This is a genomic window from Acidovorax sp., from assembly GCF_047607405.1.
In the GTDB taxonomy this organism is placed as follows: domain Bacteria; phylum Pseudomonadota; class Gammaproteobacteria; order Burkholderiales; family Burkholderiaceae_C; genus Acidovorax.
The window spans coordinates 1-44,212 of the sequence record NZ_JASGDA010000027.1 but is presented as its reverse complement, the minus strand read 5'-3'; the positions used below and the strand labels follow the sequence as shown (position 1 = coordinate 44,212).

43 protein-coding genes are annotated in these 44,212 nt (G+C 69.9%); 19 read left to right on the top strand and 24 right to left on the bottom strand.

The features are described 5' to 3' along the window. Nucleotides 1–11: 11 nt before the first annotated feature. Together QM569_RS03610 and recG are read right to left on the bottom strand one after the other, a co-directional pair. Nucleotides 12–1,085 (bottom strand): efflux RND transporter periplasmic adaptor subunit, encoded by a 1,074-nt coding sequence (locus QM569_RS03610; RefSeq protein WP_414985855.1) that lies wholly within the window; start codon nt 1,083–1,085, stop codon nt 12–14. A gap of 175 nt (nt 1,086–1,260) precedes the next feature. Further along, nucleotides 1,261–3,357: an ATP-dependent DNA helicase RecG gene (gene recG / locus QM569_RS03605; RefSeq protein WP_414985854.1), complete on the bottom strand. Its 2,097-nt coding sequence runs from the start codon at nt 3,355–3,357 to the stop codon at nt 1,261–1,263. Nucleotides 3,358–3,416: 59 nt separating this feature from the next. On the opposite strand from recG, the gene QM569_RS03600 reads away from it, so the two are divergent. The 3 genes from QM569_RS03600 to queA all read left to right on the top strand — a co-directional run bounded on the left by QM569_RS03600 (nt 3,417) and on the right by queA (nt 7,532). Beyond that, nucleotides 3,417–4,691 carry an HD-GYP domain-containing protein gene (locus tag QM569_RS03600; protein WP_414985860.1) on the top strand — a complete coding sequence of 425 codons (1,275 nt, stop codon included), beginning with the start codon at nt 3,417–3,419 and terminating at the stop codon, nt 4,689–4,691. Between the two features lie 14 nt (nt 4,692–4,705). Continuing rightward, nucleotides 4,706–6,328 carry an enterochelin esterase domain-containing protein gene (locus tag QM569_RS03595; RefSeq protein WP_414985853.1) on the top strand — a complete coding sequence of 541 codons (1,623 nt, stop codon included), beginning with the start codon at nt 4,706–4,708 and terminating at the stop codon, nt 6,326–6,328. A gap of 124 nt (nt 6,329–6,452) precedes the next feature. Continuing rightward, nucleotides 6,453–7,532 (top strand): tRNA preQ1(34) S-adenosylmethionine ribosyltransferase-isomerase QueA, encoded by a 1,080-nt coding sequence (gene queA / locus QM569_RS03590; protein ID WP_414985852.1) that lies wholly within the window; start codon nt 6,453–6,455, stop codon nt 7,530–7,532. 45 nt (nt 7,533–7,577) lie between these two features. Here the strand turns inward: queA and QM569_RS03585 are convergent, their stop codons facing one another. Genes QM569_RS03585 through trpE form a run of 10 tightly spaced genes read right to left on the bottom strand, consistent with a single transcriptional unit; the run spans nt 7,578 to nt 16,215 of the window. Beyond that, nucleotides 7,578–7,997 (bottom strand): PIN domain-containing protein, encoded by a 420-nt coding sequence (locus QM569_RS03585; RefSeq protein WP_414985851.1) that lies wholly within the window; start codon nt 7,995–7,997, stop codon nt 7,578–7,580. Further along, a complete protein-coding gene (locus QM569_RS03580) occupies nt 7,994–8,242 on the bottom strand; it encodes a DUF6364 family protein (protein ID WP_414985850.1) in 249 nt (82 codons plus the stop codon). Before QM569_RS03580 ends, QM569_RS03585 begins: the two co-directional genes overlap by 4 nt. 53 nt (nt 8,243–8,295) lie before the next feature. Beyond that, a complete protein-coding gene (locus QM569_RS03575; RefSeq protein ID WP_414985849.1) occupies nt 8,296–9,903 on the bottom strand; it encodes a gamma-glutamyltransferase family protein in 1,608 nt (535 codons plus the stop codon). A 5-nt stretch (nt 9,904–9,908) separates the two neighbouring features. After that, complete coding sequence (locus tag QM569_RS03570; RefSeq protein WP_414985848.1) at nt 9,909–10,871, bottom strand: Bug family tripartite tricarboxylate transporter substrate binding protein; 963 nt, start codon at nt 10,869–10,871, stop codon at nt 9,909–9,911. 28 nt (nt 10,872–10,899) lie between these two features. Then, a complete protein-coding gene (locus QM569_RS03565; RefSeq protein WP_414985847.1) occupies nt 10,900–11,610 on the bottom strand; it encodes a uracil-DNA glycosylase in 711 nt (236 codons plus the stop codon). Between the two features lie 39 nt (nt 11,611–11,649). Beyond that, complete coding sequence (gene trpC, locus QM569_RS03560; protein ID WP_414985846.1) at nt 11,650–12,453, bottom strand: indole-3-glycerol phosphate synthase TrpC; 804 nt, start codon at nt 12,451–12,453, stop codon at nt 11,650–11,652. Beyond that, nucleotides 12,450–13,490, bottom strand: a complete 1,041-nt coding sequence (trpD, locus tag QM569_RS03555; protein ID WP_414985845.1) for an anthranilate phosphoribosyltransferase — start codon at nt 13,488–13,490, stop codon at nt 12,450–12,452. The genes trpC and trpD overlap by 4 nt, the downstream gene beginning before the upstream one ends. A gap of 12 nt (nt 13,491–13,502) precedes the next feature. Further along, on the bottom strand, nt 13,503–14,108 hold the full coding sequence (locus tag QM569_RS03550) for a LysE family translocator (RefSeq protein WP_414985859.1): 606 nt from the start codon (nt 14,106–14,108) through the stop codon (nt 13,503–13,505). 29 nt (nt 14,109–14,137) lie between these two features. Then, on the bottom strand, nt 14,138–14,710 hold the full coding sequence (locus QM569_RS03545; RefSeq protein WP_414985858.1) for an aminodeoxychorismate/anthranilate synthase component II: 573 nt from the start codon (nt 14,708–14,710) through the stop codon (nt 14,138–14,140). A gap of 5 nt (nt 14,711–14,715) precedes the next feature. After that, entirely contained in the window at nt 14,716–16,215 is a 1,500-nt protein-coding gene (gene trpE, locus QM569_RS03540; RefSeq protein WP_414985844.1) for an anthranilate synthase component I, read from the bottom strand. Nucleotides 16,216–16,579: 364 nt separating this feature from the next. Between trpE and QM569_RS03535 the strand changes: the two genes are divergently transcribed. Together QM569_RS03535 and QM569_RS03530 are read left to right on the top strand one after the other, a co-directional pair. After that, nucleotides 16,580–17,173: a chalcone isomerase family protein gene (locus QM569_RS03535; RefSeq protein ID WP_414985843.1), complete on the top strand. Its 594-nt coding sequence runs from the start codon at nt 16,580–16,582 to the stop codon at nt 17,171–17,173. Between the two features lie 10 nt (nt 17,174–17,183). Continuing rightward, entirely contained in the window at nt 17,184–18,785 is a 1,602-nt protein-coding gene (locus QM569_RS03530) for a methyl-accepting chemotaxis protein (RefSeq protein ID WP_414985842.1), read from the top strand. Here the strand turns inward: QM569_RS03530 and gph are convergent. Continuing rightward, on the bottom strand, nt 18,774–19,481 hold the full coding sequence (gene gph / locus QM569_RS03525) for a phosphoglycolate phosphatase (protein ID WP_414985841.1): 708 nt from the start codon (nt 19,479–19,481) through the stop codon (nt 18,774–18,776). The two genes, QM569_RS03530 and gph, sit on opposite strands and share 12 nt — an antisense overlap. Nucleotides 19,482–19,618: 137 nt before the next feature. Here gph and QM569_RS03520 point away from each other — a divergent pair, with 137 nt between their 5' ends. Beyond that, the gene (locus QM569_RS03520) at nt 19,619–20,008 is read left to right on the top strand and encodes a hypothetical protein (RefSeq protein WP_414985840.1); all 390 of its coding nucleotides are present in this window, start codon (nt 19,619–19,621) and stop codon (nt 20,006–20,008) included. 68 nt (nt 20,009–20,076) lie between these two features. Here QM569_RS03520 and rpe read toward each other — a convergent pair whose 3' ends face one another. After that, on the bottom strand, nt 20,077–20,745 hold the full coding sequence (rpe, locus tag QM569_RS03515; protein ID WP_414985839.1) for a ribulose-phosphate 3-epimerase: 669 nt from the start codon (nt 20,743–20,745) through the stop codon (nt 20,077–20,079). Nucleotides 20,746–20,775: 30 nt separating this feature from the next. On the opposite strand from rpe, the gene apaG reads away from it, so the two are divergent. The 7 genes from apaG (at nt 20,776) to QM569_RS03480 (ending at nt 27,708) form a co-directional block, all read left to right on the top strand. Continuing rightward, entirely contained in the window at nt 20,776–21,174 is a 399-nt protein-coding gene (gene apaG / locus QM569_RS03510; protein WP_414985838.1) for a Co2+/Mg2+ efflux protein ApaG, read from the top strand. Continuing rightward, nucleotides 21,171–23,141, top strand: coding sequence for a site-specific recombinase (locus QM569_RS03505; RefSeq protein ID WP_414985837.1), 1,971 nt, complete (start codon nt 21,171–21,173; stop codon nt 23,139–23,141). Before apaG ends, QM569_RS03505 begins: the two co-directional genes overlap by 4 nt. Nucleotides 23,142–23,244: 103 nt before the next feature. Next, nucleotides 23,245–24,501 (top strand): cation:proton antiporter, encoded by a 1,257-nt coding sequence (locus QM569_RS03500; RefSeq protein ID WP_414985836.1) that lies wholly within the window; start codon nt 23,245–23,247, stop codon nt 24,499–24,501. Beyond that, the gene (locus QM569_RS03495) at nt 24,498–25,622 is read left to right on the top strand and encodes a YbdK family carboxylate-amine ligase (RefSeq protein ID WP_414985835.1); all 1,125 of its coding nucleotides are present in this window, start codon (nt 24,498–24,500) and stop codon (nt 25,620–25,622) included. The genes QM569_RS03500 and QM569_RS03495 overlap by 4 nt, the downstream gene beginning before the upstream one ends. A 5-nt stretch (nt 25,623–25,627) precedes the next feature. Continuing rightward, complete coding sequence (gene thiL, locus QM569_RS03490) at nt 25,628–26,602, top strand: thiamine-phosphate kinase (RefSeq protein ID WP_414985834.1); 975 nt, start codon at nt 25,628–25,630, stop codon at nt 26,600–26,602. A gap of 54 nt (nt 26,603–26,656) precedes the next feature. Next, nucleotides 26,657–27,181, top strand: coding sequence for a phosphatidylglycerophosphatase A (locus QM569_RS03485; protein ID WP_414985857.1), 525 nt, complete (start codon nt 26,657–26,659; stop codon nt 27,179–27,181). Next, nucleotides 27,181–27,708, top strand: a complete 528-nt coding sequence (locus tag QM569_RS03480; protein WP_414985833.1) for a CinA family protein — start codon at nt 27,181–27,183, stop codon at nt 27,706–27,708. The genes QM569_RS03485 and QM569_RS03480 overlap by 1 nt, the downstream gene beginning before the upstream one ends. Nucleotides 27,709–27,724: 16 nt before the next feature. Here the strand turns inward: QM569_RS03480 and QM569_RS03475 are convergent, their stop codons facing one another. Beyond that, complete coding sequence (locus QM569_RS03475) at nt 27,725–28,519, bottom strand: UPF0149 family protein (protein ID WP_414985832.1); 795 nt, start codon at nt 28,517–28,519, stop codon at nt 27,725–27,727. Between the two features lie 68 nt (nt 28,520–28,587). Between QM569_RS03475 and QM569_RS03470 the strand changes: the two genes are divergently transcribed. The 6 genes from QM569_RS03470 to QM569_RS03445 all read left to right on the top strand — a co-directional run bounded on the left by QM569_RS03470 (nt 28,588) and on the right by QM569_RS03445 (nt 37,198). Next, entirely contained in the window at nt 28,588–30,279 is a 1,692-nt protein-coding gene (locus QM569_RS03470) for an FMN-binding glutamate synthase family protein (RefSeq protein WP_414985831.1), read from the top strand. Continuing rightward, nucleotides 30,276–31,067, top strand: a complete 792-nt coding sequence (locus tag QM569_RS03465) for a hypothetical protein (protein WP_414985830.1) — start codon at nt 30,276–30,278, stop codon at nt 31,065–31,067. Before QM569_RS03470 ends, QM569_RS03465 begins: the two co-directional genes overlap by 4 nt. Nucleotides 31,068–31,297: 230 nt before the next feature. Continuing rightward, entirely contained in the window at nt 31,298–33,010 is a 1,713-nt protein-coding gene (locus QM569_RS03460; RefSeq protein WP_414985856.1) for an ABC transporter ATP-binding protein/permease, read from the top strand. Nucleotides 33,011–33,122: 112 nt separating this feature from the next. Then, nucleotides 33,123–33,632, top strand: a complete 510-nt coding sequence (locus tag QM569_RS03455; RefSeq protein ID WP_414985829.1) for a sigma-70 family RNA polymerase sigma factor — start codon at nt 33,123–33,125, stop codon at nt 33,630–33,632. Next, a complete protein-coding gene (locus QM569_RS03450; protein WP_414985828.1) occupies nt 33,616–34,587 on the top strand; it encodes a FecR family protein in 972 nt (323 codons plus the stop codon). The genes QM569_RS03455 and QM569_RS03450 overlap by 17 nt, the downstream gene beginning before the upstream one ends. 196 nt (nt 34,588–34,783) lie before the next feature. Continuing rightward, on the top strand, nt 34,784–37,198 hold the full coding sequence (locus QM569_RS03445) for a TonB-dependent siderophore receptor (protein WP_414985827.1): 2,415 nt from the start codon (nt 34,784–34,786) through the stop codon (nt 37,196–37,198). A 10-nt stretch (nt 37,199–37,208) separates the two neighbouring features. Here QM569_RS03445 and QM569_RS03440 read toward each other — a convergent pair whose 3' ends face one another. The 9 genes from QM569_RS03440 to QM569_RS03400 all read right to left on the bottom strand — a co-directional run. Next, complete coding sequence (locus tag QM569_RS03440; protein ID WP_414985826.1) at nt 37,209–37,850, bottom strand: HipA N-terminal domain-containing protein; 642 nt, start codon at nt 37,848–37,850, stop codon at nt 37,209–37,211. A 76-nt stretch (nt 37,851–37,926) separates the two neighbouring features. Next, nucleotides 37,927–38,190, bottom strand: coding sequence for a transcriptional regulator (locus tag QM569_RS03435; RefSeq protein WP_414985825.1), 264 nt, complete (start codon nt 38,188–38,190; stop codon nt 37,927–37,929). 129 nt (nt 38,191–38,319) lie between these two features. Continuing rightward, nucleotides 38,320–38,796: a putative toxin-antitoxin system toxin component, PIN family gene (locus tag QM569_RS03430; protein WP_414985824.1), complete on the bottom strand. Its 477-nt coding sequence runs from the start codon at nt 38,794–38,796 to the stop codon at nt 38,320–38,322. Then, nucleotides 38,786–39,994 (bottom strand): THUMP domain-containing class I SAM-dependent RNA methyltransferase, encoded by a 1,209-nt coding sequence (locus QM569_RS03425; protein WP_414985823.1) that lies wholly within the window; start codon nt 39,992–39,994, stop codon nt 38,786–38,788. The genes QM569_RS03430 and QM569_RS03425 overlap by 11 nt, the downstream gene beginning before the upstream one ends. Beyond that, entirely contained in the window at nt 39,991–41,571 is a 1,581-nt protein-coding gene (locus QM569_RS03420) for an RNA polymerase factor sigma-54 (protein ID WP_414985822.1), read from the bottom strand. Before QM569_RS03420 ends, QM569_RS03425 begins: the two co-directional genes overlap by 4 nt. Further along, nucleotides 41,571–42,338: an LPS export ABC transporter ATP-binding protein gene (gene lptB, locus QM569_RS03415; protein WP_414985821.1), complete on the bottom strand. Its 768-nt coding sequence runs from the start codon at nt 42,336–42,338 to the stop codon at nt 41,571–41,573. Before lptB ends, QM569_RS03420 begins: the two co-directional genes overlap by 1 nt. Continuing rightward, on the bottom strand, nt 42,335–42,967 hold the full coding sequence (gene lptA / locus QM569_RS03410) for a lipopolysaccharide transport periplasmic protein LptA (protein ID WP_414985820.1): 633 nt from the start codon (nt 42,965–42,967) through the stop codon (nt 42,335–42,337). The genes lptB and lptA overlap by 4 nt, the downstream gene beginning before the upstream one ends. A gap of 98 nt (nt 42,968–43,065) precedes the next feature. Continuing rightward, on the bottom strand, nt 43,066–43,722 hold the full coding sequence (locus tag QM569_RS03405) for a thiol:disulfide interchange protein DsbA/DsbL (protein ID WP_414985819.1): 657 nt from the start codon (nt 43,720–43,722) through the stop codon (nt 43,066–43,068). 58 nt (nt 43,723–43,780) lie between these two features. Then, on the bottom strand, nt 43,781–44,212 hold a 432-nt coding region (locus tag QM569_RS03400; RefSeq protein WP_414985818.1), incomplete at its 5' end, for an SPOR domain-containing protein.

The window sequence follows — 44,212 nt, the reverse complement described above, 5'->3', positions numbered from 1 at the left end:
GCCCGCCTACTTCACCACCCTGGGCAGCCCGGGGCGCCGCTGGCAGCCAGCGCGGGCGCCGACGCCGCCGCCGATGCCGTGGATGCAGGCCCCGCCGCACCGTCGCGGCGCCGGAAGGTGACCGCCGACATGGGCACCACCAGCGCGTCGCGCGCCTCGGCCACGACGAAGAACACCTGGGCCGTCATCTGCGCCATCAGGCTGCGGTTATGGTTCTCCACGTCGAACAGCGCGTTGTAGAGCACCACGTTGTTGGTGACCGTGGGCGTGGGCTCGATCTTGCGCAGCTTGCCGTGCCAGCGCCGCCCCGGGCTGCCCAGGGTGGTGAAGTAGGCGGGCATGCCCACGCGCAGCCGGCCCACGTCGGCCTCGGACACCTGCGTCTGCACCGTCATGCTGGACTGGTCGGCCACGCGCAGGATGGTGGGCGCGGCCTGGTTGGTGTTGAGCGTCTGCCCCTGCTTGGCGGTGATGCTGACCACCGTGCCCGCCATGGGCGCGTAGATCTTGGTGTACTTCAGGTTCGACTCCTCCACGCGCATGCTGGCCTGCGTCTGCTCGATCTGCGCCTTCTGCGTGGTGATCTGCGCACGCGCTGCGTCTGCCGTGGTCTCGGCGTTCTGCACCAGCTCCAGCGTGGTGGCGTCTTCCTTGAGCAGGTTGCGCTGGCGCTGCAGGTCGCGCTCGGCCTTTTGCAGGTTGACCTGGCTTTGCGCCAGCTGCGCCTGCAGTGCGCGCAGGCTGGCGCGGCTGGCATCCACGCGGGCGGCAGACTGCTCGGCGTCGATCTCGGCGAGCAACTGGCCCTCGGTCACGTCGTTGCCCACCTCCACGTGCAGCTTCTTGAGCTGGCCCGAGACCTGCGCGCCCACGTCCACGTAGTCGCGCGGCTGCAGCGCGCCGGTGGCGCTGACCAGGTCCTCGAAGTGGGTGCGCTGCACGGTGGCGAAGACGTACTCCACCGTCTGGGCGCGGGACGCGCTCCACTTCGCCCAGGCAAACCAGCCGCCTGCGGCAACGGCGGCCAATGCAAGGGCGGCAAGGATCACGCGGCGGCGCGAGGGTGGCGAGGCAACAGCAGTCATGGGTTCGAGCAGAAGAAAGGCCCTGCGGCGGGCCGCGAAACGGCGGATGAAAAGCGGGGGCGATCATGGCAAAGCCAGGTAAAGCCGCCGCATGGGCCAGGTAAAGGTTTCGTCAATACTATTAAAATAATAGCTGCTTGCGCTTGCTGCATAAGCGCCAGAGGCCAAAAACACCTCAAGCTTTCAGATAGTCCGACCTGCCCCCCAGCCAGCGCGCCACGTGCTTCGCGGCCAGCTCAGGGTGGGCATCCAGCATCACGGGCGCCAGTTCGCGCGCCCAGTCCAGCAGCGCCGCGTCGGTGGCCAGGTCGGCAAAGCGCAGCAGCGCGTCGCCCGACTGGCGCGCGCCCAGAAACTCCCCGGGGCCGCGTATCTCCAGGTCGCGCCGGGCGATCTCGAAGCCGTCGTTCGTCTCGGCCATGGCGCGCAGGCGCTCGCGGGCCGTCTCGCCCAGGCGGCCACTGTCGCCGGTGGCGTACAGCAGCACGCAGGCCGACGCCGCCGCGCCGCGCCCCACGCGGCCACGCAGCTGGTGCAGCTGCGACAGGCCGAAGCGCTCGGCGTGCTCGATGACCATGAGCGAAGCGTTGGGCACGTCCACCCCCACCTCGATGACGGTGGTGCTGACCAGCACGCCCATCTGGCCGCTGGTGAAAAGCGCCATCACCGCCTTCTTATCAAAGGCGGGCATGCGCGAGTGCAGCAGGCCCACCATCACGCCGGGCAAGGCTTCGCTCAGCTCGGCGTGCGTGGCGGTGGCGTTGCTCAGGTCCAGCGCCTCGCTTTCCGCGATCAGCGGGCACACCCAATAGACCTGCCGCCCGGCCGCCACCTGCGCACCGATGCGCTCGACCACCTCGTCCTTGCGGCTGTCGGCGATGAGCTTGGTGACGATGGGCGTGCGGCCCGGGGGCAGTTCGTCGATGACGGAGACATCCAGGTCGGCGTAGTAGGTCATGGCCAGCGTGCGCGGGATGGGCGTGGCGCTCATCATCAGCATGTGCGGCTCTTGCCCCCTGTGGGCCAGTTTTTGCCGCAGCGCCAGGCGCTGGGCGACACCAAAACGGTGCTGCTCGTCGATCACGGCCAGCGCCAGGTTCTGGAAGCGCACCTGCTCCTGGATGACGGCGTGCGTGCCCACCACCAGCGCGGCCTCGCCGCTTTCCACCAGGGCCAGCATGGCGGCGCGCTCCTTCTTCTTCTGCCCGCCCACCAGCCACGCCACCTTGCGGCCCCGCGCGGCCAGCAGCGGCTCCAGCCAGCCGACCATCTTGGCGAAGTGCTGCCCGGCCAGGATTTCCGTCGGGGCCATCAGCGCGCACTGCCAGCCCGCGTCCATGGCGATGCAGGCGGCCAGGGCCGACACCACCGTCTTGCCCGACCCCACATCGCCCTGCAGCAGCCGGTGCATGGGCACGGGGCGGGCCAGGTCGGCGGCGATCTCCTCGCCCACGCGGCGCTGCGCTGCCGTGAGGCCGAAGGGCAGCGCGGCCAGCAGCTGCTCGTGCAGGGGCTGGGCCTTTTGCGCGCGCAGCACGGGGGCGCGCAGCCGATCACGTTCGCGGCGGGACTGCTGCTGCGACAGCTGCTGGGCCAGCAGTTCCTCGGCCTTCAGCCGCTGCCAGGCAGGGTGGCTGCGGTCTTCGAGCGTGGACAGGGCCACATCGGGCGCTGGGTGGTGCAAAAAAGTGAGCGCCTCGTGCAAGCTGCATAAGCGCTGGAGGCCATTTTGACCCATATTTTGAGCGATGGGCGGCTCCACGCCCGGCGGCAGCGTTTCCGACAGGTCCACCCGCGCCAGCGCGCTGGCGATGGCGCGGCGCAGATAGGGCTGGGGCAGGCCCGCCGTGGTGGGATAGACGGGCGTGAGCGCGGCGGGCAGCTCGCCGCCCGCCGCGCGAAAGGCCGGGTGCAACATTTGCCGCCCCCAGAAGGCCCCCTTGACCTCGCCCCGTATGCGCAGGCGCGCGCCCACGGCCAGCGTCTTCAGGTGCGAGGGGTAGAAGCTGAAGAAACGCAGCTCGCATTCGCCCGTGCCGTCCTGCACGCGCACCACGAGCTGGCGGCGCGGGCGCAACTGCACCTCGCTGGCGGTGACGGTGGCCTCGATCTGCACCGTCTGCCCGTCGCGGGCGTTCGCCAGGGGGGTGATGCGGGTTTCGTCCTCGTAGCGCAGCGGCAGGTGCAGGGCCAGGTCGATGTCGCGCGCCAGGCCCAGCTTGTGCAGCGCCTTCTGCGCAGGGCTGGCGGGCTGGGGGCGTGGGGCGGGCATGGGAGGGCAGGCAGGCGGCTGTAAGGCCCGAAAAGGCTACCATGGTTACCATCGATCGCATGCTCAAGCGCATCCCGATCCAGCACCTCACCCTGGGCATGTACCTGCACGAATTCTGCGGATCGTGGATGGACCACCCGTTCTGGCGCGCCAGGTTCCTGCTCAAGGACCCAAACGACCTGGCCCGCATCCGCGCCACGTCGATGCACGAATGCTGGATCGACACCGACAAGGGCCTGGACGTGCCCGTGGGCACCGCGTCCGTCTCGCGCGAGGAGGCCGACGCCCGCATCGAGACCGACTTCAGCCGCCTGGAAGACCTGCCGCCCATCACCGTGACGCTGCCGCCAGCCGCCCCCGCGCGCGACCGCCAGCCCGCCGACATGGCGAGCGAGCTGCAAAAGGCCGCCGCCATCTGCGTCAAGTCCAAGCAGGCCATGATCTCCATGTTCAGCGAGGCGCGCATGGGCCAGGCCGTGCGCATGGACAGCGCGCACAGCCTGGTCCAGGAGATCTCCGACTCCGTCACCCGCAACCCCGGCGCGCTCATCAGCCTGGCGCGGCTCAAGACGGCGGACGACTACACCTACATGCACTCGGTGGCCGTGTGCGCGCTGATGGTGGCGCTGGCCCGGCAGCTCGGGCTCAAGGAAGACCAGCAGCGCCTGGCGGGCATGGCGGGCCTGCTGCACGACCTGGGCAAGGCGGCGGTGCCGCTGGAGGTGCTCAACAAGCCCGGCAAGCTCACCGAACAGGAGTTCGCCGTGGTGCGCGGCCACCCGCTGGAGGGTTTTCGCATGCTCAAGGGCGGCGCCGCCGTACACGACGCGGTGATGGACGCCTGCCTGCACCACCACGAGAAGGTGGACGGCACGGGCTACCCCGACCGGCTGCAGGGCGACGGCATCAGCGTGATCGCGCGCATGGCGGCCGTCTGCGACGTGTACGACGCCATCACGTCCGACCGCCCCTACAAGCGCGGCTGGGACCCGGCCGAGTCGCTGCGCCGCATGGCGGAGTGGACGAACGACCACCTGGACGCGCGCATCTTCCAGGCGTTCGTGAAAAGCATCGGCATCTACCCCGTGGGCTCGCTGGTGCGGCTGACCTCGGGCCGCATCGGCGTGGTGACCGAGCAGTCGCCCGCCGCGCTGACCACGCCCGTCGTCCGGGTGTTCTTCTCCACCAAGTCCGACCTGCGCATCCCGCCCGAGCTGGTGAACCTGGCCGCGCCCGGCTGCAATGAAAAGATTGCCGCGCGCGAGGACCCGGACAAATGGAACTTTCCCGACCTGGCGCAGCTGTGGTCGGACCTGCCGGGACAGCCCTGGTAGTTGGGCTCTTCAGCATGAAAAACTCTCTCCTGCCGCTCCTCCTGTCCCCCTGCCTCGCCTGGGCCTCGCCCCCCGAACTGGCCGTGGGCACGCCCGCGCGGGGCGAACTCGCCCCTGCCCAAGCACTGCGCTGGCAGGTGCAGGCGCCCGCCGGGCACGTGGCGCAGGGCGATTTCGACGGCCCCGGCGCCGTGCTCGACCTGATCGACGCCGATGGCCGCCACCTGCGCCGCCTGGTGGCCGAGGGCGCCAGCCCCCAGGGCTTTACCTGGCAGCTGCGGCCCGGCCAGCAGTTGCAGGTGCGCGAAGGCGCCCAGCCCGGCCCCTACACCCTGCGCATCGCCCGCACCCTGGCGCCCGCCGCCGACACGCCTGCCGACGCCGCGCCCCTGCAAAGCCCCCGCCTGCGCGCCCTGGTGCGCACGCTGGCCGAAGGCGGCACTACGGATGCCTTCTGGCAGGAGCGCGCCCAGCACGGCACGCCGCTGGTGGAGCCGCTGTCCGAGCGCGAGTCGCTGGTCACCTTTCTGTGGCGCGGCACGGGCACAGGCGCGGACATGACGCAGAGCGTGCGCCTGTTCGGCAGCCCCTCGGGCAACCACGACCCGCTGGCGCGATTGGGGCAAAGCGACGTGTGGTGGGCCACCTTCCGCATGCCCGCCAGCGCCCGCCTGTCGTACCGCCTGGCGCCCGACGTGCCGCGCGTGCAGGGCAGCGCCACCGACAACCGCCGCATGATCCTGGCGACCGCGCAGCGCGACCCGCTGAACCCGCGCGTGTTCCCGGCACGGGCCGACGCGGCGCTGGACGTGTACCAAGGCGCCTCGGTGCTGGAGCTGCCCCAGGCCCCGCCCCAGCCCTGGGTGGCGCCGCGCCCCGGCGTGGCGCAGGGCACCCTCACGCGCCACGAGGTCGCCAGCCGCGTGCTGGGCAACCAGCGCCCCGTGTGGCTGTACCGCCCCGCAGGCGCCGCGCCCCAGGCGCTGCTCGTGCTGTTCGACGCCCACGCCTACCAGCAGGACGTGCCCACGCCGCGCATCGTGGACAACCTCATCGCCGACGGCCTGATCCCGCCCACGGCGGTGGTGCTGGTCTCCAACCCCAGCCCCGAGGCCCGCGCCACCGAGCTGCCGCCCAACCCGCTGTTCGCGCGCTTTCTGGACGAGGAGCTGATGCCCTGGGTGCGCGCCCAGGGCCTGGCACGGCCCGCCGCCGCGACGGTGATCGGCGGCTCCAGCTACGGCGGCCTGGCGTCGGCCTCCGCGGCGCTGCAACTGCCGCACTGGTTCGGCAACGTGCTCAGCCTGTCGGGCTCGTACTGGTGGGCGCCGCCGGGCGAGATCCCCGGCCACATGATGCGGGCGTATGCCCAGGCGCCGCAGCGCCCTGTGCGCTTCTACCTGGACGCGGGCCGCTACGAGGGCGCGCGCGGCGGGCAGGACGGCATCCTGGAAACCAACCGCCACCTGGGCGACGTGCTGCGCGCCAAGGGCTACGCCGTCACCCAGCGCGAACACGCCACCGGCCACGACTACCTGCACTGGCAGGGCGCCCTGGGCTGCGGGCTGGTGGCGCTGCTCAACCCCGAGCGCTTCGCGCAGGGGCTGGGCCGGGCGTGCGAGTCGTCTGCTATGTAAACAATAGCTGCTGGTGCTTGTCCAATAAGCGCTGGAGGCACTTTTGATGCTCAATGGCGGGGTTTGCGACAATCCTCTCCTTTCTCTTTCTTTCTCTTGGAACGGGCCTGTCCGGCCCTCAAGCATGACGACTGCACCGCGCCCCTTCACCCTCAGCGACTTCGATTTCTCGCTGCCCCCCGACCTCATCGCCCAGCACCCCGCGCCCGAGCGCAGCGCCTCGCGCCTGCTCGACGGCCGCGCCGCAGCGCCTGCCGACCGCATCTTCCGCGACCTGCCCCAGTTGCTGCAGCCGGGCGACCTGCTCGTCTTCAACGACACCCGCGTGGTCAAGGCCCGCCTGTTCGGCGAAAAGGCCAGCGGCGGCAAGCTGGAGCTGCTGATCGAGCGCGTTCTCACCGGCAACGAGGTCGTGGCCCACATGAAGGTCAGCAAGAAGCCCCTGCCCGGCAGCACCGTCCGTCTGGCAGGCAGCTTTGACGCCACCTTGCTGGGCCGCTGGCCCGACGCCGACGGCCCGCTGTTCCGCTTTGCGCTGCACGGCCCGGCGGGCGAAACGCCCTGGGAGCTGATGGAGCGCCACGGCCACCTGCCGCTGCCGCCCTACATCGAGCGCCAGCAGAACGCCGCGCACGACCCGGACGAAGCCGAGGACAGCCAGCGCTACCAGACGGTGTTCGCCCGCGCCCCCGGCGCCGTCGCCGCGCCCACGGCGGCGCTGCACTTCGACGAAGGCGTGCTCGCCGCCCTGGCCGCGCGCGGCATGGACGCTGCCTGCGTCACCCTGCACGTGGGCGCGGGCACCTTCCAGCCCGTCAAGACCGAGAACCTGGCCGAGCACCGCATGCACAGCGAGTGGTACGAGGTGCCCCACGCCACGCTGGCCGCGCTGGAGCGCTGCCGCCAGCGGGGGGGCCGCGTGGTGGCCGTGGGCACGACGACGGTGCGCACGCTCGAATCCTGGGCGCGCTCGGGCCAGGCCACGGGCGAGACGGACATCTTCATCACGCCGGGCTTCCCGTTCCAGGTGGTGGATGTCCTCGTCACCAACTTCCACCTGCCCAAGAGCACGCTGATGATGCTGGTGAGCGCCTTCGCGGGCTACGGGCACGTGATGCAGCTCTACCGCCACGCCATCGCCCAGCGGTACCGCTTCTTCAGCTATGGGGATGCGATGCTGCTGGAGCGCAGTGCTACCAAATAAATAGCTGCCAGCGCTTGCTGGACAAGCGCTAGAGGCCGATTTGGCTCAATTTTTGGCCTGCCCCAGCAGCCACTCATCCGGCGTGAAGACCGGCAGCACCGCGCCGGAAAAATCGCGCACGTTGCGCGTGACGATGCCTTGCACGCCCGCATGCCGCGCTGCCTCGTGCAGCACGGCGTCTTCGTAGTCGGAAAACCCGGTGCCGAGCGCATCGGCCAGCACCATGCGGGTCACGGGCGCCACGTCGAACAGTCGCAACAGCGTCTCGATCTGGCCGCGCGCGCTGCGCGCATCCAGGGCGCGGGCCGCCAGGTAGAACAGCGTGGTGACCGTGGTGGCGCACAGGAAGCCGCGCACTTCGCCGCGCTCCACCTGCGCCAGCACCTGGGCGGACGCGTGTACGTGGGGCTCGCGGTCCAGCAGCACGTCGAGCACCACGTTGGTGTCGAGCAGCAGCGATGTCATCCGTGCTTGGCCCGCAAATGGGCGCGCCAGTCTTCTTCGTCCAGCACGGCTGCGCCCTTGAGCGCGCCGCGCAGCGAGGCCACCGTCGGCGGCAGGGGCTCGCGCGCCGCCGCAGCCCTCGGCTCGTCCAGCTGGACGAAGTAGTCCGCCACCAGTTGCGACAGCGACTTGCCACGGCGCTGGGCACGCGCCTTGGCCTGCGCGATCAGGCGGTCTTCCAGCCTCAAGGTCAGTTTGGTCTGCATGGCGCTCTCCGGTTGACGTACAAAGCTCTTGTGCATTGTACGTCTCGGTAGCATCAGAACGCCACGGCGCACCCGTCCTTGCGCGGGTCCGACCCGGCGATGTACACGTCGCCCTGGCGCAGCACCAGCTGCGCGCCGCCGAAAGCGAACACGCCGTTGCCCGCCTCCACCGTGACCTCGTGGCCGCGCGCGCGCAGTTGCTCGACCACCGCCGCGTCGAAGTGCGGCTCCACGGCCACGCCCTTGCCGCCCGTCACGCGCCAGCGCGGGGCGTCTGCCGCCGCCTGCGGGTTCTGGCCGTAGCGCAGCACGCGCAGGGCCATCTGCGTGTGGCCCTGGCTCTGCATGGGGCCGCCCATCACGCCGAAGGCCATGCGCGGCGTGCCGTCGGCGTGCATGGCGAAGGCCGGGATGATGGTGTGCGAGGGGCGCTTGCGCGGGCCGACCTCGTTGGCGTGGCCGGGCTCCAGCGTGAAGCCGCAGCCCCGGTTCTGCAGGCTGATGCCCGTGCCGGGCACGACCACGCCCGAGCCGAAGCCCATGTAGTTGGACTGGATGAACGACACCATCATGCCGCTGGCATCCGCCGCCGCCAGATAGACCGTGCCGCCGGGGCGCGGCGCGCCGTAGCTGGGGCTGCCCGCGCGCGCGGGGTCGATGAGCGCCGCGCGCTCGCGCAGGTATTCGGGGCGCAGCAGGTCGGCGGGGGCGACGCGCATGTGGGCGATGTCGGCGTTGTACTGGTGCAGGTCGGCGAAGGCGAGCTTCATGGCCTCGACCTGCAAATGCACGCTGTCGATGCCGTCGAGCGGCTGGTCACCGACGCCCAGCGCATCGAGCATGCCCAGCGCCATCAGCGCCGCGATGCCCTGGCCGTTGGGCGGGATCTCGTGGATCACCGAATCGCCGAAGCGCTGGCTGACCGTGCCCACCCAGTCGGCCTGGTGCGCGGCGAGGTCCTGCACGGTCATGGCGCCGCCGTGGGCCTGCGCATGCGCGGCCATCTTGGCGGCCAGCTCGCCGCGGTAGAAGGCTTCACCCTCGGTGGCGGCGATCAGCTCCAGCGTGCGGGCGTGTGCCTCGCTGCGGAAGATTTCACCGGCGCGCGGGGCGCGACCGCCGGGCGCGAAACATTCGGCGAACCCCGGCTGATCACCCAGCCTGGCCAAGCCCAGCTCCCACAGCCGCGCGATGACGGGCGACACGGGAAAGCCGCCCCGCGCGTAGCCGATGGCGGGCTGCGCGAGCTGCGCGAACGGCAGCTTGCCCAGGCGCTTGGACAGCGCCACCCAGGCCGAGACGGCGCCGGGCACGGTGACGGCGTTCCAGCCCTTCTCGGGGATGCCGCCGAGCCGGGCGAAGTAGTCAGGCGTCCACGCGGCGGGCGAGCGGCCCGAGGCGTTGAGGCCGTGCAGTTCCTGGCCGTCCCAGACGATGGCGAAGCCGTCGCTGCCGATGCCGCAACCCGTGGGCTCGACCACGGTGAGCGCCATGGCGGCGGCGATGGCCGCGTCCACCGCGTTGCCGCCGGCCAGCAGCATGCGCAGGCCCGCCTGCGCGGCCAGCGGCTGCGAGGTGGAGACGACGTTGCGCCCCATCACCGCGCTGCGGTGCGAGGCGTAGGGCAGGCTCCAGTCGAGGGTCTTGGCATCGTGGTTCATGGCGTTCACTCCAGAGTGATCTTGTGCTGGCGGATCACGGCCGCCCAGCGCGCGCTGTCGGCCTGCACCATGGCAGCGAACTGCGCAGGCGAGCTGGGCGCGGCGGGCTCCACGCCCAGCTTGGCCAGGCCCGCAGCCACCTCGGGCGCCTGCATGGCCTTGGTGAAAGCCTTGTGGACGCGCTCCACGAGCGCGGGCGGCGCGCCAGCGGGCAGGTACACGCCGAACCACGTCACCGACGAATAGCCGGGCAGGCCCGATTCGGCCATGGTGGGCACTTCGGGCGCGAGCGTGCTGCGCTTTTCGCTGGTGACGGCCAGGGCGCGCAGCTTGCCGCCCCTGACGTGCGGCATGCCGGTGGGCAACGCGTCGAACAGCACGTGGACCTGCCCGGTCACGAGGTCGGGTATGGCCAGCGCCGTGCCCTTGTACGGCACGTGCGTCATCTCGATGCCCGCCTGCGCGCTGAAGGCGGCCGCGTTCAGGTGGACGATGGTGCCGTTGCCGCTGGTGGCGTAGTTCAGCTTGCCGGGGTGGGCCTTGCCGTAGGCGATCAGCTCGCTGACGGTCTTGACGGGCAGCGAGTTGGTGACCAGCAGCACGCTGGGCGCGTCGGCCACATGGGCCACGGGCGTGAAGTCGCGGCGCACGTCGTAGGCCAGGCGCGGCATGAGGTGCGGCGAGATGGCGTGCGTGCTGCTGGTGGTGAGCAGCAGCGTGTAGCCGTCGGGCGGCGCCTTGGCGGCCTCGGCGGAGCCGATGGTGCCGCCCGCGCCGGGCTTGTTGTCCACCACGAACTGCTGGCCCAGGTCCTGCGCCACGCGCTGCGTGACCACGCGGGCCACGAGGTCGGTCGCGCCGCTCGCCGGGAACGGCACCACCACGCGCACGGGCCGCTCGGGCCAGGTCTGCGCCTGCGCCCCTACCGCCCATGCCAACAACACCGCGCCCAGAGTCCATATACGCATTGCCATGCTCCTTGAAAAAATCAGACGATCAGTATCCGTGCTGCTCGCGGAAGGCGCGCGCCTTGCCGAAGTGCCCGTTGCCGATGAACGGCACGGGCGGGCGCAGCGCCGACAGGGGCGAGGGGTGGTTGGACATGAGCAGCAAATGCCCCCGGCCTGGCGGGATCAGCGCGCGCTTTCCCTGCGCGTGCGCGCCCCAGAGCATGAACACCACCGGGCGCGCGCCTTCGGCCACGTGGCGGATGACGGCGTCGGTCAACGCCTCCCAGCCCTGGCCCGCGTGGCTGGCGGGTTGGCCCTCCTCCACCGTGAGGCAGGTGTTGAGCAGCAGCACGCCGTTCTTCGCCCACTGCACCAGGCTGCCGCCGGGCTGGGGGAACGGCGGAAAGGGCACGCCCAGGTCGCGCTGCATTTCCTTGAAGATGTTCTGCAGCGACGGCGGCAGGCGCACGCCGGGCGCGACGGAGAAGGCCAGCCCCTCGGCCTGGCCGCGCCCGTGGTAGGGGTCCTGCCCCAGGATGACCACGCGCACGCTGCCCGGCGGCGTCAGCTCCAGCGCGCGCAGCGGGCGCGGCGGGAAGACGGTGGCGCCCGCCTGCAGCCGCGCGTTCAAAAAGGACAGCAGCGACTGCCCGCGTTCGCTGGCAAAAAAGCCGTCCACCAGCGGCTGCCAGCCCGGGGCCACGGGCCAGTGGGCCGGGTCGGCGGTGACGAGCTGGGCGTCAGCGTTTTGGGTCAAATCGGCCTCCAGCGCTTATCCAGCAAGCACATGCAGCTATCAAGAAAATAGCGATGCCAGTGCCTGCCCCGGGTCGGGCGCGCGCATGAAGGCTTCGCCGACGAGGAAGGCGTGTACACCGGCCTCGCGCATGCGCTGCACGTCGGCGGGCGCGAGGATGCCGGACTCGGTGACCAACAGGCGGTCGGCGGGCACGTGCTTTTGCAGGTCCAGCGTGGTCTGCAGGCTGACTTCAAACGTGCGCAGGTTGCGGTTGTTGATGCCCACCAGCGGGGTCTTGAGCTTGAGCGCCCGCTCCAGCTCGGCGCCGTCGTGTACCTCCACCAGCACGGCCATGTCCAGGCTGCGGGCGATGGCCTCGAAGTCGGCCATTTGCGAATCCTGAAGGCAGGCGGCGATCAGCAGGATGGCGTCTGCGCCCATGGCCCGCGCCTCGTAAATTTGGTAGGCATCGACCATGAAATCCTTGCGCAGCACCGGCAACTGGCAGCTCGCGCGCGCCTGCTTGAGGTAGTCCACGCCGCCCTGGAAGAACTGCCTGTCCGTCAGCACCGACAGGCAGGCCGCGCTGACCTTGCCGTCGCCTTCGGCATAGCTTTGCGCGATGTCGGCCGGGATGAAGTCGGCGCGCAGCACGCCCTTGGATGGGCTGGCCTTCTTGATCTCGGCAATCACCGCTGCCTGGCCCCGGGCGACCTTGGCGCGCAGCGCGCCCTCGAAGTCACGGGTGAGCACGCGGCTCTCGGCGTCGGCGCGCATGGCCGCCAGGGGCAGGCGCTTTTGCGCGGCGGCCACTTCCTCGTGCTTGACGGCGACGATCTTGTTGAGGATGTCGCTGCTCATTGCGCCACCTCCGCCAGGGCGTGCGTGCGCGTGACCAGCTGCTCCAGCTTGGCCAGCGCCGCGCCGGATGCGATGGCCTCGCGCGCCTTGGCCAGCCCTGCGGGCACCGAGTCCACCACGTTGGCCGCGTACAGCGCCACGCCTGCGTTCAGGCACACGATGTCGTGCGCCGCGCCGGGCGCGCCCTTCAGCACGCCGATCAGCATGTCGCGCGACTGCTCGGGTGTGTCCACCTTGAAGGCGCGGTGGCTCGCCATGGCCAGGCCAAAGTCCTCGGGGTGGATTTCGTACTCGGTGATCTGGCCGTTCTTCAGCTCGCCCACCAGCGTGGACGCGCCCAGGCTCACCTCGTCCATGCCGTCGCGGCCATAGACGACTACCGCGTGCTCCGCGCCCAGGCGCTGCAGCGCGCGCACCTGGATACCCACGAGGTCGGGGTGGAACACGCCCATGAGGATGTTGGGCGCGCCCGCCGGGTTGGTCAGCGGCCCCAGGATGTTGAACAGGGTGCGCACGCCCAGCTCCTTGCGCACGGGGGCCACGTTCTTCATGGCGGGATGGTGGTTGGGCGCGAACATGAAGCCCATGCCCACCTCGGCGATGCACCGGGCGATGGCCTCGGGCGGCAGGTTGATGTGGATGCCCAGCGCCTCCATCACGTCGGCGCTGCCGCTCTTGCTGGAGACGCCGCGCCCGCCGTGCTTGGCCGTCTTGGCCCCTGCGGCGGCGGCCACGAACATGGCGCAGGTGGAGATGTTGAAGGTGCCCGCGCCATCGCCGCCCGTGCCCACGATGTCCACCAGGTGCGTGGCGTCGTGGACGTGTACCTTGGTGGAGAACTCGCGCATCACCTGCGCGGCGGCGGTGATCTCGCCGATGGTTTCCTTCTTCACGCGCAGGCCGGTGACGATGGCCGCCGTCATGACGGGCGACAGCTCGCCGCGCATGATCATGCGCATCAGGTGCAGCATCTCGTCGTGGAAGATCTCGCGGTGCTCGATGGTGCGCTGCAGCGCTTCTTGGGGAGTGATGGACATGGTGCTTGTCTCCTAGGGCCGGTCCGACAGGGCCAGCTTGATTCCGAAACCGATGAACATGGCGCCCGCCACGCGGTCCAGCCAGTGCAGGGCGCGCACGCGCCGCGCCATCCAGCCCGCCGCCAGCGCCCAGCCCACGTTCACGGGGATGGCGTTCACGTTGAACAGCACGCCCAGCAGCACGAAGGCCAGCGCCTTGTTGTCCGCCCCCGGCGCGATGAACTGCGGCACGAAGGCCAGGAAGAAGATGGCGACCTTGGGGTTGAGTACGTTCGTCCAGAAACCGCCCAGGAACACCCTGGACAGCGGCATGGCCTGCGCGGGCGCAACGCCGCTGCCGCCGTCGCCCGAGGGCTGGCCGGGCAGCAGCATGCGCGCGCCCATCCACACCAGGTAGGCCGCACCCGCCCACTTGAGCACGGTGAACGCCGTGGCCGACGTGGCCAGCAGCGCCCCCACGCCCACGGCGGCGGCGAAGGTGTGAACGAAGCACCCGGCCGTGATGCCCAGCCCCGCCACGACGCCCGCGCGCGTGCCCGAGCGCAGCGCGTTGGACACGATGTAGAGCACGTCCGGCCCCGGCGTGAGGTTGAGCAGCCAGCCCGCCGCGACGAACATCAGCAGTTGCTGCGGCTCGATGACACCCGTCACGGCGCCTGCTCCAGAAAGTTCTTCAGCATGGCGTGCCCGTGCTCGGTGAGGATGCTTTCGGGGTGGAACTGCACGCCCTCGATGGGCAGCGTCTTGTGGCGCACGCCCATGATCTCGCCGTCCTCCGTCCAGGCCGTGACCTCCAGCACCTCGGGGCAGGTGGCGCGCTCGATGGCGAGGGAGTGGTAGCGGTTGACGGTGAATTTTTCGGGCAGCCCCGCGAACACGCCCTTTTGCGTGGTGGTGATGACGCTGGTCTTGCCGTGCATCAGCTCCCGCGCGCGGATGATGTTGCCACCGAAGGCCGCACCGATGCTCTGGTGGCCCAGGCACACGCCCAGAATGGGCAGCCTGCCCGCGAAGTGCTGGATGGCCGCGACCGAAATGCCCGCCTCGGCGGGCGAGCAGGGGCCGGGCGAGATGACCAGCCGGTCGGGCGCGCGCGCCGCGATGCCGTCGAGCGTGATCTCGTCGTTGCGGAACACCTCCACCTCGGCGCCCAGCTCACCGAAGTACTGGACGATGTTGTATGTGAAGCTGTCGTAGTTATCGACCATCAAGAGTTTCATGCGGCTCATTCCAGGCCCTCCTCGACGAGTTCCGCCGCGCGCAGCAGGGCGCGGGCCTTGTGCTCGGTTTCCTTCCATTCCAGCTCGGGGACAGAGTCGGCCACCACGCCCGCAGCCGCCTGCACGTACAGCGTGCCGTTCTTGACGATGCCGGTGCGGATGGCGATGGCCACGTCCATGTCGCCCGCGTAGCTCAGATACCCGCACGCGCCGCCGTACAGGCCGCGCTTGGTGGGTTCCAACTGGTCGATGAGTTCCATCGCATGCACCTTGGGCGCGCCGGTGAGCGTGCCCGCCGGGAAGGTGGCGCGCAGCACGTCCATGCTGGTCATGCCGTCGTGCAGCACGCCCTCGACGTTGCTCACGATGTGCATCACGTGGCTGTAGCGCTCCACGGCAAAAGCCTCGGTCACCTTCACGGTGCCGGTCTTGGCGATGCGGCCGATGTCGTTGCGCGCCAGGTCGATCAGCATGACGTGCTCGGCGCGCTCCTTGGGGTCGTTGATGAGTTCGACCTCGGTGGCCTTGTCCTTCTCGGGCGTGGCGCCGCGCGGGCGCGTGCCCGCCAGGGGGCGGATGGTGACCTTGGCGCCTTCGTCGGTGCGCTCCTGGCGCACCAGGATCTCGGGGCTGGCGCCCACCACGTGGAAGTCGCCGAAGTCGTAGAAGTACATGTACGGCGACGGGTTCAGCGAGCGCAGGGCGCGGTACAGGGAGAGGGGCGATTCGGTGTAGCGCTTGTGGATGCGCTGGCCCACCTGCACCTGCATGAAGTCGCCCGCGGCGATCAGCTCCTTGGCGCGGTTCACGGCTTCCAGATAGTCGGCCTTGGCGAAGTCGCGCTGGGCGGGGTGGCTTTCGGTCGGTTTGACGATGGGCGCGCTGACCGAGTACCTGAGCTGGTCTTTCAGTTCGCGCAGGCGCTTCTTGGCGCGGGCATACGCCTCGGGCTGGGCCGGGTCGGCATAGACGATGAGGTAGAGCTTGCCCGACAGGTTGTCGATGACGGCCAGCTCCTCGCACTGCAGCAACAATATGTCGGGGCAGCCCAGGGTGTCGGGCGGGCAGGACTCTTCGAGCTTCTTCTCGATGTAGCGCACCGCGTCGTAGCCGAAGTAGCCCGCCAGGCCGCCGCAAAAGCGCGGCAGGCCGGGGCGCAGCGCCACCCTGAAGCGCTTTTGGTACGCCTCGATGAAGTCCAGCGGGTTGCCCGCCGCCGTCTCGACCACCTGGCCGTCGGTCACGACCTCGGTCCTGGCCGCGTCGCCGAAGCCGCTGGCGCGCAGCAGCGTGCGCGCGGGCAGGCCGATGAAGCTGTAGCGGCCAAAGCGCTCGCCGCCCACCACGGATTCGAGCAGAAAGCTGTGCCGCCCGCCGTCCTTGGTGTGGGCGAGCTTGAGGTACAGCGACAGGGGCGTTTCCAGGTCCGCAAAGGCTTCGGCCATGAGCGGAATGCGGTTGTAGCCATCGCTGGCCAGGCTTTTGAATTCAAGTTCTGTGATCACGGGGAAGGCTCCCGGCTATGCGCAGGCCCGGGAAAGGTACGGGGCGCTGCGGTTCATTCGGTCAATCGGCCCACCGCTGGGGTGAGGGCCACGGGCGCACGCTGGGGCGGCAGGCCCAGGTGCCATCAGGCGTTCAGGCTGACAGGCTGACGCCAGGGCCAGGCTCCCCGGTCGCTGCAACCTGTGATGAACACGTGGTGAATGAACATGGTGGGCAAAGTGTAGCAAAGCTTTCCTGGGCATCTTGGGGGGTTCCGGCAACGCCGCGCCAGCGGCGGTCGCAACCGCTCGAAAACCCTGTTGCGGCCAGCGTCCGGCGCAGCAACAATTAGAAACGCACGATCGTGCTTTTTTGGAGACAACCATGACAACATTCCTACAACGGTGCGCCGTGGCGGCGGGGGCTTTTCTTCTGGCGGCCAGCGCCGCCGCCCAGCCTGTGACCGTGGCCGACGTGAAATACGCGGAGACCGCCAGCGTGGGCGGCACCGGCCTCGTGCTCAATGGCGCCGGGGTGCGTTACAAGGCCGTGTTCAAGGTGTACACGGCGGGCCTGTACCTGGAGAAAACGGCACAAACGCCCCAGGAGGTGGCCGCCCTCAAGGGCCCCAAGCGCGTGAGCATCACCATGCTGCGCGACATCGACTCGTCCGAACTGGGCAAGCTGTTCTCGCGCGGCATGGAAGACAACATGGACCGGGCGGCGTTCTCCAAGCTCATCCCGGGCGTGCTGCGCATGGGCCAGATCTTCTCGGAGCACAAGAAGCTGCTGGCAGGCGACCAGTTCTTGATCGACTGGATACCCGGCACCGGCACCGTCATCACCGTCAAGGGCGTGCGGCAGGGCGAGCCGTTCAAGGAGCCCGAGTTCTTCAACGCGCTGCTGGGCATCTGGCTGGGCCACGCCCCGGCGGACTGGAAGCTCAAGGACGCCCTGCTGGGCAAGGCCGCAGGCTGAACGCACTGCCATGAAACCCGCCAACCTCTCCGTCGGCCTGCGCCTGGGCGCGTCCTTTGGCGTCATCCTGCTCATCACGGCCCTGATCGCCGCCACGGGCATGTGGCGCATCGCCAGCCTGCAGGGCGCAAGCGAGCGGGCCGCCACGCAGGAGATCGAGCAGCAACTGCTGGTGGAAGACTGGGCGGCCGACATCCGCCTGAACTGGGTGCGCACCGAGGCCTTCCTCAAGGCCATCGACCGCGACTACATGGACAAGCTCACGGCCGACACCGAGGCCACCGCGAAGGGCATGGACGCCAAGGTCAAGCGCATCGAGGCGCTGGTGCAGGGCGAGCCGGGGCGCGCGCTGCTCGCCGCCATCGCCGCCGCGCGCACGGCCTACAGCGACAAGCTGGCCGAGATCCGCGAGCTGCACCGCGGCGGCGAGCCCAACGTGCCCACGCTGGTGGACAAGGACCTGCGCCCCCTGGCCGACAAGTACCTCAAGTCGCTCGACGACCTGCGCCACGCCATGGCCGCGCAACTGGCCGAGAGCCAGGCCGACACCGGCGCCCAGGCCCGGGCCAGCCAGGTGCTGCTGGGCGTGGGCACGCTGGTGGCCGTGGCGCTGGGCGCGCTGCTGGCCTTCACGGTCACGCGCTCCATCGTGCGGCCCGTGCGGCTGGGCCAGCAGGCCGCCGAAAGCATCGCCAGCGGCGACCTGACGCACCCCATCACGGCGAGCAGCCGCGACGAAACCGGGCAGCTGCTGCAGGCCCTTTCCACCATGCAGTCGCGCCTGGCGGGCATCGTGGGCAACGTGCGCCGCAGCGCCGAGGGCGTGGCCACGGCCAGCGTGGAGATCGCCATGGGCAACAGCGACCTGTCGGCGCGCACGGAGCAGCAGGCGTCGGCCCTGCAGCAGACCGCCGCGTCGATGGAAGAACTGGGCTCCACCGTCAAGCAGAACGCCGACAACGCGCGCCAGGCCAACCAACTGGCGATGAGCGCATCCACCGTGGCGGTGCAAGGCGGCGAGGTGGTGGCCGAAGTGGTGGACACCATGAAGGGCATCAACGACAGCAGCAAGAAGATCGCCGACATCATTGGCGTGATCGACGGCATCGCCTTCCAGACCAACATCCTGGCGCTGAACGCCGCCGTGGAAGCCGCACGCGCGGGCGACCAGGGCCGGGGCTTCGCCGTGGTGGCGGGCGAGGTGCGCAGCCTGGCCCAGCGCAGCGCCGAGGCGGCCCGGGAGATCAAGGGCCTGATCGGCACCAGCGTGGAGCGCGTGGAACGCGGCACGGCCCTGGTGGACAAGGCGGGCGCCACCATGACCGAGGTGGTGAGTGCCATCCGCCGCGTGACGGACATCATGGGCGAGATCAGCGCCGCCAGCAGCGAGCAGAGCCAGGGCGTCTTGCAGGTGGGCGAGGCCATCACGCAGATGGACCAGGCCACACAGCAGAACGCCGCGCTGGTGGAGCAAAGCGCGGCGGCGGCCGACAGCCTCAAGACGCAGGCGGGCCAGCTCGTGGAGGCGGTGGCGGTGTTCCGCCTGTCGCACGCGGATGCCGCCCAGGCCGCCATTGCGGCCCCTGCGCCCGCGCCGCGCCTAGGCGCCTAGCTGCGCCAGCGAATCCACGAAACCATCCGCATCCACGGCCCGCACGGGCTGGCCGTGGTTGTAGCCGTAGGTCACCAGCACCACCGGGCAGCCCGCCGCGCGCGCGGCCTGCGCGTCGTTGCTGCTGTCGCCCACCATCAGCGTGCGCGCGGGCTGCGTACCCAGGGCCTCGCAGGTCTTGACGAGGGGCAGCGGGTCGGGCTTCTTGCGCGCGAAGGCGTCGCCGCCGAACACGTGGTCGAAGTAGCCATCAAGCCCCTTGGCGCGCAGCAGCGGCACGGCAAAGCCCGTGGGCTTGTTGGTCAGGCAGGCCAGGCGCAGGCCCGCGCCGCGCAGCGCCTGCAGCCCCTCATGCGCCCCCGCATAGACGGCGGCGTACTGGCCGTTCACGGCCAGGTAGTGGCGCTGGTAGCTGGCCCAGGCGGCGGGGTACAACGCTTCTGTTTTGATAGCTGCCTGTGCTTTCCCATCAAGCGCCAGAACGTGATTGAGCACTGAACGCAGCAGGTGCTCGGAGCCCTTGCCCACCATCTGCTCGATGTGCTGTGCGCCGATGGGCGGCAAGCCCAGGTCGCGCAGCATGCCGCCCAGCGCCGCCGCGAAGTCGCCCAGGGTGTCCACCAGGGTGCCGTCCAGGTCGATGATGGCCGCGTCCACGCGGGAGAGCACGGCGGTGAGGGGGGCGCGAGCGTTCATGAACTGAGTTTACCCAGCGCCCACTGAGCGCCTGGGCTGACGGCGGCGCTGGGAACCGTCCGACAAGGCGCGGCGCCGGGCGCGCCTACGCTGCGGGCAACCATTCGTTTTGTCCGTTCATCCAAGGAACCCCTGCCATGACACACCGCACAGCCTGGACTGCGCCCTTCATCGCCGCCGCCTTGTTCGGCACCTGCGCCGCGCTGGCGCAGACCCCGCCGCAGGACGCGCGGGCGCGCTATGAGCAGGAGCGCGAGAAGTGCCAGACCCGCAACACCCAGGACAGCCTGGCCACCTGCCTGCGCGAAGCCGACAACGCCCTGGACGCCGCGCGCAAGGGCCAGTTGAGCAACCCCGGCCCGACCGCAGCGGACAACGCCACCCAGCGCTGCGCCGCCTTCCAGAGCGCTGCGGATCAGGCGGAGTGCCTGCGCCGCGTGCAGTCGGCGCCGGCCAGCGGCTCGGTGTCGGGCGGCGGCGTGCTGCGCGAATCGGTCACGACGACGATCGTGCCGCCGCCCCAATAGAAATTTGAATGAAATCGGCCTCTAGCGCTTATCCATCAAGCGCAGATAGCTATCAAATAATGAGCGTTTCAGGCCAATTGGGTGCGCATGGCGTTGATGACGCCCTGGTAGTCCGGCTTGCCGAAGATGGCGCTGCCCGCCACGAAGGTGTCCGCCCCCGCGTCCGCCACGCGGCGGATGTTGTCGGCCTTGATGCCGCCGTCCACCTCCAGGCGGATGTCCTTGCCCGTCGCGTCGATGCGGCGGCGCACGGCCTCGATCTTGCGCAGGGCCGAGTCGATGAAGCTCTGGCCGCCGAACCCGGGGTTGACGCTCATGATGAGGATCAGGTCGATGTCGTCGATCACCCAGTCCAGCACGTCCAGCGGCTGCGCGGGGTTGAACACCAGGCCGGGCTTGACGCCCTTGGCGCGGATGGCCTGGATGCTGCGGTGTACGTGGGGCGAGGCGTCGGGGTGGAAGCTGATGTAGTCCGCCCCCGCGTCGGCAAACGCGGCGGCCAGGGCGTCCACCGGTTCGATCATCAGATGCACGTCGATGGGCGTGGCGCCCGCGTGGGGCTTGAGTGCCTGGCAGACCATGGGGCCGAAGGTCAGGTTGGGCACGTAATGGTTGTCCATCACGTCGAAGTGGATCCAGTCCGCGCCTGCGGCGATGACGCTGCGCACTTCCTCGCCCAGGCGGGCGAAGTCGGCGGACAGGATGGACGGGGCGATGCGGTAGGTGGGGCGGGTCATGCGGCGGATTGTCGCAGTTACCATTCGCGCATGCCCACCAAGTACCAGTTCGACGTGCAGGTGCAGCCCGAGTACCTGCCCGAGCAGTCCGCGCCGGATGACGGCGTGTTCAGCTTCGCCTACACGATCACCATCACCAACCTGGGCACCGCCCCGGCGCAGCTCATTTCGCGCCACTGGATCATCAGCGACGCGCGCGGCCATACCGAGGAGGTCAAGGGCCTGGGCGTGGTGGGGCACCAGCCGCTGCTCAAGCCGGGCGAATCGTTCCAGTACACCAGCGGCTGCCGCCTGCGCACGGCCAGCGGCACCATGCACGGCACCTTCCACTGCGTGACCGAAGAGGGCGCGCCGTTCGCCACGCCCGTGCCGCTGTTCGTGCTGGAGGCGGCGGGGCACGGCCCCTCGGGCGCACGGGTGCTCCATTGAAAGACTTGACCGCCCTGCTGGCCGAGCTGGACCCGCAGGCCAGCCTGGCGCACCGCCACCTGTGGCTGATCCGCCTGCTGGACTGGGTGCGCGGCCAGCGCGACTCCGTGCCCGCCGCCGTGGGGCGCGTGCGGCTCTTTCTGGACGCGGTGGAGGCCCGCCCCGACATCCAGCCCCGGCTGCAGGCCTGGTGGGCCACGCTGGTGGAGCACGTGGACATCACCACCCTGCTGACGGACTTCGGCTTTGCGCCGCGCACCGCGCTGGTCAGCGAGATCGGCCAGCGCCTGCGCACCAAGCTGCTGCCGGGCAGCCCCGAGACCATCGACGCGGGCGAGCTGTTCATGCTGGCGCTGCCCAGCGCGTTCGACGCGCAGTGGCTGGCGGCGCTGGAGGAGGAGCCGCTCCAGCGCGTGGTCGCCCTGCTGGCGCCGCACGATGCCGACGGCCCCTCGCGCTGGCACCGGGCGCTGCTCGACGCCATCACCTACTGCGCGGGCCAGATCCTCTCGACCGGCTTCGCGCCCGAGCTGCGCCTGCGCATGAGCGAGTCCGCGCGCGAGGCGCAGCCCTTTCATGCGCTGATCCGCGACGTGGAGAGCCTGCGCGTGGAGGCCCTGCACCCGCTGCGCACGCCCGACCGCCTGAATGAAGCGGCCCAGCGCCTGCGCGAGCGGCTGGAGGCGTGCCGGGCGGCCACGGCCACGGTGTACACGCACTTCGAGGACAACGGCATCTCCGTGGGCCTGGTGTTCCTGTTGCGCCAGTTGCGCGAGCGCATCCTGCGCGTGCGCGAGCTGCTGGACTGCCTGCTCTCGCCCCAGCCTGCCGTGACCGCCGCGCGGCTGCTGGCGCGGCTGGTGAGGGTGGGCCAGGAGCAGCGCAGCGTGCGCGCGCTGCTGGCGTCCAACTCGTCGCTGCTGGCCGCCAAGGTGGCCGAGCGCAGCGCCGAGACGGGCGAGCACTACATCACCCGCACCGGGGCCGAGTACCGCGCCATGGTGCGCAAGGCCGCGGGCGGCGGCGCGCTGATGGCCTTCACCACGCTCGCCAAGTTCGCCCTGCACGCGCTGGCGCTGTCGGCGTTCTGGGGCGGCTTCATGGCGGGGGTGAACTACGCCGTCACCTTCGTGCTGATCCAGCTGCTGCACCTCACGGTCGCCACCAAGCAGCCGGCCATGACCGCGCCCGCCATGGCCGCCAAGCTCAAGGACCTGGGCAGCGGCAATGACGGCGTGCAGGCGTTCGTGGACGAGATCACGCACCTGGTGCGCACGCAGGTGGCCGCCGTGCTGGGCAACGTGCTGGTAGTGATCCCGGCGGTGCTGGCGCTGGCCGCGCTCATCGCCCTGGCCACGGGCCACCCCGCCATCAGCGAACGCGAGGCGCGGCACGTGCTGGCGTCGCTGCACCTGCTGGGGCCGTCGCTGTTCTTCGCGGCGTTCACGGGGGTGCTGCTGTTCGCGTCGAGCATCGTCGCAGGCTGGGTAGAGAACTGGTTCGTGCTGCACCGCCTGGACTCGGCCCTGCACTACAACCCGCGCATCACCGGCCTGCTGGGCGCGCCGCGCGCCGCGCGATGGGCGCGTTTTCTGCGCGAGCACATCTCGGGCTTCGCGGCCAACATCTCGCTGGGCTTCATGCTGGGCCTGGTCCCGGCGTTCGCAGGGTTTTTCGGATTGGGGCTGGACGTGCGCCATGTCACACTCTCGACCGGCCAGGTGGCCGCCGCCAGCGCCACGCTGGGTCTGGATGTACTGCACCAGAGTGCCTTCTGGTGGGCCGTGGCCTCGCTGCCGCTGGTGGGGGCGCTGAACGTATCGGTCAGCTTCTACCTGGCGTTCCGGCTGGCGCTGCGGGCACAGAACGTGAGCGGCGTGGACCGCTCGCGCATCTACGCGGCCATACGCTCGCGCGCGCGCCGCGCGCCGCTGAGCTTCTTCGTTCCGGGGCGCAACGCCGCCTGACCGGCCAGGCGCCTGTCCTACAGGGCAGGCATGCCCGGGCCGGTACATTCCGGGCAGCGCCCGCTGGCCGCCGCGGCGGCTGCTATTTCGAGGACTCCATCACATGAACGAAATCCTGAGCTTCTGGGCGCAATGGCTGCGCCCCTCGGCCGGATTGCCCACGGTGCAGTGGTCGCTGCTGCTCGCCGTTGCCGCCATGGCGGGCTATCTCACGCAGCGCCACACGGGCCTGCCCAAGGTGGTGGGCTATTCGCTGGTGGGCACGGTGGCGGGGCTGGCGGGCTTCAGCGGCGCCGTGTGGCCGCTGCAGGGCATCGGCCTGTTCCTGCTGGAGCTGGGCGTGGCCCTGGTGCTGTTCGAGTGCGGCGGTCGCATTCCGCTGCGCTGGTTCCGCCACAACCCCATGGTGCTGGTGCAAAGCCTTGCCGAATCGGCGCTGACCTACTTCGCCGTCTATGGGGTGCTGGTGTGGCTGAAGCTGCCCGCGCAGGTGGCGGGCCCGCTGGCGCTGGTGGCGCTGGCCGCCTCGCCCGCCGTGCTGACGCGCGTGGTGGCCGACACGCGCGCCGCAGGCCCCGTGACCGACCGGGCCATCGTGCTCACCACCCTGTCGTCGCTGTACGCGCTGGCGCTGGGCAGCGCCCGGGCCGAGCTGGCCAACCGCCACGGCCTCACCGTGTTCGAGACCATCTATCCGGTGGTGGTGGTGCTGGGCGTGTCCATCGTGGTGGCGGCCGTGCTGGCGCTGGTGCTGCGCACGGCGCTGCGCTTCATGAGCCCCACGAGCGAGAACACGTCCATGCTGTTCCTGACCCTGGTGGCCGCAGGCACGGCCGTGGCCGCGCACATGGGCGGCTCGGCGCCGCTGGCGGCGCTGCTGGGCGGCATGCTGGTCAAGCAGCTCAACCCGCGCCCCTGGGCCTGGCCGCGCCAGTTGGGCAATGCCTCGTCGCTGCTGACCATGCTGATGTTCGTGCTGGTCTCCACCGTGGCGGCGCAGGCCGACTGGAGCGCCCCCGTGGCGGGCGTGGTGCTGGCGCTGATCGCCGTGCGCCTGCTCGCCAAGGTCACGGGCGTGGCGCTGGGCAACGTGGGCAGCGGCGCGAGCTGGAAGCAGGCGCTGTGGATGGGCGGCGCGATGACGCCCATGTCGTCCATCGCGCTGCTCATCGCCTCGCAGTTCGTGGTGGCATCGCCCGCCACCGGCCGCATGATCGCGGGGGTGGCGCTGCCCGCCATTTTGCTGATGGAGGTGCTGGGCGCCGTCATCGCCACCGTGGCGATCTACCGCGCGGGCGAAAGCTCCAAACCCTGGGCGCCGCTGACGGCCCGGGGCCCTGACGGAGACACGCAGCCATGAGCCTGGAACCCTTCCACCATTCCGAACCGCTGACGCTGGGCGTGGAGCTGGAGCTGCAGCTCGTCAACACCCACGACTACGACCTGGCCCCCTACGCCGAAGACATGCTGCGCCTGATGCGCCGCGCCCCGCTGCCCGGCAGCGTGGTGCCCGAGATGACCAACAGCATGATCGAGATCTCCACCGGCATCTGCCACTCGGCCAGCGAGGTGCTGGGGCAGCTCACGCCCATCCGCGACGCGCTGGTGAAAAGCGCCGACAAGCTCAACATCGCCGTGGTGGGCGGCGGCACGCACCCCTTCCAGCAGTGGCACGAGCGGCGCATCTACGACAAGCCGCGCTTTCGCGAGCTGTCGGAGCTGTACGGCTACCTCTCCAAGCAGTTCACCATCTTCGGCCAGCACGTCCACATCGGCTGCCCCGACGCGAACGCGGCCCTGCTGATGCTGCACCGCATGAGCCGCTACATCCCGCACTTCATCGCGCTGTCGGCGTCCAGCCCCTACGTGCAGGGGCACGACACGGCGTTCGACTCGGCGCGGCTGAACTCGGTGTTCGCCTTCCCGCTGTCGGGCCGCGCGCCGCTGGCGCTGACGTGGGAAGACTTCAGCGCCTACTTCGACAAGATGACGCGCACCGGCGTGGTCAAGAGCATGAAGGACTTCTACTGGGACATCCGCCCCAAGCCCGAGTTCGGCACCATCGAGATCCGCGTGTTCGACACGCCGCTGACCATCGAGCGCGCCGCCGCGCTGGCGGGCTACGTGCAGTCGCTGGGCGCGTGGTTCCTGGCCGAGCAGCCCTTCGCCCCGCAGGAAGACGACTACCTGGTCTATACCTACAACCGCTTCCAGGCCTGCCGCTTCGGGCTGGACGCCGTGTACGTGGACCCCGCCACGGGCGAGCACCTGCCGCTGCGCGAGCACATCCTGCACACCATGGACAAGATCGCCAGCCACGCCGCCATGCAGGGCGCAGCCAACGCCATGCACATGCTGCGCACCGAGGTCGAGGCGGGCCAGAACGACGCCCGCTGGCTGCGCGAGCGCCAGCGCGAGGAGCAGTTGCTGGCAGAAGTCAGCCGCCAGGCCGCGCAGCGCTTTCGCGGCGTGGCCATCTGAGCGCCATGGGTGAGTTCGACCTCATCGCCCGCTACTTCACCCGCCCCGCCCGCAAGGCGGCGCTGGGCGTGGGCGACGACTGCGCGCTGCTCGCGCCCGCGCCGGGCATGCAACTGGCCGTCTCCAGCGACATGCTGGTCGAGGGCCGGCACTTCTTCGCGGACGTGAGCCCCGAGGCCCTGGGCCACAAGGCCCTGGCCGTGAACCTGAGCGACCTGGCCGCCTGCGGCGCGCGCCCGCTGGCCTTCACCCTGGCCCTGGCGCTGCCGCGCGTGGACGAGCCCTGGCTGGCCGCCTTCGCGCGCGGCCTGCTGCGGCTGGCCGACGCGCATGGCTGCGAACTGGTCGGCGGCGACACCACGCGAGGCCCGCTGAACATTTGCATCACCGTGTTCGGCGAGGTACACGCGGGCCAGGCCCTGCTGCGCAGCGGCGCGCGCGCTGGCGACGACCTCTACGTGAGCGGCACGCTGGGCGATGCGCGGCTGGCGCTCGAAGCCCTGCTGGGCCGCATCCGCCTGCCCGCCGCAACACTGGCCCGCGCCCGCGAGCGCCTGGAGCGCCCCACGCCCCGCGTGGCGCTGGGGCTGGCACTGCGCGGCATCGCCAGCAGCGCCATGGACGTGAGCGACGGGCTGCTGGGCGACCTGGGGCACATCCTGAAGGCATCGGGCGCGGGGGCCTGCGTGGATGCGTCGATTACTACTAATTTGATAGCTGCATGTGCTTATCCAGAAAGCGCTGGAGGCCCATTTGACCCTGAATTGATCCACCAATGCACGCTGGCCGGGGGCGACGACTACGAGCTGCTGTTCACCGCCCCGCCCGCCCTGCGCGACGCCGTGGCCGCCGCCGCGCAGGCCAGCGGCACGCCCGTCACCCGCATCGGCCGCATCGAGGCGCAGCCGGGCCTGCGGCTGGTGGACGCGCAAGGGCAGGCGGTGGCGCACGGGTATGCTTCGTTCGACCATTTCCGGTGACCGCCGCCGCTCCAACGCGCGCACATCCGCATGCCATCCCTTCGCAACGCCCCAATGCCCATGCAGTACGACGCCAGCCCCGCGCGCCCCGGCGCGCGCTTTCTGCTCGCGCACCCGGCGCACTTCATCGCGCTGGGCGCGGGCAGCGGCCTGTCGCGCATCGCGCCGGGCACGGTGGGCACGCTGTGGGCCTGGCTGGCGTGGCTGGCGATTGCGCCCCGGCTGTCGCCCGGCGCGCAGGGCCTGCTGATCGCCGCCAGCACGGTCGTGGGCTGGTGGGCCTGCACGGTGGCCGCCCGCAACCTGCGCGTGGCCGACCCGGGCGCCATCGTGTGGGACGAGGTGGTGGCCTTCTGGCTGGTGCTGTGGCTGGCCATGCCCATGGGGTGGTGGGGGCAGCTCGCGGCGTTCGCGCTGTTCCGGTTTTTTGACGCGGCCAAGCCGGGGCCCGTGCGCTGGGCCGACGGGCTGTTCAAGGGCTTTGGCTGGCGCGGCGGCTGGGGCATTCTGTGGGACGACTTCGTGGCCGCGTTCTGCACGCTGCTGGTCATTGCGCTGTGGCGGTTCTGGGGGCTTTGATGCCCAGTCAATTACTATCAAAAAGTGAGCTGCTTGTGCTTTATGGACAAGCGCTAGAGGCCGATTTGGCTCAAATTTCTCAGCGCCTGCTGGAACGCGGCGACATGCTGGCGACTGCCGAGAGCTGCACGGGCGGCATGATCGCCGCCGCCTGCACGGACATGGCGGGCTCCAGCCAGTGGTTCGAGCGCGGCTTCGTCACCTACTCCAACGCCGCCAAGGCGCAGATGCTGGGCGTACCCGCCGCGCTGATCGACGAACACGGCGCGGTCAGCGAGCCCGTGGCCCGCGCCATGGCCGAGGGCGCCATCGCGCATTCAGAGGCCCAGGCCAGCGTGGCCGTGACGGGCGTGGCGGGCCCATCCGGCGGCAGCGCGGCCAAGCCGGTGGGCACGGTGTGGTTCGGCTGGTGCGTGGGCGGGGTGACGCACAGCGAGGTACAGCACTTCAGCGGCGACCGCGCCGCCGTGCGCGCGGCCACCGTGCGCCACGCGCTGCGGCGCCTGCGGGACTGGCTGACGGACTGAGCACGCGCGCGGGCCGTCAGGCCCCATGGCACTTCTTGTACTTCTTGCCGCTGCCGCACGGGCACGGGTCGTTGCGGCCCGGCTCGGGCGCCTTGCGCACCGTCTCCACGCGCGGGCCCAGGCTCTTCCAGAGCTGGCGCAGGTCATAGACGGCCCAGATGGCCTCGCCGAAGGCTTCCACCCGCTCCTGGCTGGTGCTGGGCGGGCCGTCCTCGGCGTACATGCTGACCTCGGGCCGGCCGGTGTCGTCCTCGGTCAGCGCGACGATGCTGTCCAGCGCGTCGTCCAGCCAGCGGGCGGCGTCCTTGTCGCGCGGGGCGGCCCAGTCCTCGGGCCAGTTCTCCACGGCGAACATGAAGCCCAGCGCCCAGATCTGGCCGAAGGACGGAACGTCCTGCCCGTCCACCCCGGCGCGCTCTGCCTCGGGCAGGCTGGCGACGGCGCCGCGCATGTCCATGGCCTCGGGCGCGAAGGCGCGCTCGTCGTCCAGCGATTCGACCGGGGCGTCGAGCTGGGCTACGACCTCTGTCCAGCGGCGCTCCCACAGCTCCAGAAAGCGCGCCTGCTGCGCGGCGCTGGCGAACGCGGGCAGCGCCTCGGGCACAGCGTCCAGCGCGGCGCCGTCGCCCACCAGCATGGGCAGCCATTCGGCGGGCGGTATGGGGCGGCGGCTGCACGCCAGGGCGGTCAGGAAGCCGTCACAGAACTCCCACTGCGGGATTTCCTCCTCGCGCGTGCGCAGGTCGTCGAGGATGTCGTCGAGTTCTTCCAGCTCGTCGGGGCCGAGGCCGGTGGGAAGGGTGTCGGTCATGGTGCGGCTCGGGTTGTTCTCTATGATTCGGCAGGGCGGCCAGTGTAGCCACCCGCCAGGAGACACCCATGATCCACCAGCTCAATGCCCTGTACCCCGTGCGCTATACCGCCTTCGCGCTGTGCGTGGCGGGGCTGCTGCTGTCGCTGTTCGCGCTGACGGCCTTCGGCGTGGGACTGTCCGTGATGCTGGCATTTGCCGCCCTGTCGGCGCTGGGCGCCTATGACCTGCGGCAGACGCGCCACGCCATCCTGCGCAACTACCCCGTCATCGGGCACCTGCGCTTCATGCTCGAATACATCCGGCCCGAGGTGCGCCAGTACTTCATCGAGAGCGACAGCGAGGCCGCGCCGTTTTCGCGCGCGCAGCGCTCGCTGGTCTATCAGCGCGCCAAGGGCGACCCGGACAACCGCCCGTTCGGCACGCACCTGGACGTGGGCGCGCACGGCTACGAGTGGGTGAACCATTCCATGGCGCCCACGCAGCTGCCGTCGCACGACTTTCGCGTGTGGATCGGCGGCACGCCCGATGCGCCGTCTCCGTCGGTCGCGCCCTGCACGCAGCCCTATCACGCCAGTGTGTTCAACATCTCGGCCATGAGCTTCGGCGCGCTGTCGGCCAACGCCATCCTGGCGCTGAACCAGGGCGCCCGGGCGGGCGGCTTCGCGCACGACACGGGCGAGGGCAGCATCAGCCAGCACCACCGCGTGCACGGCGGCGATCTGATCTGGGAGATCGGCTCGGGCTACTTCGGCTGCCGCAATGCGGACGGCACCTTCAGCGAGGAGCGCTTCGTCGCCAACGCCACCGACCCGCAGGTCAAGATGATCGAGATCAAGCTCAGCCAGGGCGCCAAGCCCGGCCACGGCGGCGTGCTGCCGGGCGCCAAGGTCACGGCCGAGATCGCGGCGGCGCGCGGCGTGGCCGTGGGCGAGGCGTGCATCTCGCCGTCCAGCCACAGCGCCTTCCGCACGCCGGTGGAAATGATGCAGTTCATCGCCCGCTTGCGCACCCTGTCGGGCGGCAAGCCCACGGGCTTCAAGTTCTGCCTGGGCCACCCGTGGGAATGGTTTGCCATCGTCAAGGCCATGCTGGTCACGGGCATCACGCCGGACTTCATCGTGGTGGACGGCGCCGAGGGCGGCACCGGCGCCGCGCCCGTGGAGTTCAGCGACCACGTGGGCGCACCGCTGCAAGAGGGCCTGCTGCTGGTGCACAACACGCTGGTGGGCGTGAGCCTGCGCGACCGCGTGCGCATCGGCTGCGCGGGCAAGGTCATCAGCGCCTTCGACATCGCGCGCATGATGGCCCTGGGCGCGGACTGGTGCAACGCCGGGCGCGGCTTCATGATGGCGCTGGGCTGCATCCAGGCGCAAAGCTGCCACACCGGCCACTGCCCCACCGGCGTCACCACGCAAGACCCGCTGCGCCAGCAGGCCCTGGTGGTGCCCGACAAGGCCGCGCGCGTGGCGCAGTTCCACCGCAGCACGCTGCACGCGCTGCAAGAGCTGGTGCAGGCCGCGGGCCTCACGCACCCGCAGGACATCACGGCCCACCACATCGTGCGGCGCATCAGCGACACCGAGGTGCGCCTGCTGTCCAACCTCATCCACCGCGTGCGGCCCGGCGCGCTGCTGGGGCCGCTGGAGGCGCAGCACAGCGTGTACCGCCTGTACTGGCCGCTGGCCAACGCGCACAGCTTTCAGGCGGCCGACGCCGGGCTGGCCCCAGCGGCGGCGCGCCACCCTGTCACCGCATGACGACGCGCTACGCCGACTTTCTGCGCCAGCAACTGGCCGAGCAGCCACACAACGTGATGTGCCACACGGTCGATGGCGAAGCCATCTGGGTCAAGCGCGCGGGCGCACCGCACGGCCCGGGCCGCTACCGCGCCATGGCGCTGCTCGCGGGCCTGCTGGGCCTGCCCGTGCTGCGCCCGGTACCCAACCCCGGCGGCCCCCAGGCCATCGCCACCGAGGTGCGCCGCCTGCGCGACCTGGCCGCGCGCGGCGTGCGTGTGCCCGAGGTGCTGGCCGTGCAGGACAACGGCTTTGCCATGCGCCACCTGGGCCGCCCGGGCGAGGAAACGCCTTCGCTCATCAACGCCATGGAGCCCGCCGCGCAGGCAGGCCACACCGCCGCCGTGCTGGCCCTGTGGCAGCAGGGCCTGGATGTATTGGCCCACGTACACCGCCAGGGCACCTGCCTGAGCCAGGCATTCGCGCGCAACATGGTGCGCTGCCCCGACGGCCAGGTGGCCTGCATCGACTTCGAGGACGACCCCGCCGCCGTGCTGCCCCTGCCCGTGTGCCACGCGCGCGACGCGCTGTGCTATGCCCACTCCACGGCCATCTACCTGCTGCAAAGCGGCCTGCTGCCCGGGGCCCGCGCGCTCTGGGCCGCGTGGGTGGCGCAGAGCAGCCCACCGATGCAGGCCGTGCTGGCGGACAGCGTGCAGCGCCTGCGCTGGCTGCGCCGCCTGCCCGCCAGCCGCAGGCTGGGGCGCGACCTGCAGCGCGTGCGGGCCGCCTGCGACCTGCTGGGCTGAACGGTTCGGCTTGCCGTCCTTAGGCGCCCGTCGGCGTTGGCTGACAAGGCGCCGCCGCGCCCGCGCCTATCGTGCAGGCAGACGATGCAGCGCCACTTCCCTTAATCCCGCAAGGCTTTTCCATGCCGCCCACCGCCGCCTCCGCGCCGCCCGATTCCCCCGCCGCCCCTGCGCCCAAGCCACGCCGTCGGCGCCCGCCCACGCTGTCGCTGGCCGCGTGGAAGCAGTTCATGAGCGTGGCCCGCCCTTACTGGCTGGGCGACCAAAAGCGCATGGCCTGGGGCCTGCTGGCGCTGCTGATCGCGCTGATGGTGTGCGAAACGCAACTGGCGGTGATGCTCATCGACAAGACCGGCGAGATGACCTCGGCCCTGGCCGCGCGCCAGGCCGAGCGCTTCTGGTCCGCCGTGCGCGCCAGCCTGGTCGTGCTGGCCTTCGCGGTGCCGGTGTACGCCTTCTACTACTACATGCGCGACGCGTTCTCCAACCACTGGCGGCGCTGGCTCACGCACCGCTTCCTGGACGGCTACCTGGGCGGGCGCAAGTACTACGAGATGGGCGCGGGCAGCGGCATCGACAACCCCGACCAGCGCATCAGCGAGGACATCAACACCTTCACCGGCCGCTCCACGCACTTCCTGCTGATCTTCCTCGGGTCGGTCATGCAGCTCGTGGCCTTCAGCGCGGTGCTGTGGTCCATCTCGCACGTGCTGGTGGCCTTTCTGGCGGTGTATGCGCTGCTGGGCACGGTGGGCGCACTGTGGCTGTTCGGTGCGCCGCTGATCCGCCTGAACTTCTGGCAACTGCGGCGCGAGGCGGACTTCCGCTTCGGGCTGATGCGGCTGCGCGAGAACGCCGAGTCCATCGCCTTCTACCGCGGCGAGCCGCAGGAGCGCGCGCAGATCGACCACCGCTTCGAGGCGGCCTTCAACAACTACGCGCGCCTCATCAAGAAGCAGCGCGCGCTGAACCTGTACCAGCGCTCGTTCAGCCAGCTCACGCTGGTGCTGCCGAGCATCATCCTGGCCAACAGCGTGCTGTCGGGCGATCTGGAAGTGGGCCGCGCCGTGCAGGCCGCCGGTGCCTTCGCGGCGGTGCTGGGCGCGGTGTCGCTGATCGTGGACAACTTCGAGAGCCTGAGCCGCTTCGTCGCGGGCATCGACCGGCTGCACGCGCTGTCGCAGGCCGTGCTGCTGGCCCCTGCCGAGCCGCCCGCCCCCTGGACCGAGGCAGCGCCCGAAGACGCCGCCCCATCCGCCACCGACGCGCCGCAGATCGCCACGCGCGAAGGCGACATGCTGGCGCTGGAAGACCTGACGCTCCACACCCCCGCCTTCGGCCGCCTGCTGGTGCAGGACCTGTCGCTGCAACTGGCGCCGGGCGAGGCGCTGCTCATCACCGGGCCGAGCGGCTGCGGCAAAAGCTCGCTGCTGCGGGCCATCGCCGGGCTGTGGCGCACCGGCAGCGGCACGGTGCAGCACCCGCCGCTGGACGAGGTGTTCTTTCTGCCCCAGCGCCCCTACATGCAGGTGGACACGCTGCGCAGCCAGCTCATCTACCCTGCCCGCGAAACCGACCTGACGGACGAGCAACTGCTCGACCTGCTGCAGCAGGTACACCTGCCCTCGCTGGCCGAGCGCGTGGGCGGGCTCGACGCCACGCACGACTGGGAAAAGCTGCTCTCCACCGGCGAGCAGCAGCGCCTGGCCTTCGCCCGCGTGCTGGCGCACGCCCCGCGCATCGTCGTGCTCGACGAGGCCACCAGCGCGCTGGACAGCGCCAACGAGGCTGCGCTGTACCAGCGCCTGCGCGACAGCGGCACCACCCTGGTCAGCATTGCCCACCGCCCGGCGGTGCTGCGCCACCACACGCACGTGCTGGCGCTGGCGGGCGACGGGAGCTGGCGGCTGTGCGCGGCGGGGGATTTCCAGTTCGAGCAGTGACCAGGCGCTATGCGACCGACCGCCCCAGGCCCGCGCGCTCTGCGCCGCCCGGCGGGAAGCGGGGCTTGAAACAAGATGACTGATAATTATTCTTGTTTCCGCCCGAGACCGCATGCCCGCCCGCCAGCACCATCCGCCCTCCATCGCCCTGCTCTACGCCGACCACCACGGCTGGCTGCAGGGCTGGCTGCGCCGCAGGCTGGGCGATGCGAGCCACGCGCAGGACCTGGCGCACGACACCTTCGTGCAGCTGCTCGAAGCGCGCCACCTGCCGCCGCTGCACAGCCCGCGCGCCTTCATCACCCTGGTGGCCCAACGCACGGTCTATGCCTTCTGGCGCCGCCGCGATCTGGAACAAGCCTTCCTGGACGCGCTGGCCTCCCTGCCCCCGCCGCACCAGCCCTCCGAGGAACAGCGCTACGCCATGGTGCAGGCGCTCAACGCCGTGGATCGCACGCTGGGCGAAATGCCCCGCGCCACGCGCCAGGTGCTGCTGCTCAACCGGCTGCACCACATGACCTACCGCGAGATCGCCGAGCGCCTGGGCATCGCCGAAATCACCGTGCGCCGCCACATGGCCCGCGCCATCACGGCCCTCAGCCAGCATGCGGACACCGCGTAGCAAAGCACCCACGCCGCGCGGGCAGGCCATCGACTGGCTGGTCGAAGCCCGCTCCGGCACCATGACCGAGGCCCAGCGCCAGGCCCTGGCCGCCTGGCGGCAGGCCGACCCGGCCCACGAAGCCGCCTGGGCACACGTCAGCGGCGCGCTCGACCACGCCCTGCAACCCCTGGCGGAGCACACCAGCGGCAACCCCGCCGCCGCCGACTCCGCCATCGGCGCGCTGCTGCAGCCACCCAACCCGCGCCGCCGCCGCGTCGCGGGCGGCCTGCTCACCGTGGCGGGCGCGGGCCTTGCGGGCCTGCTGGCCCACCGCATCACCCCCCTGCCCGGCCTGCTGGCCGACGCCCACACCGCCACCGCCGAGCGCCGCGCCATCGACCTGCCCGACGGCGGCCGCCTGCTGCTGGACGCGCGCAGCGCCGTGGACATCGCCCCCGCCAGCCGCATCGTCGAGCTGCGCCAGGGCGCGCTCATCGCCGAGGCCGCCCACCCGTTCACGGTACGCACCCGCCATGGCGAGGCCCACCTCGGCGGCAGCGCCCGCTGCATGGTGCGCGTGCAGGACGACCGCACCCAGGCCGCCGCCCTGGCCCAGCCCCTGGCGCTGCGCGCCGTCAGCGGCACCCAGGCCACGCTCGCGGCAGGTCAGGGCGCGTGGATCGACACCCTCGGCAGCATCACCCCCACGCCCACGCCCGCCGAAGACCTGGCCGCCTGGCAGCGCGGCATGCTCGCCTTGCCGGGCGGCGGCACCCTGGCCGACGTGATCGACGCCCTGCGCCCCTACCGGCGCGGCTTCATCCGCCTGGCCCCCGCCGCCGCCCGCCTGCCCGTGCTGGGCGCGTTCCCGCTCGACGACACCGACCACACGCTGCAGGCGCTGGCCGACACGCTGCCGATCAGCGTGCGGCGGTACCAGGGGGGGTGGCTGGTGGTGATCGACTCGGCTTAGAACACTCCTGAATTCATAGCTGCTTGCGCCCGCTGAATAAGCACCAGAGGCCAATTTGACCCATATTTTCTGAAATTTTTCTGCGCCGGGGGTGATCGCTTTCGCGGCGCTCGCGCCACATGCCTTGTGTCATCCACCAACCAACGGGAAACACAGCATGCCCCTGGCCCATCGCCCAACCCTTCTGGCAGCCGCCGTGGCCGCCGCCCTGCTGGCCGCCAGCCACACCGCCAGCGCGCAAAGCGCCGCCGCACCGCCCGCCGCGGAGGCCGCCCGCGCCTACGACATAGCGCCCGGCCCGCTCGGGCAGACCCTCGTCGCCATCGCCCAGCAAAGCGGGCGCACCGTGTCGGTGGACCCGGCCCTGGTGGCGGGGCTGCAGGCGCCCGCCGTGCGCGGCAGCTACACGCCCGAGCAGGCCGCGCAGGCGGCGCTGGCGGGCAGCGGCCTCACGCTGACGCGCAACGCGAACGGGGTGTGGGGCGTGGCCCGCGCGGCCAGCCAGGCGCCGGCCACCGCGCAGGGAGTCACCCAGGCAACCGCCGTGCTGTCCGAGGTCACCGTCACCGCAGATGCGGCGCGCGACGGCACGACCGAGGGCACAGGCAGCTATACCACCGACATCACCCGCACGGCCACGGGCCTGGCCCTGTCGCCGCGCGAGACGCCGCAGTCGGTCACCGTGGTCACGCGCCAGCAGATGGACGACCAGGCGGCGACCTCCGTGCAGGATGCTCTGCAATCCACCACGGGCATTTCATTCGCAGCCCTGGATCGCGGACGAAACTACCTCTCTGCTCGCGGATTTGAAATCAGCAATTTTCAGATCGATGGTCTGCCGACAACCAATTCCAACATCGGCATCGAAACGTCCGGCGCAGCCATTTTCGACCGCGTAGAGGTTGTGCGCGGCGCCACGGGACTGCTCAACGGCACAGGCGATCCGTCGGCCACCATCAACCTGGTGCGCAAGCGTGCCAATAGCCACCGGTTCGCTAGTTCGGTACAAGCCGAACTGGGTTCCTGGGGCCACCGCGCTGCCACTGCGGATCTGTCTGCTCCGTGGAATGCCAGTGGCACGGTGCGCGGAAGGCTGGTGGCCCATGCGTTGCAAGAAAACTCGTTCATCGATCTGGAGAACAGGAGAGGCAAAACGCTCTATGGGGTGGTGGAGGCGGACTTGACCCCAGCCACTCTTCTGACATTGGGCGCCAGCCAGGAGGACATCAAGCGAAACGGCGTGTACTGGGGTGGCCTGTCGTACTGGTACGCCGACGGCACACGTACCGACTGGCCCCGTTCGAAGACCACATCTACGCGCTGGGGTCATTGGGATACCACCGAGCGCACCGCATTCGCTCGTCTGGAGCATGCGCTGGAAAATAGCTGGAAACTGCGCGCAGACCTTGGCTACTACAAGAAGAAAGAAACGTCGGAGCTGGTCTATCTGTTCGGCATTCCTGATCGCACCACGGGATTGGGTTATCAGCCCATGATGGACTACTACCGAAGCCAGCCAACGCAAACCCAGCTTGCGTTTTCCGCCAGCGGGCCATTTAGCCTTTGGGGACGAGAACACGACCTGAATGTCGGTGTGATCCACACGCGCCTCAAGACGGGCTGGGACGCGAGAAACCTGCTGGACCCGGATGTTCCACCGGTAGGGAATTTCAATCTCTGGGACGGTAGCTATCCACAGCCAGCATGGAGCGATTTTTACGTAGGGAGTCGAACGAACGAAAGAACGACGAGCGCCTATGCCGTCACCCGCCTACAGCTCGCCGAGCCACTCAAACTGATTTTTGGCGCCCAATGGACACGGTGGCAACGCGATGAAAAAGAAGCGGTCTGGACCCCGGAAGCCTACACAACCCAAAAGAACGTGATCACGCCCTATGGCGGCCTTGTTTACGACGTGACCCAGGACGTATCGCTCTACGCTTCCTACACCAAGATTTTCAAGCCGCAAGCTGCGTTGGATCGCAATGGCAGGTATCTCGACCCAATCGACGGGCGCGGGATGGAGGTCGGTGTCAAAGGAGAGTTTCTTGACGGACGCCTGAATGCCAGTGCTGCCGTTTTCCGCATCGACCAGGACAAACTGGCCGTTCCTGACGATGGCTACGTCGTTCCGGGCACAACGGTACAGGCGATGCGGTCGGCGCGCGGCGCAAAATCGCAAGGTATCGAGTTGGAGGCGTCCGGAGAAATCGCGCGAGGCTGGCAGCTCAGTGCCGGATGGACCAGGTTCCGTGCGCGTGACGCGGAGGGCGAGGATGTCCAGGCGTTTCATCCGCGTCAGCAATTCAAGTTGTTCACCAAGTACGAATTTCGCGGTGATCTGACCGGTTTGGCGCTGGGCAGCGGGCTGACGTGGCAGAGCAGGCCGCCCTTTGCTCGGACCAACCCAGTCACCGGGCTGATGGAACCCGTCGGGCAGCCCGCCTATACCCTGGTGGACCTGATGGCCAGCTACCGCTTCAACCGACAGACCAGCGTGCAGCTCAACATCAAGAACGTGTTCGACAAGAAGTACTACTCGGGGGTTTGGAACACCTTCACCTACGGCGCGCCGCGCAGCTTCACGGTGCAGCTCAAGCACACGTTCTAGGCGCTGTTTGCTATTGAAAAATGAGCTTCCAGCGCTTTCTGCATAAGCGCTGGAGGCCATTTTCATGCAAATCAAGCCGCGGGCAGGATGCGCCGCAGCGCCGTGTGAGAAGGCTTGGCGCAGTGCTTGCAGCAGAGCCTGTTCGTGCGTGGGCATGCCCGTGTTCAGGGTCGAAGTTGACGACCATCTTGTGCTGCGCGCCTGCGAGCGACATGCGCTTGGGCGCGCCGTGGTTCAGCGAGGCGCGGGGCAGGTTGCGGATGCGCGCGGACAGCGCTTCACGCGCGAGGGTTTGCGCGCCCGTGGGCGCGGCAGGCGCGCCCGGCGGCTGAAGCACCAGCGCCCCCGCTGATTCCGCGCCCAGCCGCTCCAGCAGGCCGAAGGCGTCTGCGGCCTCCACGCCTTCTTCCCTGGCGATCACATGGCACAGCAGTTCTTCGGGCAGCAGGTTGTCGAAGAACCACTGCACCGGGCGCTGGGTGCCACCATCCCGCCGCATGCCTGCGCCCAGGGGCAGCGCGGGCGAGAGGGCATATGCCTTGGAGTCGGCCAGCCAGGACGCGGCGTACTCGAAGCCCCAGACGTTGCCGTCTTCGGCCAGCGTGCCCACGGGGTGCCCGTTGATGATGACGTGAAGCTGCCGCCCGCTCACTGATGCACCCTTCGGCCTGCGGCCTGTCCCGCCAAGCGAGAGCGAGCTTGGCTTGCGATGCAGCCCGGCGCGGCGCTCACGCATCGCCCCCCGCCAGTTGGGCGGCCAGATGCTCGCGGGCCTCGTCCGGCACTTCCAGCACCATGTGGATGCCCAACTCGTCCAGCACTTGCAGCACGCGGCCCAACTGCACCGTGGCCTTGCCGTGTTCGAGGTCACGCAGGAAGACGTGGCTGACGCGGGCGCTGCCCGCCGCATCGTCCTGGCGGATACGGCTGTGCTTGCGGACTGCACGCACCGCTGCGCCAACATCTTCTACCGTGCGGACTGGCAAGTGCATGGCGTGCTCCCAAGAACGTGCTCACGCTCTAAACCGAAATGATCGCTTAGATTTTAATCATTGCCCCCGATGGCGCGCAAGATAACGAATAGAGCCTTTCGTTTTTTACCAGCGGAATGCAGAACCCGCTCAAATCGCAACAGGCGTTGCGTTTTCATTCTCCAGCACCAGCTCCGTCGCCACCAGCGCATCCAGCCTGGCCAGCCGCTTGCGCATGCAGATCACCGCCTTGTCCTTGGACAGCAGGATGGCGCGGTGCGCGGCGGCGAGGTCGATGAACTTCTGGTCGTCGGCGTCCTTGCACACGTAGGCGACCTTGGGGGCCACGCCCACCCGGCGCGCCTGCGCGTCGAACGCGGCCAGCACCTGGGCAGCGGTGACGCGGTAGTAGTCCATGCGCTCGGCGATGTGCGGGTAGGCGAGCACGCGCTCCAGCTCGTCGCGCATGACCTCCGTGGCGATCCAGGCAAGGCGGCCTTCGGCCAGCAACCGGCGCAGGGGCGCGGTGCGCGGGTCGGAGAAGATGAGCAAATCCAGCGCCACGTTGGTGTCCACCACCACGAGGCGGGGCGGCGCATCCAATGGCAGGCGCAGTTCAACCCGCATGCCTACCCTTGACCATGTCGAAGCGGAACAGGCGGCATTCGATGGGGCCGTTCCACAGGGGCACGCGGCGCGATTCCTTCAGGCGCATCTTGCCGGGCAGCTTGAGGTCGGGCGTGAGCATCCAGGCCGTCCAGCCGCTGTAGTTCTTCTTCCAGTGCGCGGCAAGCTGGCTGAAGAACTCGCCGCCGTCCTCGGTCTGCGCCACTTCGCGGGCCGCGCGTTCCTGGGCCTTCTGGCCCGCTGACCCGGCGGCGGCGATGCGTTCGCCATACGGCGGGTTGAGCAGCATCACGCCGGGCTGCTCGCACGGCGGCATGCGCTGCAATGCGTCGCCGCCGCGCAGCTGCACGGCATGCGCAACGCCCGCGCGCTCGGCGTTGCGCTGGGCAAAGTCCACCATGCGGTGCGAAACATCACTGCCAAATACGGGCGCAGCGCTTGTCTGGATTGCGCTGGCAGCTTCTTCTTTGATAGCAGACCACACGTGCGACTGGAACGGCAGCAGGCGCTCGAAGGCGAAGCGGCGCTTCAAGCCCGGCGGGATGCGGCAGGCGATCTGCGCCGCCTCGATGGCGATGGTGCCGCTGCCGCAGCAGGGGTCGTACAGGGGCGCGTCGGCCTGCCAGCCGCTGGCGGCGATCATGGCGGCGGCGAGCGTTTCCTTCAAAGGCGCGTCGCCCTTGTCCTCGCGCCAGCCGCGCTTGAACAGCGGCTCGCCGCTGGTGTCGATGTAGAGCGTGGCTTCGTCGGTGGTCAGGTGCAGGTGGACACGCACGTCGGGCCACTGGGTGTTCACGTCGGGGCGCACGCCGCTCTTGGCGCGAAAGCGGTCGGCGATGGCGTCCTTGACCTTCAGGCCCGCGAAGTTCAGGCTGGTGAGCGGGCTGTGCTGCGCCGTGACCTCGACCTTGAAGGTCTGGCGCGTGGTGAACCAGATTTCCCAGGCCACGCCGCTGGCGGCGGCGTACAGGTCGTTCTCGTTGCGGTAGGGGCGGTGGGCCAGTTGCACCAGCACGCGCTGGGCCAGGCGGCTGTGCAGGTTGAGCAGCAGCGCGTGCCGCCACGAGGCGCGCAGCAACACGCCGCCGCGCCCGGTCAGCAGGTCTTGCCCGGTCAGGCCGGTGATCTGGTGGACTTCGTCGGCCAGGAAGCCCTCGACGCCCGCCGCACAAGGCAGAAAAAGTTGGAGCTGGTTCATAGGGCTTTGCGCAAGTTGGCTGGGGCGATCTTCAGCGCCTCGCGGTATTTCGCCACCGTGCGGCGGGCGCATTCGATGCCCTGCTCCTTCAGCATCTCGGCGATCTGGCTGTCCGACAGGGGCTTGGCCGGGTTCTCCGCCGCGACGAACTGCCGGATGAGCGCCCGCACCGCCGTGCTCGATGCGTTGCCGCCCGTCTCGGTGCCCAGGCCCGAGCCGAAGAAGTATTTGAGCTCGTAGGTGCCGATGGGCGTGGCCATGTACTTGGCGGTGGTCACGCGGCTGATGGTGGATTCGTGCAGGCCCAGCTCGTCGGCGATGTCGCGCAGCACCAGCGGGCGCATGGCGAGTTCGCCGTGGGTGAAGAAGTTCTTCTGCCGCTCCACGATGGCGGTGGAGACGCGCAGGATGGTGTCGAAGCGCTGCTGGATGTTCTTGATGAACCAGCGCGCCTCCTGCAGGCGCTGCTGCAGGGCGGCGTGGCCCTCGCCCTTGCTGCCGCCGCGCAGCGCGCCCGCGTACACGTCGTGTACGCGCAGGCGGGGCATCACGTCGGGGTTGAGCTGCACGATGAAGTGGGGCTGGCCGCCCTGCCCCTTGCCGCGCGCGGCTTTGCGCACGATCACGTCGGGCACGATGATGTTGCGCTCCACGTCGGCAAAGCGGCGACCCGGGCGCGGCTCCAGCCGGGCGATGAGGGCCATGGCGGCGCGGGTGCGGTCCTCGGTGTCGCCGCACAGCACGGCGAGGCGGCGCAGGTCGCGCTTGGCCAGCAGCGCCAAAGGCTGCTGGCAGATGCGCAGGGCGGTCTGGATGGTGGCGGGGTCGCCCTCCTCGTCCGCGTCCATGGCCTTCAGTTGCAGCGCCAGGCATTCGGCCAGGTTGCGCGCGCCCACGCCCGCGGGCTCCAGGCTTTGCAGCAGGCGCAGGGCGACGGTGAAGCGGTGTACCAGCTCCTCGATCTGCTCCAGGTCTTCGGGGCCCGCCAGGCTGGCGGCCAGGTCTTCGAGCGGGTCTTCCAGGTAGCCGTCGTCGTTCAGCGATTCGATGAGGAAGCGCAGCGCAGCGCAGTCCACGTCGGACAGGCGCAGCGCCAGCGCCTGGCGGTGCAGGAAGGCCGTGAGCGATTCGTGCGAGCGGGCCAGCTCGGTGGCGTCGGCCTCGTCGCCCTCGGCGTCGTTGCGGGTGCGCGCGGGGGCGTCGCCGCCCCATTCGGCGTCGCCCGGGGCCATTTCCACGGTGCCGTCGCCGCTCCAGTCGGGCTCGTCGGCGCCGCTGGTGGATTCATGGTCATTTTGGCCCTCAGCGCTTGTCCCACTTGCGCTAGCAGCTCCTGAAAACATAGCATCATCGGCGCTGTAGTCGTCGGCCTGGGCGGGGGTGTTCTCGGCCTGCAGGCCGAATTCCTCGCGCGGGGCCTCGTCGGCCGTGCGTTCGAGGAAGGGGTTGTCGTCCAGCATCTGCTCGACCTCTTGCGAGAGTTCGAGCGTGGACAGCTGCAGCAGGCGGATGGATTGCTGCAGTTGAGGGGTCAGCGCGAGGTGCTGCGATACGCGCAGCGACAGGCCCGGTTTCATCACATGCGGAAATGTTCGCCGAGGTACACGCGGCGCACCTCGGCGTTGTCCACGATCTCGGACGGCGTGCCCTGCGCCAGCACCTGGCCGTCGCTGATGATGAAGGCGTGGTCGCAGATGCCCAGCGTCTCGCGCACGTTGTGGTCGGTGATGAGCACGCCGATGCCGCGCGCCTTCAGGAAGCCGATGATGCGCTGGATCTCGATCACGGCGATGGGATCGATCCCTGCGAAGGGCTCGTCCAGCAGGATGAAGCGCGGCTGCGTGGCCAGCGCGCGGGCGATCTCCACGCGGCGGCGCTCGCCGCCCGACAGGGCCAGCGCGGGCGAGGCGCGCAGGTGGTCCACGCGCAGCTCGGCCAGCAGGGCGGTCAGGCGCTCCTCGATCACGGCGCGGGCGAGCGGCTGGCCGTGTTCGTCCTTTTGCAGCTCCAGCACGGCGCGCACGTTTTCTTCGACCGTGAGCTTGCGGAAGATGGACGCCTCTTGCGGCAGGTACGACAGGCCCAGGCGCGAGCGGCGGTGGATGGGCATGTGCGCGACCGACTGGCCGTCGATGCGGATGTCCCCCGCGTCGCTGCGCACCAGGCCGACGATCATGTAGAACGACGTGGTCTTGCCCGCGCCGTTGGGGCCGAGCAGGCCCACGACCTCGCCCTTTTGCACCACCAGCGACACGTCCTTGACCACCTTGCGGCTGCCGTAGGACTTGGCGAGGTGCTGCACCTCCAGGCGGCTGCCGCCGCCTTCTGCGGGCTGCGCGCTCATTGCACGCCGCCCAGGCGGCTGCTGGGGCGCAGGGCCGGAGCCGACGCGGGCGCGGCGGGTGGGGGCGGGGAGTCCTTGGGCGCCAGCACCGCGCGCACGCGGCTGCCGGGCGCGGGTACCGCACCGCTGCTGGCCGGGGCACGCTGCCCGTCCACCGTGAACACGTCGGTGAGGTTGTTATAGACGATCACGGCGCCGGTGATCTCGTCATTGAGCACCGCGCCCCGGTAGCGGCGCAGCTCGGCGCGGGTGATGAAGCGCACGTTGTCGGCCTTGCCGTCGTATTCGATGACCTCGCTCTCGCCCTCGATGAACTCGTCGGGCATGCCCGGCGCGGTGTCGCGCTTCTGGCGGAAGAAGGCGCGCTTGCCCGGCTCGGCCGTGACCACGCCGTACTGGTAGCCGTCGGCGTCCTGGCGCACGTCCAGCCGCGCGCCGCGCAGCACGATGGTGCCCTTGGTCATGACCACGCGGCCCGAGAACACGCTGGTGGCTTTCAGCTCGTCATGCCGCAGCGCGTCGGCTTCGATGTTCATGGGCTTGGCGCGGTCGGCCTTTTCGGCCTGGGCGGCGCCGTGGGCGCAGGCCAGGGCCGCGAGCAGGAGGGTCGGGAGGATGCAGTGGTTCATAGGGCACGAATCTTGCGTTTCATTGTATCCACCCCTTGCCCCGTCCCATGAAAAAAGCCCGCCGGAGCGGGCTTTGGGCATTGACAGGCATCGACCCGTCAGGCTTTGCGGGACGCTGCGGCGAGCGATTCCACCACCTGCAGCACGTTCTGCATGTTGCCCGCCATGGTGCCGTCGGTGTAGTACTTGCCCGCCACGCCCATGGAGGGCACGCCCTCGACCTGGTAGGCGTCTTGCAGCTGCGAGGCGCGGCGCACCTGGTTGGACACGGTGAAGGAGTTGTAGATCTCCTTGAACTTGGCAGCGTCCACGCCCTGCTTGCCGATCCAGGCGAAGATTTCGTCGTCCTTGGCAAGCCGCTGCTTTTCGGCGTGGACGGCGCGGAACACCTTGGCGTGCAGCTCGTCGAGCTTGCCCATGCCTTCGAGCGCGTAGTAGAGCTTTTGCTGCGGGATGAAGCTGGCGTTGAAGGCCACGGGCACGCGGCGGATGCTCAGGTCCTTGGGCGCGGCCTTGACCCAGGCGTCCAGCGTGGGCTCGAAGGCGTTGCAGTGCGGGCAGCTGTACCAGAAGAACTCGATCACATCGACCTTGCCGGCGGGCGCCTCGGGCGGCACGGGCTTGTCCAGGCGCCGGTAGTCCTTGCCCTCCTTGAACTGGCGGGGCTGCGCCAAGGCAGGGGTTGCAACGGGCAGCGCGAGGGCGGATGCGGCCATCGCCGTGGCGGCGGACAAAGAAAATTCGCGGCGTTTCATGACTTCAGACTCTCCTCGTTCAGATTGGGGGGGTGGGAGCCACGCCCCCGCAAAAAGTTCAGCGCTGCACGCGCACCAGGGCGGATTCGACGCCCGTGCCTTCGAGCTTGTCCCGCAGCTGCTCGGCATCCTCGCGCTTGGTGAACGGCCCCACGCGCACGCGAAAGACCGGGCGGCCGTTCTGCTCGCGCTCGCTCACCTTGGCCTCCCAGCCCAGCATGGCGAGCTTGGCGCGCTGCGCGTCGGCGTCCGGCTGGGTGCGGAAGGCGCCCGCCTGCACGTAGTAGTCGAACGGGTCCACCGCCGCGCCCTTGGCGGCAGCCTTGGCCGCAGCCAGGTCGCCCAGCGGGTCGGCGCCGGGCTTGCTCTCTGCCTTGACGGCCTCGGGCTTGCTGGCGGCGGGCTTGGGCGCAGAGGCCGCTGCCGCAGCGGCCTGCACCGGCGGCGCCTCGGCAGGGGCCACCGGCGCCACGGCGGGCGGGCGCGCCGG

Coding starts and splice junctions, on each gene's coding strand:
- QM569_RS03495 (WP_414985835.1), top strand. CDS start 24,498: ATGAGCCTGGAACCCTTCCACCATTCCGAACCGCTGACGCTGGGCGTG.
- QM569_RS03425 (WP_414985823.1), bottom strand. CDS start 39,994: ATGAACCAGCTCCAACTTTTTCTGCCTTGTGCGGCGGGCGTCGAGGGC.
- thiL (WP_414985834.1), top strand. CDS start 25,628: ATGGGTGAGTTCGACCTCATCGCCCGCTACTTCACCCGCCCCGCCCGC.
- QM569_RS03460 (WP_414985856.1), top strand. CDS start 31,298: ATGAGCGTGGCCCGCCCTTACTGGCTGGGCGACCAAAAGCGCATGGCC.
- QM569_RS03520 (WP_414985840.1), top strand. CDS start 19,619: ATGACACACCGCACAGCCTGGACTGCGCCCTTCATCGCCGCCGCCTTG.
- lptB (WP_414985821.1), bottom strand. CDS start 42,338: ATGAGCGCGCAGCCCGCAGAAGGCGGCGGCAGCCGCCTGGAGGTGCAG.
- QM569_RS03450 (WP_414985828.1), top strand. CDS start 33,616: ATGCGGACACCGCGTAGCAAAGCACCCACGCCGCGCGGGCAGGCCATC.
- QM569_RS03550 (WP_414985859.1), bottom strand. CDS start 14,108: ATGTTCGTCGCGGCGGGCTGGCTGCTCAACCTCACGCCGGGGCCGGAC.
- QM569_RS03500 (WP_414985836.1), top strand. CDS start 23,245: ATGAACGAAATCCTGAGCTTCTGGGCGCAATGGCTGCGCCCCTCGGCC.
- QM569_RS03475 (WP_414985832.1), bottom strand. CDS start 28,519: ATGACCGACACCCTTCCCACCGGCCTCGGCCCCGACGAGCTGGAAGAA.
- rpe (WP_414985839.1), bottom strand. CDS start 20,745: ATGACCCGCCCCACCTACCGCATCGCCCCGTCCATCCTGTCCGCCGAC.
- QM569_RS03435 (WP_414985825.1), bottom strand. CDS start 38,190: ATGCACTTGCCAGTCCGCACGGTAGAAGATGTTGGCGCAGCGGTGCGT.
- QM569_RS03535 (WP_414985843.1), top strand. CDS start 16,580: ATGACAACATTCCTACAACGGTGCGCCGTGGCGGCGGGGGCTTTTCTT.
- QM569_RS03470 (WP_414985831.1), top strand. CDS start 28,588: ATGATCCACCAGCTCAATGCCCTGTACCCCGTGCGCTATACCGCCTTC.
- recG (WP_414985854.1), bottom strand. CDS start 3,357: ATGCCCGCCCCACGCCCCCAGCCCGCCAGCCCTGCGCAGAAGGCGCTG.
- QM569_RS03485 (WP_414985857.1), top strand. CDS start 26,657: ATGCCCATGCAGTACGACGCCAGCCCCGCGCGCCCCGGCGCGCGCTTT.
- trpD (WP_414985845.1), bottom strand. CDS start 13,490: ATGTCCATCACTCCCCAAGAAGCGCTGCAGCGCACCATCGAGCACCGC.
- QM569_RS03480 (WP_414985833.1), top strand. CDS start 27,181: ATGCCCAGTCAATTACTATCAAAAAGTGAGCTGCTTGTGCTTTATGGA.
- apaG (WP_414985838.1), top strand. CDS start 20,776: ATGCCCACCAAGTACCAGTTCGACGTGCAGGTGCAGCCCGAGTACCTG.
- QM569_RS03595 (WP_414985853.1), top strand. CDS start 4,706: ATGAAAAACTCTCTCCTGCCGCTCCTCCTGTCCCCCTGCCTCGCCTGG.
- QM569_RS03600 (WP_414985860.1), top strand. CDS start 3,417: ATGCTCAAGCGCATCCCGATCCAGCACCTCACCCTGGGCATGTACCTG.
- QM569_RS03610 (WP_414985855.1), bottom strand. CDS start 1,085: ATGACTGCTGTTGCCTCGCCACCCTCGCGCCGCCGCGTGATCCTTGCC.
- QM569_RS03570 (WP_414985848.1), bottom strand. CDS start 10,871: ATGCGTATATGGACTCTGGGCGCGGTGTTGTTGGCATGGGCGGTAGGG.
- QM569_RS03585 (WP_414985851.1), bottom strand. CDS start 7,997: ATGACATCGCTGCTGCTCGACACCAACGTGGTGCTCGACGTGCTGCTG.
- QM569_RS03455 (WP_414985829.1), top strand. CDS start 33,123: ATGCCCGCCCGCCAGCACCATCCGCCCTCCATCGCCCTGCTCTACGCC.
- QM569_RS03530 (WP_414985842.1), top strand. CDS start 17,184: ATGAAACCCGCCAACCTCTCCGTCGGCCTGCGCCTGGGCGCGTCCTTT.
- QM569_RS03575 (WP_414985849.1), bottom strand. CDS start 9,903: ATGAACCACGATGCCAAGACCCTCGACTGGAGCCTGCCCTACGCCTCG.
- queA (WP_414985852.1), top strand. CDS start 6,453: ATGACGACTGCACCGCGCCCCTTCACCCTCAGCGACTTCGATTTCTCG.
- QM569_RS03465 (WP_414985830.1), top strand. CDS start 30,276: ATGACGACGCGCTACGCCGACTTTCTGCGCCAGCAACTGGCCGAGCAG.
- gph (WP_414985841.1), bottom strand. CDS start 19,481: ATGAACGCTCGCGCCCCCCTCACCGCCGTGCTCTCCCGCGTGGACGCG.
- QM569_RS03420 (WP_414985822.1), bottom strand. CDS start 41,571: ATGAAACCGGGCCTGTCGCTGCGCGTATCGCAGCACCTCGCGCTGACC.
- QM569_RS03430 (WP_414985824.1), bottom strand. CDS start 38,796: ATGCGGGTTGAACTGCGCCTGCCATTGGATGCGCCGCCCCGCCTCGTG.
- QM569_RS03405 (WP_414985819.1), bottom strand. CDS start 43,722: ATGAAACGCCGCGAATTTTCTTTGTCCGCCGCCACGGCGATGGCCGCA.
- lptA (WP_414985820.1), bottom strand. CDS start 42,967: ATGAACCACTGCATCCTCCCGACCCTCCTGCTCGCGGCCCTGGCCTGC.
- trpC (WP_414985846.1), bottom strand. CDS start 12,453: ATGAGCAGCGACATCCTCAACAAGATCGTCGCCGTCAAGCACGAGGAA.
- QM569_RS03545 (WP_414985858.1), bottom strand. CDS start 14,710: ATGAAACTCTTGATGGTCGATAACTACGACAGCTTCACATACAACATC.
- QM569_RS03580 (WP_414985850.1), bottom strand. CDS start 8,242: ATGCAGACCAAACTGACCTTGAGGCTGGAAGACCGCCTGATCGCGCAG.